General features: G+C 66.4%; 45 protein-coding genes and 3 tRNA genes (2 of these 48 running past the window's edge). 23 read left to right on the top strand and 25 right to left on the bottom strand.

Going from position 1 to position 57,671, the window contains the following annotated elements; all coding sequences use genetic code 11:
- Window positions 1-1,357, bottom strand: the 5' end (the start) of a protein-coding gene (mfd, locus tag IPF36_RS26985; RefSeq protein WP_195431421.1) for a transcription-repair coupling factor. Its footprint begins 2,093 nt before the window's first position; the window shows 1,357 of its 3,450 coding nt (coding positions 1-1,357); the start codon lies at window positions 1,355-1,357; its stop codon lies beyond the left edge, outside the window.
- Window positions 1,358-1,591: 234 nt separating this feature from the next.
- Here mfd and ispD point away from each other — a divergent pair, with 234 nt between their 5' ends.
- Window positions 1,592-2,341 (top strand): 2-C-methyl-D-erythritol 4-phosphate cytidylyltransferase, encoded by a 750-nt coding sequence (gene ispD, locus IPF36_RS26980; protein WP_133096852.1) that lies wholly within the window; start codon window positions 1,592-1,594, stop codon window positions 2,339-2,341.
- A gap of 14 nt (window positions 2,342-2,355) precedes the next feature.
- Window positions 2,356-2,865, top strand: coding sequence for a 2-C-methyl-D-erythritol 2,4-cyclodiphosphate synthase (ispF, locus tag IPF36_RS26975; RefSeq protein WP_133096853.1), 510 nt, complete (start codon window positions 2,356-2,358; stop codon window positions 2,863-2,865).
- 42 nt (window positions 2,866-2,907) lie between these two features.
- On the opposite strand, the gene IPF36_RS26970 is transcribed toward ispF, so the two are convergent.
- The 5 genes from IPF36_RS26970 to ompR all read right to left on the bottom strand — a co-directional run bounded on the left by IPF36_RS26970 (window position 2,908) and on the right by ompR (window position 7,300).
- Window positions 2,908-3,483, bottom strand: a complete 576-nt coding sequence (locus IPF36_RS26970) for a GNAT family N-acetyltransferase (protein ID WP_133096854.1) — start codon at window positions 3,481-3,483, stop codon at window positions 2,908-2,910.
- Between the two features lie 214 nt (window positions 3,484-3,697).
- Window positions 3,698-4,219, bottom strand: a complete 522-nt coding sequence (locus tag IPF36_RS26965) for a carboxymuconolactone decarboxylase family protein (protein ID WP_133096855.1) — start codon at window positions 4,217-4,219, stop codon at window positions 3,698-3,700.
- Window positions 4,220-4,337: 118 nt separating this feature from the next.
- Window positions 4,338-4,886 carry a peroxiredoxin gene (locus IPF36_RS26960; protein ID WP_133096856.1) on the bottom strand — a complete coding sequence of 183 codons (549 nt, stop codon included), beginning with the start codon at window positions 4,884-4,886 and terminating at the stop codon, window positions 4,338-4,340.
- 317 nt (window positions 4,887-5,203) lie between these two features.
- Entirely contained in the window at window positions 5,204-6,553 is a 1,350-nt protein-coding gene (locus tag IPF36_RS26955; protein ID WP_133096857.1) for an ATP-binding protein, read from the bottom strand.
- A 24-nt stretch (window positions 6,554-6,577) separates the two neighbouring features.
- Complete coding sequence (gene ompR, locus IPF36_RS26950) at window positions 6,578-7,300, bottom strand: two-component system response regulator OmpR (protein ID WP_010810107.1); 723 nt, start codon at window positions 7,298-7,300, stop codon at window positions 6,578-6,580.
- Window positions 7,301-7,738: 438 nt separating this feature from the next.
- Between ompR and IPF36_RS34855 the strand changes: the two genes are divergently transcribed.
- On the top strand, window positions 7,739-7,966 hold the full coding sequence (locus IPF36_RS34855; protein WP_255519910.1) for a hypothetical protein: 228 nt from the start codon (window positions 7,739-7,741) through the stop codon (window positions 7,964-7,966).
- Window positions 7,967-7,982: 16 nt separating this feature from the next.
- Here the strand turns inward: IPF36_RS34855 and IPF36_RS26940 are convergent, their stop codons facing one another.
- Window positions 7,983-9,245: a Zn-dependent hydrolase gene (locus IPF36_RS26940; protein ID WP_135705040.1), complete on the bottom strand. Its 1,263-nt coding sequence runs from the start codon at window positions 9,243-9,245 to the stop codon at window positions 7,983-7,985.
- 36 nt (window positions 9,246-9,281) lie between these two features.
- Window positions 9,282-10,118: a presqualene diphosphate synthase HpnD gene (gene hpnD, locus IPF36_RS26935; RefSeq protein WP_195431419.1), complete on the bottom strand. Its 837-nt coding sequence runs from the start codon at window positions 10,116-10,118 to the stop codon at window positions 9,282-9,284.
- Window positions 10,119-10,542: 424 nt separating this feature from the next.
- Here hpnD and IPF36_RS26930 point away from each other — a divergent pair, with 424 nt between their 5' ends.
- A complete protein-coding gene (locus tag IPF36_RS26930; RefSeq protein WP_240745988.1) occupies window positions 10,543-11,607 on the top strand; it encodes an efflux RND transporter periplasmic adaptor subunit in 1,065 nt (354 codons plus the stop codon).
- A 7-nt stretch (window positions 11,608-11,614) separates the two neighbouring features.
- Window positions 11,615-14,728: an efflux RND transporter permease subunit gene (locus IPF36_RS26925; protein WP_135705042.1), complete on the top strand. Its 3,114-nt coding sequence runs from the start codon at window positions 11,615-11,617 to the stop codon at window positions 14,726-14,728.
- Window positions 14,729-14,769: 41 nt separating this feature from the next.
- Here the strand turns inward: IPF36_RS26925 and IPF36_RS26920 are convergent, their stop codons facing one another.
- From IPF36_RS26920 to IPF36_RS26910, 3 genes are all read right to left on the bottom strand, one after another.
- Window positions 14,770-15,123, bottom strand: coding sequence for a hypothetical protein (locus tag IPF36_RS26920; protein ID WP_135705043.1), 354 nt, complete (start codon window positions 15,121-15,123; stop codon window positions 14,770-14,772).
- Complete coding sequence (locus tag IPF36_RS35170) at window positions 15,120-15,461, bottom strand: helix-turn-helix domain-containing protein (RefSeq protein ID WP_218959725.1); 342 nt, start codon at window positions 15,459-15,461, stop codon at window positions 15,120-15,122. Before IPF36_RS35170 ends, IPF36_RS26920 begins: the two co-directional genes overlap by 4 nt.
- 104 nt (window positions 15,462-15,565) lie before the next feature.
- A tRNA-Leu gene (locus tag IPF36_RS26910) sits at window positions 15,566-15,652 on the bottom strand.
- A gap of 259 nt (window positions 15,653-15,911) precedes the next feature.
- Between IPF36_RS26910 and IPF36_RS26905 the strand changes: the two genes are divergently transcribed.
- Entirely contained in the window at window positions 15,912-16,283 is a 372-nt protein-coding gene (locus IPF36_RS26905) for a VanZ family protein (protein ID WP_135705044.1), read from the top strand.
- Window positions 16,284-16,314: 31 nt separating this feature from the next.
- On the opposite strand, the gene IPF36_RS26900 is transcribed toward IPF36_RS26905, so the two are convergent.
- The gene (locus IPF36_RS26900; RefSeq protein ID WP_135705045.1) at window positions 16,315-17,172 is read right to left on the bottom strand and encodes a 23S rRNA (adenine(2030)-N(6))-methyltransferase RlmJ; all 858 of its coding nucleotides are present in this window, start codon (window positions 17,170-17,172) and stop codon (window positions 16,315-16,317) included.
- A 143-nt stretch (window positions 17,173-17,315) separates the two neighbouring features.
- On the opposite strand from IPF36_RS26900, the gene mnmC reads away from it, so the two are divergent.
- The 8 genes from mnmC to IPF36_RS26860 all read left to right on the top strand — a co-directional run bounded on the left by mnmC (window position 17,316) and on the right by IPF36_RS26860 (window position 28,449).
- Window positions 17,316-19,289: a bifunctional tRNA (5-methylaminomethyl-2-thiouridine)(34)-methyltransferase MnmD/FAD-dependent 5-carboxymethylaminomethyl-2-thiouridine(34) oxidoreductase MnmC gene (gene mnmC, locus IPF36_RS26895; RefSeq protein WP_135705046.1), complete on the top strand. Its 1,974-nt coding sequence runs from the start codon at window positions 17,316-17,318 to the stop codon at window positions 19,287-19,289.
- 210 nt (window positions 19,290-19,499) lie between these two features.
- The gene (gene tig / locus IPF36_RS26890; protein ID WP_135705047.1) at window positions 19,500-20,858 is read left to right on the top strand and encodes a trigger factor; all 1,359 of its coding nucleotides are present in this window, start codon (window positions 19,500-19,502) and stop codon (window positions 20,856-20,858) included.
- Between the two features lie 120 nt (window positions 20,859-20,978).
- Complete coding sequence (gene clpP / locus IPF36_RS26885; protein WP_029049269.1) at window positions 20,979-21,629, top strand: ATP-dependent Clp endopeptidase proteolytic subunit ClpP; 651 nt, start codon at window positions 20,979-20,981, stop codon at window positions 21,627-21,629.
- Between the two features lie 271 nt (window positions 21,630-21,900).
- A complete protein-coding gene (gene clpX, locus IPF36_RS26880) occupies window positions 21,901-23,178 on the top strand; it encodes an ATP-dependent Clp protease ATP-binding subunit ClpX (RefSeq protein ID WP_133096868.1) in 1,278 nt (425 codons plus the stop codon).
- Window positions 23,179-23,433: 255 nt separating this feature from the next.
- Complete coding sequence (gene lon, locus IPF36_RS26875; protein WP_133096923.1) at window positions 23,434-25,845, top strand: endopeptidase La; 2,412 nt, start codon at window positions 23,434-23,436, stop codon at window positions 25,843-25,845.
- Window positions 25,846-26,026: 181 nt separating this feature from the next.
- Window positions 26,027-26,102: transfer RNA gene (locus tag IPF36_RS26870), tRNA-Val, on the top strand.
- Window positions 26,103-26,152: 50 nt separating this feature from the next.
- Window positions 26,153-26,229: transfer RNA gene (locus IPF36_RS26865), tRNA-Asp, on the top strand.
- A 288-nt stretch (window positions 26,230-26,517) separates the two neighbouring features.
- Window positions 26,518-28,449 carry a SurA N-terminal domain-containing protein gene (locus tag IPF36_RS26860; protein WP_195431418.1) on the top strand — a complete coding sequence of 644 codons (1,932 nt, stop codon included), beginning with the start codon at window positions 26,518-26,520 and terminating at the stop codon, window positions 28,447-28,449.
- Between the two features lie 118 nt (window positions 28,450-28,567).
- Here the strand turns inward: IPF36_RS26860 and IPF36_RS26855 are convergent, their stop codons facing one another.
- Window positions 28,568-29,164 carry an arylesterase gene (locus IPF36_RS26855; protein WP_240745989.1) on the bottom strand — a complete coding sequence of 199 codons (597 nt, stop codon included), beginning with the start codon at window positions 29,162-29,164 and terminating at the stop codon, window positions 28,568-28,570.
- A gap of 79 nt (window positions 29,165-29,243) precedes the next feature.
- Here IPF36_RS26855 and IPF36_RS26850 point away from each other — a divergent pair, with 79 nt between their 5' ends.
- Window positions 29,244-29,942 carry an ABC transporter ATP-binding protein gene (locus IPF36_RS26850; protein WP_195431413.1) on the top strand — a complete coding sequence of 233 codons (699 nt, stop codon included), beginning with the start codon at window positions 29,244-29,246 and terminating at the stop codon, window positions 29,940-29,942.
- Window positions 29,943-29,946: 4 nt separating this feature from the next.
- Here the strand turns inward: IPF36_RS26850 and pgi are convergent, their stop codons facing one another.
- The 7 genes from pgi to IPF36_RS26815 all read right to left on the bottom strand — a co-directional run bounded on the left by pgi (window position 29,947) and on the right by IPF36_RS26815 (window position 39,125).
- Entirely contained in the window at window positions 29,947-31,590 is a 1,644-nt protein-coding gene (gene pgi, locus IPF36_RS26845; protein ID WP_133096872.1) for a glucose-6-phosphate isomerase, read from the bottom strand.
- Between the two features lie 181 nt (window positions 31,591-31,771).
- Window positions 31,772-33,379, bottom strand: a complete 1,608-nt coding sequence (locus IPF36_RS26840; protein ID WP_195431411.1) for an NAD(P)H-hydrate dehydratase — start codon at window positions 33,377-33,379, stop codon at window positions 31,772-31,774.
- Window positions 33,380-33,384: 5 nt separating this feature from the next.
- The gene (locus IPF36_RS26835; protein ID WP_135705051.1) at window positions 33,385-34,680 is read right to left on the bottom strand and encodes a D-amino acid dehydrogenase; all 1,296 of its coding nucleotides are present in this window, start codon (window positions 34,678-34,680) and stop codon (window positions 33,385-33,387) included.
- Window positions 34,681-34,734: 54 nt separating this feature from the next.
- Window positions 34,735-36,045 (bottom strand): TRAP transporter large permease, encoded by a 1,311-nt coding sequence (locus IPF36_RS26830; protein WP_133096875.1) that lies wholly within the window; start codon window positions 36,043-36,045, stop codon window positions 34,735-34,737.
- Window positions 36,045-36,596 (bottom strand): TRAP transporter small permease subunit, encoded by a 552-nt coding sequence (locus IPF36_RS26825; RefSeq protein ID WP_135705052.1) that lies wholly within the window; start codon window positions 36,594-36,596, stop codon window positions 36,045-36,047. The genes IPF36_RS26830 and IPF36_RS26825 overlap by 1 nt, the downstream gene beginning before the upstream one ends.
- A gap of 83 nt (window positions 36,597-36,679) precedes the next feature.
- Window positions 36,680-37,645, bottom strand: a complete 966-nt coding sequence (locus IPF36_RS26820) for a TRAP transporter substrate-binding protein (RefSeq protein WP_133096877.1) — start codon at window positions 37,643-37,645, stop codon at window positions 36,680-36,682.
- Window positions 37,646-37,760: 115 nt separating this feature from the next.
- The gene (locus tag IPF36_RS26815; protein ID WP_195431409.1) at window positions 37,761-39,125 is read right to left on the bottom strand and encodes an amidase; all 1,365 of its coding nucleotides are present in this window, start codon (window positions 39,123-39,125) and stop codon (window positions 37,761-37,763) included.
- A 378-nt stretch (window positions 39,126-39,503) separates the two neighbouring features.
- Between IPF36_RS26815 and purL the strand changes: the two genes are divergently transcribed.
- A complete protein-coding gene (gene purL / locus IPF36_RS26810) occupies window positions 39,504-43,550 on the top strand; it encodes a phosphoribosylformylglycinamidine synthase (protein WP_135705055.1) in 4,047 nt (1,348 codons plus the stop codon).
- Between the two features lie 1,248 nt (window positions 43,551-44,798).
- Here purL and IPF36_RS26805 read toward each other — a convergent pair.
- The 5 genes from IPF36_RS26805 to IPF36_RS26785 all read right to left on the bottom strand — a co-directional run bounded on the left by IPF36_RS26805 (window position 44,799) and on the right by IPF36_RS26785 (window position 48,723).
- Window positions 44,799-45,593 carry a peptidylprolyl isomerase gene (locus tag IPF36_RS26805; RefSeq protein ID WP_133098354.1) on the bottom strand — a complete coding sequence of 265 codons (795 nt, stop codon included), beginning with the start codon at window positions 45,591-45,593 and terminating at the stop codon, window positions 44,799-44,801.
- A 35-nt stretch (window positions 45,594-45,628) separates the two neighbouring features.
- A complete protein-coding gene (locus IPF36_RS26800) occupies window positions 45,629-45,910 on the bottom strand; it encodes a BolA family transcriptional regulator (RefSeq protein ID WP_135705056.1) in 282 nt (93 codons plus the stop codon).
- A gap of 37 nt (window positions 45,911-45,947) precedes the next feature.
- Complete coding sequence (locus IPF36_RS26795) at window positions 45,948-46,487, bottom strand: septation protein A (protein ID WP_133098356.1); 540 nt, start codon at window positions 46,485-46,487, stop codon at window positions 45,948-45,950.
- A gap of 39 nt (window positions 46,488-46,526) precedes the next feature.
- A complete protein-coding gene (msrB, locus tag IPF36_RS26790; RefSeq protein WP_063242135.1) occupies window positions 46,527-46,991 on the bottom strand; it encodes a peptide-methionine (R)-S-oxide reductase MsrB in 465 nt (154 codons plus the stop codon).
- A 151-nt stretch (window positions 46,992-47,142) separates the two neighbouring features.
- A complete protein-coding gene (locus IPF36_RS26785) occupies window positions 47,143-48,723 on the bottom strand; it encodes a YdiU family protein (protein WP_135706247.1) in 1,581 nt (526 codons plus the stop codon).
- 420 nt (window positions 48,724-49,143) lie between these two features.
- Here IPF36_RS26785 and IPF36_RS26780 point away from each other — a divergent pair, with 420 nt between their 5' ends.
- The 7 genes from IPF36_RS26780 to IPF36_RS26750 all read left to right on the top strand — a co-directional run.
- Window positions 49,144-50,769 carry a 3-(methylthio)propionyl-CoA ligase gene (locus tag IPF36_RS26780; protein ID WP_195431407.1) on the top strand — a complete coding sequence of 542 codons (1,626 nt, stop codon included), beginning with the start codon at window positions 49,144-49,146 and terminating at the stop codon, window positions 50,767-50,769.
- A gap of 170 nt (window positions 50,770-50,939) precedes the next feature.
- Window positions 50,940-52,190 carry a branched-chain amino acid ABC transporter substrate-binding protein gene (locus IPF36_RS26775; RefSeq protein WP_133098358.1) on the top strand — a complete coding sequence of 417 codons (1,251 nt, stop codon included), beginning with the start codon at window positions 50,940-50,942 and terminating at the stop codon, window positions 52,188-52,190.
- Between the two features lie 212 nt (window positions 52,191-52,402).
- A complete protein-coding gene (locus tag IPF36_RS26770) occupies window positions 52,403-53,350 on the top strand; it encodes a branched-chain amino acid ABC transporter permease (protein ID WP_029048186.1) in 948 nt (315 codons plus the stop codon).
- Window positions 53,351-53,354: 4 nt separating this feature from the next.
- A complete protein-coding gene (locus IPF36_RS26765; RefSeq protein WP_133098359.1) occupies window positions 53,355-54,668 on the top strand; it encodes a branched-chain amino acid ABC transporter permease in 1,314 nt (437 codons plus the stop codon).
- Window positions 54,665-55,438, top strand: coding sequence for an ABC transporter ATP-binding protein (locus IPF36_RS26760; protein ID WP_135705058.1), 774 nt, complete (start codon window positions 54,665-54,667; stop codon window positions 55,436-55,438). The genes IPF36_RS26765 and IPF36_RS26760 overlap by 4 nt, the downstream gene beginning before the upstream one ends.
- Window positions 55,438-56,151, top strand: a complete 714-nt coding sequence (locus IPF36_RS26755; protein WP_133098361.1) for an ABC transporter ATP-binding protein — start codon at window positions 55,438-55,440, stop codon at window positions 56,149-56,151. Before IPF36_RS26760 ends, IPF36_RS26755 begins: the two co-directional genes overlap by 1 nt.
- A gap of 431 nt (window positions 56,152-56,582) precedes the next feature.
- Window positions 56,583-57,671, top strand: partial view of a TonB-dependent siderophore receptor gene (locus IPF36_RS26750; protein ID WP_218959723.1) — the 5' portion only. Its footprint extends 1,131 nt past the window's final position; 1,089 of the gene's 2,220 nt are visible here — the first part of the coding sequence; the start codon lies at window positions 56,583-56,585; its stop codon lies off the right edge, out of view.

The following is a 57,671-nucleotide window of genomic DNA, read 5'->3' as shown; positions in this document are numbered from 1 at the left end:
CTTCGGTGACGAAGGCGAGCTGACCTTGCGGCAACGCGAAGCCGCTCTGCAAGGGTGCCACCGCGATCGAGAAATGCGCCTCGCCGGCGAGGAATGCGGCAAAGTCGTCCACCGGATGCGGGCGCAGGCCGCTTTCGGCGAACAGCTGCAGCAGCGTCTCGCGCCGGCCGGCGGAATCGGCGCACATCAGCACGCGGGTCGGCGTGTCGAGCAGCAGCGATTCCAGGTTGACCAGCGGATCTTCCGCGCGCCGGTTGACGGAGACATCCGGCAGGATCGCCGAGAACGGCACCTGGTCCGCGCCTGGCTCCGTCTGCAGCACCAGCCGCGCCATCGGCTTGGCGCCGACGAAAAACTGCTCCTCGGACAGGAACAGGTCGGCCGGCGGCAGCAGCGGACGCTCGCGGTCGTGCCGCATGAAGTTGTAGCGCTGCGTGGTGTCGGCCCAGAAGCGGCGGATCGCTTCGTCGATGTTGCCCGCGAAGGCCAGTTGGGTATCCGCGGGCAGGTAGTCGAACAGCGTCGCGCTCTCTTCGAAAAACAGCGGCAGGTAGTACTCGATGCCCGCCGACGGCACGCCGTTGCCGATGTCCTTGTAGATCGGCGACTTGGTCGGGTCACCCTCGAAGACTTCGCGCCAGCGGCCGCGGAACGCGGTGCGCGCGGCTTCGTCGAGGGGGAATTCGCGGCCCGGCAGCAGGCGCACTTCCTTGACCGGGTAAAGGCTGCGCTGCGTGTCCGGGTCAAACGCGCGGATAGTCTCGATCTCGTCGCCGAACAGGTCGATCCGGTACGGCAGCGCAGATCCCATCGGGTACAGGTCGATCAGGCCGCCGCGCACGCTGTATTCGCCCGGGCGCATCACGGCGCTGACGTGCTCGTAGCCGGCCAGCGTGAACTGCGCCTTCAGCGCGGCCTCGTCCAGGCGCTCGCCCTGCTTGAAGAAGAAGGTGTAGGCGGCCAGGAAGGACGGTGGCGCGAGCCGGTACAGCGCGGTGCTGGCCGGCACCAGCATCACGTCGCATTGCCCGCCCTGGATGTCGTGCAGCGTGGCCAGGCGTTCGGAGACCAGGTCCTGGTGCGGCGAGAAGCTGTCGTAGGGCAGCGTTTCCCAGTCGGGCAGCAGGCGCACGCGCAGCTCGGGCGCGAACCAGGGGATTTCCTCGGCCAGGCGCTGGGCGTCGACGGCATTGGCGCACACCACTGCCAGCATCGGCGCGCGCGCGCGGTGCTGCCGCGCGTAGGCGGCAAGGGCCAGGGCATCGGCCGAGCCACGCAGGCCGGCCACGGTGTGGCGCAGGCCGGGCTTGACCAGCGGCAGGTTGACGAAGGGCAGGGAGGGCGGAGCGTCAGGCATGTCGGCAACGGGGCGTTCAAAACGACGACACCCCGCCGGCAGCGCGGGCGGGGGTCGGACAGAATGCTGCGGGCACGTGGCGGCACCCGCCCACGCCGCCAGGCACGCATGCGCCATGGCGACGGGCAAGGGCCGTATTATAGAATGCGACCCGGTTGTCCCGCTGGCGCCACGGCGCCTGCGCTAGCCCAGTCCCTTGCAGCTTCACTTCGCCATCCACTTCCTGCCCCAGCCGTGTCCGCTCGCCGCTTTGCCCTGATTCCCTGTGCCGGTACCGGCAGCCGCGCCGGCGGCGCCGTTCCCAAGCAATACCAGACCGTGGCCGGCCGGCCGATGATCTGGTACGCGCTGGCGGCGTTCTCGGCGTGCGACGCGATCAACGCCACCGCGCTGGTGCTGGCGCCCGATGACATGCCGCTGGAATCGCGCTTCGGCGCCGCTGCGTTCGCCGGGCTGCGCTTCGACACCGCCTTCGTTGGCGGCGACACGCGGCATGCGTCGGTGCTGGCGGGGCTGCATCACCTGGCCCAGCTCGGCGCCACCGATACCGACTGGGTGCTGGTGCACGACGCGGCGCGCCCGGGCCTGACCCCGGCGATGATCCACGCGCTGGTGCGCGCGGTCGAAAGCGACGGCGACGACGATCCGGATGCGGCCATCGGTGGCATCCTGGCGGTGCCGGTGCCCGACACCCTCAAGCGCGCGCAGGACGATGCCCGCATTGGCGGCACCGTGCCGCGCGAAGGGCTGTGGCAGGCGCAGACGCCGCAGATGTTCCGGCTGGGCGTGCTGCGCCAGGCGCTGCAGGATGCCTTGGCGGCCGGCGCGGTGGTGACCGACGAAGCCAGCGCGATCGAACGGCTGGGGCTGCATCCGCGGCTGGTCAACGGCTCGCTGCGCAATTTCAAGGTGACATACCCGGAAGACTTCGCGCTCGCCGAAGTGCTGCTGGGTACAGGCGCACCAGGAGCAACAGGAGCATAAGGAGCGTAACCGCAATGATGCCTTTCGATATCCGCGTGGGTCAGGGCTATGACGTCCACGCGCTGGTGCCGGGCCGCAAGCTGATACTGGGCGGCGTGGAGATCCCGCACGACCGCGGCCTGCTGGGCCATTCCGATGCCGACGCGCTGCTGCACGCGGTGACTGACGCGCTGTTCGGCGCAGCCGCGCTGGGCGATATCGGCCGCCATTTCCCCGATACCGACGCGCGATTTGCCGGCGCCGACAGCCGCGTGCTGCTGCGCGAGGCAGCGCGCCGCGTGCGCGAGGCGGGCTATGAAATCGGCAATGTCGATGCCACCGTGATTGCGCAGGCGCCCAGGCTGGCACCGCATATCGGCGCGATGGTGGCTAACCTGGCGGAAGACCTCGGGCTGGCGCCGGGGCGCTGCAACGTCAAGGCAAAGACCAACGAAAAGCTGGGCTTCGAAGGACGGCAGGAAGGCATCGTGGCGCAGGCCGCGGTGCTGGTCTGGCGCGCCTCGGTGACGGGCGCGCAGGACTGAGCGACCTGTGGCGGGCGCAGTGGGTGGCGCGGACGAGCTTTGCTAGCTGCGCGGCGCGTCCGCCGCCGGGGCGTTGTCCGGCGGGATGGCGTAGGTGTAGTCGATCAGCCGCGCCATCGCGCCCGAGCGCGCACCGGCCTCGGTGCGCTTGGTGAAGCCCATCTGCTGCACCAGCCGGTTGGCCGAGTCCATCTCCGGCATGGTTCGCACCAGCAGCGTAGGGGAGCCGATATCGCGCGCGCGCTGGATGCAGATCTGCATCAGGGTGCGCCCCAGCCCCAGGCCGCGCGCCTGCGGGCTGACCGACAGCAGCCGCGCCTCCGGCTGCGTCAGCGTGATGGTGCTGCCGTCGAGCGCGGGCAGCGTAGCCCCGGGATGGCAGAACAGCACGGCACCCATGATGCCGTGATCGGTTTCCGCCACCCACCATTCCATGTCGGGATTGCTGGTCGCCAGTACCGCCTGCATGCCGCGCTGGAACGAGGCCCGGCAGTCTTCCATGATTTCCAGCTCATACTGGCCATAGGCTTGCTGCGTGACGGCAGCGATGTCGCCCCAGTCATGCACCGCGGCAAGGCGGTAGTGGAAACGGGGGGAAGTCGGCGAAGGCAGGGTCATGGCAGGCTGAAGGTGCATATGCTGCCTGGATTGTAGGCCGATCGCCGCGCCAGTGCAGTCCCGATGCGGGGGCGGTTGCAAGATGGGAACAGCCGGCAGTTCCCGCTGGGAAGCTGCCGGCTGCTGTGCTACAGGGGCCGTGGGACGGCCCCGTCGGAGGGCGCGGGGGCGCGCTGTGTGCTTGTTGCGTGCTCGTTACGTGCTCGCTGCCTGCTTACTCGGCGGCGATCACGTTGGCCGCGGCCACGATCACCGCGGCGATGCGGCCCACGTCGCGCAGCTGCTGCGCGGTCATGCCCTGTTCGTTCTTCAGCAGCTGGTAGTGCGACTTCACGCAGAAGTGGCACTTGCCCACGATCGACGCGGCCAGAGCGTACATCTCGAAACGGCGCTTGTCCACGCCGCCATGGGTGGCGTAGGCGTTCATCCGCAGGCCGGCCGGCTGGGTCGACAGGTCGGTATCGTCCGCCATTTCGACGTATGGGTACCAGGTGTTGTTCATGCCCATCAGCGCCGCGGCGGTCAGTGCGCCGTTGGTTTCCTCGGGCGATAGCACGCCGGCATTGCGGATGGCATCCACCAGCACCTTGCTCTGCGCCGCGAATGCCGCCGCCAGCGCCACGCCGACCGCATCGTTGCCTTCCAGCGAGGAACGGGCGATGGTGCCGTCCACATTCAGGCGGATATCCTTGGCGTAATCGGGGATGAGATTTTTAATTGTGCTGAGGAATTCCATTTATTTCTCCTATCGATCGGGGCCCAAAAAACCCGCGCAAGCGGGTTTCGGAGCGGAGGGCAGGGCCCTCCGCGGCTCGCCACGGTGTCTGGCGAAGAATTGCAGGTGACAGCGCAAATTACAGCGTTGCGCCACCAACGGCACGGTTGCACGGGCACAGCTCGTCCGTTTGCAGGCCGTCCAGGATACGCAGGACTTCGTCCGGGTTGCGGCCGACGTTCAGGTTGTTCACCGAAACGTGCTGGATCACGTTGTCCGGGTCGACGATGAAGGTCGCGCGCAGGGCCACGCCGGCGGCCTGGTCACGCACGCCCAGCTGGTCGATCAGCGAGCCGGTCACGTCGGCGAACTGCCACTGGTTCAGCTTGTTCAGGTCCTTGTGCTCGCGGCGCCATGCCAGCTTGACGAACTCGTTGTCGGTCGAACCGCCCAGCACGATCGCGTCGCGGTCAGCGAAGTCGCCGTTCAGCTTGGCGAAGGCAACGATTTCGGTCGGGCACACGAAGGTGAAGTCCTTCGGGTAGAAGTAGATGACCTTCCACTTGCCTTCGAACGACTTTTCGGTGATGTCTTCGAAAGCCGACTGGCCGTTCTCTTCGTGATTGTTGAAACCCGGCTTGACACCGACGACGTGGAAGGCTTCGAGCTTTTCACCAACGGTCTTCATAAGACTATCTCCAGATACGGTTGCGATAAGTACAGTGTCCGCCGCTGGCCCGGCGTGAAGCTTGCCAGGCACTTTGCTGCGGCGCACCGCGACAAAACGTGATTATGCGTGAACATCCCGCGGGGGGCTAATTGATATTCTCAAAGAGTCCGATAGGCACGGCATGCAGTGGTTCAGCGCCGGGCAGGGCCGACGCAGCGAAGCGGCAAGTATGCCATGCAAGGCAGGCACACAAAGGGCTAGTTGGTGACGATCCGCCGGGATTCAAGCCGGCTGCAGCACGGCACCGCTGCGACGCGCGCGGAAGGCAGCCGCGCTCAGGCGCGGCGGAAGCAGGCGCTGACCACCAGGCCCGAATCCGGCGCGGGGCGGTTGGCCAGCAGCAGCCGTCCGCCGTTGCGCTGCATGATGCGGTTGACGATGGACATGCCCAGTCCCGCGCCCTTGGCCTCGCTGCGCGCGCTGTCGAGCCGGTAGAACGGCCGCGTCAACAGCGACAGCTGGCCTTCGGGCACGCCATTGCCGCGGTCGGCTACGGTCAGCACGGCTTCCTTGTCATCGACGCGGGTGGAGATCTCGACCACCGCCATGCCGCTCTGCTCGTCCTTGGCATAGCGGCGCGCGTTCTCTACCAGGTTGTCGAGGATGCGCTGGACTTCCATGCGGTTGGCCACGGCCATCACCGGCGCGTTGGCGCGCACATGCACGCGCACGTCGTCGTGCGCGGCATAGACGCCCACGGCATCGTGCACCAGTGCCGACAGGTCGACCGGTTCGACGGTCTCCAGCGGCGGCCGCGCGTAGTTGAGAAACTGGCCGATGATCGCGTCCATCTGCTCGATGTCGGCGATCATGGCGTCGCGCGTGGGCGTGTCCATCGGCGACATCTCGGTCTCCAGCCGCAGCCGCGTCAGCGGCGTGCGCAGGTCGTGCGAGATGCCGGCCAGCATCACCACGCGGTCGTCGTCAAGCTGGCGCAGGTCTTGCACCATCTGGTTGAAGCTGTGGTTGGCCAGCGCCACCTCGCTGGCGCCGCGCTCGGGCAGCGGCGGCGGGTCGCCGCCGGCGCCGATCGCGCGCGCGGCATTGGCCAGGCGCTTGAGCGGATAGTTGACGCGCGCGGTGATAAAGGCCGCGCCGATGATCGACAGCAGCAGCGCGGCAATGCTCCACCACAGCCACTGGATGCCGGGCACGCGTTCGAAGCGCTCGGGGCTGATCGCGACCCAATAGTCGTCGCCCTCGATCTCGAAGCTGACCCAGACACCAGGGATATCGTTGACGGTGGTGGCCAGCACGGTGTCCTCGCCCAGGCGGCTGCGGATTTCCTGCTGGACCAGCGAGGTCAGGAAGGGATTGGCGGTAGGCGCGGCGAAGTCGTCGTCCTTCTCGCGCGGATAGACCTTGATGCCTTCGTTCTGCACCAGGTCGAGCAGCAGGAAGCGGCGCCGCGCGGGGTCGGAGTAGAGCAGCGCGGCGCGCGTGAGCTTGACCACGCTGACCACCTGCATGGCGATCTGCTGCGCGCGCGGGGCGCGTTCGAACAGCCGGTAGCTCTGGAACCAGATGCCCAGCGAGATCGCCAGCAGCAGGGCGATAAGCATGAAGGTTCGCCAGAACAGCGAACCAAAGAACCGCGTCGCGGTTCTGCCGATAACGGTCGCCACGATAGGAACAGCGGCCGTTATCGGTTATTTCACGCCATCGGGAATGAAGACGTAGCCCAGGCCCCAGACCGTCTGGATAAAACGCGGGTTGCTGGGGTCCGGCTCGATCAGCTTGCGCAGGCGCGAGATCTGCACGTCCAGGCTGCGATCGAACACTTCATATTCGCGGCCGCGCGCCATTTCCATCAGCTTTTCGCGCGACAGCGGCTGGCGCGGATGGCGGGCGAATACCTTGAGCACCGAGAATTCGCCGGTGGTGAGCGTGATTTCCTCGTCGTTCTTGGTCAGCGTGCGCGTGGCCAGGTTCAGCACGAAGTCGCCGAAGGCAAAGGTCTCGGGAGTTTCCGACGGGGCGCCGGGCACTTCGGCCGGGCCCTTGCGGCGCAGCACCGCGTGGATGCGCGCGATCAGCTCGCGCGGATTGAACGGCTTGGGCAGGTAATCGTCGGCGCCCATTTCCAGGCCGACGATGCGGTCCACGTCCTCGCCCTTGGCGGTGAGCATGATGATCGGAGTCTGGTCGTTGGCACCGCGCAGCCGGCGGCAGATCGACAGGCCATCTTCGCCCGGCATCATCAGGTCCAGCACCAGCAGGTCGAAACGCTCGCGCAGCCAGAGCTTGTTCATCGCGGTGGCGTTTTCCGCCACCAGTACGGTGAAACCCTGTTCGCCCAGATAGCGGCGCAGCAGATCGCGCAGACGCGGGTCATCGTCGACGACAAGAATCTTGTGGCTGGTATTTTCCATGGCGGTATCTTAGCGACTATCGCTTTCGCTCAAAATGGCTTAACAAAACGTTACATACTTTACCCCGTGGTATGGCAGCGTGCATCAATCGTGCGATTACACTGCGCCATCCCGTCTATTTGCGCTCCTTGCGGACTGATTTTCCGCGCATTTGCACCGCATGATCCGCGGCATCGGCTGCCCTGGCTCGCGGGCCCTGGCCCGATGCTTGCAGAGGCCAGCAGCGCCAGGCGGGGATCGGACGGGGTAACGAAATTTCCCGGCTTCAGATGGTTTCAACGACCGCGTTTCCCGAAGCCAAGACCGCCATTATCAATGAAAGTGAACCGAACCCGGCACGGGCCTCCGCAGCATGGTATAGCCGGCGCATGTATTGCGCTTGCGGCTGCCGCATGGCTGCTGGGGCCGGCCGGGCCGGCGCGGGCCCAGTCGGCCGGCATGGCCAACCTGCTCAAGCGCCATCCGTCGACGCAGGCAAGCGATCCGGGCAACGGCCAGCGCGAGGCGCGTGCCCGTGCCGAGCGCCATCGCGCCGAGCAACGCGAGACCGACCGCCGCCGCGCGGACGAACGCGAGCGCGGCGGTTCGCGGCTGTCGCCGGACGAGCGGCGCCGCCTGCGCAAGAGCCTCTACGATTTCGGGCGGGAGATGTACGACGGCAGTTGAGCGCTGCCGTGTGCTGTCAGCCGCGCGGCTGGAAGTGGCGCAGGAAGTCGACGAAGACTTCGGCCGCCAGCTGCGCATCTTCGGCGGTGATGGTCTCCAGCGGGTTGTGGCTGATCCCGCCATTGCCGCAGCGCACGAACAGCATCGCCACGTCGGTGATGCGGTGCATCATCATGGCGTCGTGGCCGGCGCCGGAAGGCAGCTCGAACGCCTCCATCCCCCGCTTCTTCAATACCGCGCCGAACTGGTCCATCAGCCAGCGGGCGCAGGGCGCGTTGTTGACCGGCGGCACGCGCTCGACCTGCGCCAACAGCCCGCGCCGTGCGGCGATCCGTTCGATGCCGGCGACGATGTCGGCAATGGCCGCCTCGCGGATGTCGTCGGCGCCGGCGCGGATGTCCATCGAGAAGGTGCAGGCGGCCGGGATCACATTGCTCGAGCCATTCGGCACCTGCAGCTGGCCGACGGTGCCGACCAGCGTGGGCGCGGCGGCGCAGCGCTCTTCCACCAGCAGGATCATCTCGGCCGCACCCGCGGCGGCGTCCTTGCGCATGCCCATCGGGGTGGTGCCGGCATGGCTGGCCTGGCCTTCCACCCGGACCTGGAAGCGGCTGCTTCCGGCAATCTGCGTGACCACGCCCAGCGGCAGGCCGTGGTGCAGCAGCACCGGCCCCTGTTCGATATGCACTTCGACAAAGCCCAGCAGTGTCGCCGGATCGATCGCCGCGGCACGCAGCGCATCCAGGCCGCCGGCGCCGGGCAGGCCGGAGGCGGCCAGCGCCTCGGCCAGCGTGACGCCGTCAGCGTCGGCGCGGGCGAGCAGCGCGGGGTCGAAGCGGCCCGCCAGCACGCTGCTGGCCAGGAAGCTGGTCTTGAAGCGCAGCCCTTCCTCCTCGGCGAACCCCACCACCTCGAAGTGGTACGGCAGCCGTATCCCGGCCCGGTTCAGCGCATCCACCACGGCGATCGGCAGCAGGATGCCGAGGCGCCCGTCATAGCGGCCGCCATTGCGCACCGTATCGAAGTGCGAGCCGGTCATCAGCACGCGTGCATCGGTGACGGCGGGGTCGGCGGCGTAGCGGCCGATGACATTGCCGATGGCGTCGATGCGCACCTGCATGCCCGCGGCTTCCATCCATTGCGCCAGCCGGTCCTGCGCGGCGCGGTGCGCCGGCGTCAGGTAGGCGCAGGTGAGGCCGCCTTCCATGTCGGAGAAGCGGGCGAGCTGGTCGGCGTGGTCGAGGATGGCCTGGCCGAGGGAAGCGGTGGTCTGGGTCATGGCGGGTATCGTGGCTTGCGGCCTGTTTGCTATGTGTCAGCTATTGCGGATCCAGGTCTTCCATGCGATCCACAGCTTGCGCAGCGGCGTCAGTGCGATGCGCTGGCTGAGGACCTGGAACTGGCTGGCTTCCAGCTCATCGAGCAGCGCATGGTAGATCGCCCCCATCAGCAGGCCGGCGCGCTGGGCGCGGCGGTCCTGGCGGGGCAGGGCTGCCAGCGCCTCGCGGTACAGCTTGCGGGCGCGTTCGGCGTGGTATTGCATCAGCGCGACGAAGCGCTCGGAATGCTGGCCCTTGAGGATTTCCGAAGCCGGCACCTGGAACTGCTGCAGCGTATTGACGGGCAGGTAGATGCGGCCGCGCCGGGCATCCTCGCCCACGTCGCGCAGGATATTGACCAGCTGCAGCGACAGGCCGAGCTTCTCGGCAAACTCCAGCGTCTTGGGGTCGGTATAGCCGAACAGCCGCGCGCTGAGCGTGCCGACCACACCGGCCACGCAATGGCAGTAGCGGTTCAGGCCGGCCTCATCAAGGTAGCGTGTCTGCGTCAGGTCCATCTCCATGCCGTCGAGCACTTCGGCCATTTCGCCCTGCGGCAGGCCGGCGCCGGCAACATGCGGCTGCAGCGCCTGGGTCGTCGGGTGCGTGGGCGCGCCGTCGAACAGCCGCCGCAGTTCCGCGCGCCACCAGTCCAGTTGCTGGTGAGCCAGGCCAGTATCATGCGTATCGTCGACCACGTCGTCGACTTCGCGGCACCAGGCGTACAGCGCGGTGATGGCGCGCCGGCGCTCGGCCGGCAGGAACAGGAAGCTGTAATAGAAGCTGGAGCCGCTCTGGGCGACTTTCTCTTGGCAATACTGATCGGGCGTCACGCCGGTCTCGGTCTGAAGATGGGGTGGGGGAAGGATGGCAGAAGCGCGGGGCGCCGATTGTAGCATCGCCGATCCGGACAGCCGGACGCCGGCTGACGACCCGGCGGCGGCCATTTAACCACAGCTCGTCCGCCGGGAACGGCACCCGAGGAGGCATTCCAGACATTTCGTCGCCTGTCGTTTGACGCACCCCCGCGGGGATCGCTATATTACTGACCGGCCAGTTATTTATTGCCCCGCACTGGCCTCCACGGCCGACGGCCTGCCTTGCCAGCTGTTCCATCCGACTCCTAGCTTACCGATGCCAGTGCTTTGCCCAGTGCCGGAAGTTGCGGCCGCAGCGACTCTTTTTGACACAAAATCGTTACGCCGCGCGCGCTTCGGGCGCTTCGCGGCTGCCGCGCTGGTGACCGTCGCCGCTGTCATGGTCGCGGGCTGCGGCAAGAAGGCCGAACCGGTGCAGGAAGTCCGTCCGGTGCGCCTGATGCAACTGAGCCAGCACAGCGGCAAGACCGCCTTCGAATTTTCCGGCGACGTGCGACCGCGCGTCGAATCGCGGCTGGGGTTCCGTGTGGGCGGCAAGATCGCGGCCCGCCTGGTGGATGTGGGTGCCGTCGTCACCAAGGGCCAGCCGCTGGCCCGGCTCGACCCGACCGATCTTTCGCTGGCCGAAGCAGGCTCGCGCGCCCAGTTCGAGGCGGCGAAGACCGACCGCGACCTTGCCGCGTCCGACCTGAAGCGCTACAACGACCTGTTTGCCAAGGGCTTTATCAGCGCCGCCGAGCAGCACCGCCGCCAGGCCAGTTTCGAGGCGGCCGACTCGCGCCTGCGCCAGGCCCAGGCCGGCCTGCGCAGCCAGGCCAACCAGACCGGCTATGCCGTGCTGCACGCCGACGCCGACGGCGTGGTCACGGCCATCGACGCCGAGGTGGGCCAGGTCGTCACCGCGGGCCAGCCGGTGGTGCGCGTGGCCCAGACCGCGGAGAAGGAAGTGGCGATCGGCCTGCCGGAAGACCAGGTAGACCTGCTGCGCGGCATTACCGATGTCAGTATCCATACCTGGGCCGAGCCGAAGCGCGCGCTGCCCGCCCGCGTGCGCGAGATTGCCGCGGCAGCCGACCCGGTCACGCGCACCTATGCGACCCGCGTCACCATTCCCGATCCGCCCGCCGACCTCAAGCTCGGCATGACCGCTGTGGTGACCTTCGTGCGGACCGGGGCCACTCCCGCGATCCGCGTGCCGCTGACCGCGCTGCTGCAGGAGCAGGGCCGCAACCAGGTGTGGATCTACGACGCCGCCGCCGGCACGGTCAAGCCGGTCACGGTGACGCTGGGCGAGGCCGTCGGCAACGAGGTGGAAGTGCGCCAGGGGCTGGCGCCGGGCCAGGCCATCGTCACCGCAGGCGTACACCTGCTGCGCCCGGGGCAGAAGGTGCGGCCGCTGCAGACCGTCGCGCCCGCTTCCGCGCCGACCCCCAGGGAGGGCTGAAGCCGGCATGGATCATTCCCGCTTCAACCTGTCGCGCTGGGCGCTCGAGCACCAGCCGCTGACCCGTTACCTGCTGGTGGTGCTGTTGCTGGGCGGCCTGCTGGCGTTCTTCCAGCTGGGCCAGGACGAGGACCCGCCCTTTACCTTCCGCGTGATGGTGGTGCAGGCGTTCTGGCCGGGCGCCACCGCCGAGCAAATCGCGGTGCAGGTGACCGACAAGATCGAACGCCAGCTGCAGGAAGTGCCTTACGCCGACAAGATCCGCAGCTTCTCCAAGCCCGGCGAGACCACGGTGATCTTCCAGCTCAAGGACACCTCGCCGGCGAAGGAAACCGCGCAGATCTGGTACACCGTGCGCAAGAAGATAGGCGACATCCAGCAGACGCTGCCCGCGGGCGTGCGCGGGCCGTTCTTCAACGACGAGTTCGGCGACGTCTACGGCACAATCTATGCGTTGTCCGCCGACGGCTTCAACTACAAGGAGCTGCGCGAGTACGCCGACCTGGTGCGGCAGGAATTGCTGCGCGTGCCGTCGGTGGCCAAGGTGTCGCTGATCGGGCTGCAGGACGAGAAGGTCTATATCGAGTTCAACCAGGCGCGCTTTGCCCAGCTCGGGCTGGACATCAATGCCATCGCCGACCAGATCTCGCAGCAGAACAACCTGACCGGCAGCGGCGTGCTGGTCACGCCGAGCGACAACCTGCAGGTGCGCCTGTCCGGCCAGTTCGCCAGCGTCGGCGACCTGGAGAACCTGGTGCTGCGCGGGCCCAATGGCATCGCCAATATCCGTCTCGGCGACATCGCGCATGTGTACCGCGGCTATGTCGACCCCACGCAGACACGCATGCGCTTCAACGGCAAGGATGTGATCGGGCTGGGCATCTCGATGCAGAAGGGCGGCGACATCATCCAACTCGGCAAGGACCTGCGCGCGGCCTTCGAGAAGCTGCGCGGCCAGCTGCCGGTCGGCATCGAGATGGACCAGGTGCAGGACCAGCCCAAGGCGGTCAGGCAATCGGTGGGCGAGTTCGTGCGCGTGCTGATCGAGGCCGTGGTGATCGTGCTGGCGGTCAGCTTTGTCGCGCTGGGCTTGCATACGCGGCCGCTGCGGCTGGACGTGCGGCCCGGGCTGGTGGTGGCGCTGACGATTCCGCTGGTGCTGGCGGTGACCTTCCTGTTCATGCACATCTTCGGCATCGGCCTGCACAAGATCTCGCTGGGCGCGCTGATCGTGGCGCTGGGGCTGCTGGTCGACGACGCCATCATTGCGGTCGAGATGATGGTGCGCAAGCTGGAAGAGGGCTTCTCCAAGATGGAGGCAGCCACCTTTGCCTATACCTCGACGGCGATGCCGATGCTGACCGGCACGCTGATCACGGCGGCGGGCTTCCTGCCGGTGGGGCTGGCGCGCTCGACGGTGGGCGAGTACACCTTCGCCATCTTTGCCGTGACCGCGCTGGCGCTGGTGCTGTCGTGGCTGGCGGCGGTGTACTTCACGCCTTACCTCGGCTACCTGCTGCTCAGGACGCGCGGGCCGGGCGCCGGCGAGCACCATGAGGTGTTCGACACGCCGTTCTACGCGCGCTTCCGCCGGCTGGTGGACTGGTGCGTGACGTGGCGCAAGACCGTGATCGCCATCACGCTGGTGACGTTCGTGCTGGGCATCTATGCGTTCAAGTTCGTCGAGAAGCAATTCTTCCCCGACTCCAGCCGGCCCGAGCTGATGGTGGAACTGTGGATGCCGGAAGGCACCAGCTTTGCCCAGATGGAAGCCGAAGCCAAGCGCTTCGAGCGGCTGGTGGGCAAGGACAAGCAGGTGGAAAGCCTGACCACCTTCGTCGGCACCGGCGCGCCGCGCTTCTACCTGCCGCTCGACCAGATCTTCCCGCAGAGCAACGTGGCGCAGGTGATCGTGATGCCGGTCAGCACCGAGGTGCGCGATGCATTGCGCCGTCGCATCATCGCGCTGCTCGACACCGAATTGCCGTACCTGCGCGGCCGCGTCAAGCTGCTGCCGAACGGGCCGCCGGTAGCGTATCCGGTGCAGTTCCGCGTGATCGGCCCGGAGGCGGGCGCGGTGCGCCAGCTGGCCGACCAGGTCAAGGCCGAGATGCGCGCGAACCCGAACACGGTCGGCGTCAATGACAACTGGAACGAGAACGTCAAGATGCTGCGCCTGGAGATCGACCAGGACAAGGCGCGCGCGCTGGGCGTCACCACCAGCGCGATCGCGCGCGTGACGCAGACCGTGCTGACCGGCGTGCCGGTCGGGCAGTACCGCGACGGCGACAAGCTGATCGAGATTTTGATGCGCACGCCGCGCAACGAGCGCGATGCCATGTCCGACCTGAACAACGTGCTGGTGCCGACCAACACCGGCCGCACCGTACCGCTGACGCAAGTGGCCCGCGTGGCGCTGAAGTCCGAGCCCGGCGTGGTCTGGCGCGAGAACCGCGACTTCGGCGTGACCGTGCAGGCGGACGTGGTCGACGGCATCCAGGGCCCGACCGTGACCGCGCAGATCAACCCGCAGCTGGACAAGCTGCGCGCGCAGTTGCCGGCGGGCTACCGCATCACGGTGGCCGGCGCGGAAGAGGAAAGCGGCAAGGCCGGCGCTTCGATCGCGGCGCAGCTGCCGCTGTGCATCTTCCTGATCTTCACGCTGCTGATGCTGCAGCTGCACAGCTTCTCGCGCGCGCTGATGGTGTTCCTGACCGGCCCGCTGGGCCTGATCGGCGCCGCCGCGACGCTGTTGCTGCTGCGCGCGCCGATGGGGTTCGTGGCGCAGCTGGGGATCACCGCGCTGCTGGGCATGATCATCCGAAACTCGGTGATTCTGGTCGACCAGATCGAGCAGGACATCAGCGCGGGCGTGCCGCCCTGGACCGCCATCGTCGAGGCCGCGGTGCGTCGCTTCCGCCCGATCATCCTGACCGCCGCGGCGGCGGTGCTGGCGATGATCCCGCTGTCGCGCTCGATGTTCTGGGGGCCGATGGCGGTGGCGATCATGGGCGGGCTGATCATCGCCACCGTGCTGACGCTGCTGTTCCTGCCGGCGCTGTATGCGGCGTGGTTCCGCATCAGGCGGCCCGAGGCAGGGGTGGGGGCGCTGGCGGCCTGACGGGCCGCGGCGCGCCGGCATCATGCCTCAGGCCTGCGCGCCTAGTTGCAGATCGTGCCGGGAACCGGCTTGCCGGAGTTGGTCAGGCCCTGGCAAGCGTCGCCGGTGGACAGGCTGGTGTCGGAGGCCGAAGCCGGCGACAGCTTGAGCTTGCCTGCTACCGTGCAGCAGCCGCGCGGCGGTGGCGGCATCGGTGTGCGCTTGAGGGTCGGCGCCGGAACCGGGCTCGGCCCGCCGGCTTCGGCCGTTTCTTCGGCATCAGGGAATACGCACTGCCCTTGCTGGCAGATCCGCTCCCCTTTGCACTGCATGTCGTACTGGCATCCGGCAGCCTGGGCGAGCGATGACCAGCCAGCGGCCATCGACGCTGCCAACAGCAAGGCAGAAACTTTCATATGCCCTCCGATAGGGCTGAGGTGAAGACTGGAGCGGCAGGCGAAGTGCGCAACAGCGCTCCAACACCTTCAGCATAGATGGCGGGGAAGGGCTGCGAAAGCCGTTGGCACTCAGGTGTTCTACCACCTCGCCAGTCTTTTCCTGGCATCGGCAATACCGACACGATCGGCGCGACGAGACCACCCATGTCGACGAGGAAAAATTCCGCCTCACTGCAGGCGTACCCCTGCGCTCGCTGATACCTGTCGACGTAGCCGCGCGCCTCGAGCGTATGGACTGTCCGCTGAGCCGAACTGCTGGTCATGCCGGTCAGCGCTGCCAGTTGCGGCGGTGTCAGCGGCCGTCGAATGGCACGAGTGAATGCCGGCGCGGCGATCCGCGTTGCCTGAGAGGGTTCCGTGACGATTGGGGATGTGCTGGCGCCGCCACAGGAAGGGCGGATGGTGCGAGGGAGGGGACTCGAACCCCTACACCATTGCTGGCGTCAGGACCTAAACCTGGTGCGTCTACCAATTTCGCCACCCTCGCGGTCCTTGCGGCCCAGCCCGGACGGGCGGCCGCGATGCTCGTTGCCTGCGCAGACTCGAAAGCAAAAAAGGCGGCTGGAACTGCCCGCCTTTCATCGGTCCGCTGCTGCCGGCGCCTGCCGCGGCAGTTATGCGCCCGCAGCGCAACGAGGCTGCGGATTGTAGCGCAAGGCGCGGGGGGAATCCAGCCCTGCCGGCCAGCGATATATATTGTCGGCATTGCCAACGCGTGCCGCATGGGGCGGCGCGCTCCTCGTCCCATGCTCCCTGGTCAGACTTCCTCCCTCAAGGCGCCGCCATGGCGCCTGCTGTTCTGGGCTTGCGCCGCCGCCGTGCTGGCGCTGTCGCTGATGCCGCCGTCCCAGCCGCTGCCGACAACGGGCTGGGACAAGAGCAATCACCTGCTGGCCTTCGGTGTGCTGGCGCTGCTGGGGCGCCGCGCGTTTGCCGGCCACGGGCTGTCCTTGCTGCTGGTGCTGGTCGTCTATGGCGGCGTCATCGAGCTGCTGCAGGGCATGACCGCCTACCGCGAGGCCGACTGGCTCGACCTGGTGGCGGACGCCTGTGGGGTGCTGGCGGGCCTGGCGCTTGACTGGCTGTGGCGCGGCCGTGGCCGGCGCTGGCCGCGCTAGTTCGCGCGGCGGCGCCTGTCGGTCTGCCGCTCTACCGCTCTTCGGCTTCCAGCGTGAACTTCGCCCCGCCGTCCTGGCCGAGCAGGTCGACCAGCAGCGGCATCGCCTCCTGCAGCATCTCCTTCAGCCGCCACGGCGGGTTGACGATGAACATGCCGCTGCCGTGCAAGCCGAGGCCGCCTTCGACCGGGTTCCTGACGGTCAGCGTCACGTGCAGCCAGCTCTTCAGCGGCAGCGCCTTCAGTTGCACCGGCAGCTGCAGCGATTCGCGCCGCTGCACCTGCGGGTACCAGACCGCGTAGACGCCCGTGGCGAAGCGCTCCAGGCCGTCGCGCACGGTCTGCACGGTGCGGGCATAGTCCTGCTTGTCTTCGTAGGACGGGTCCACCAGCACCAGCGCGCGCCGCGGCGGCGGGGGCAGGATCGCCTTGATGCCGCCGAAGCCGTCGCCGTCGTACAGCATCACGCGGCGGCCGGCGCCGCGGAAGTTATCGCGCAGCACCTGGATCTCGGTGCTGTGCAGTTCGAACAGGCGCAGCCGGTCCTGCTCGCGCAGCATCTGCCAGGCGAGCCATGGCGAACCGGGATAGTGGCGCAGTGTGCCGTCCTGGTTCAGCGCCCGTACCTGGTCCAGGTACTCGTCCAGCAGCGGCGGCAGCGCGGTGCCGCTGGCGGCGGCCTGCCACAGGGGCGCAATGCCGGTCTCGAACTCGGCCTTCTTCTGCGCCCACTCGTGCTCGAGCGCATAAAGACCGGCGCCGGCGTGGGTGTCGATGTACCAGAACGCCTTGTCCTTCTGCGTCAGATGCTCGAGCAACTGCACGACGATGGCATGTTTGAGGACATCGGCATGGTTGCCGGCATGGAAGGCGTGACGATAGCTGAGCATGGCGAAGCGGGCGCCGCTGAGGCGCAAGATCGGGAGCAGGGCGGCGTGGCCACTGCGGGGAAGGCCGCTATGCTACCATCCGCGGCGAGTCGCCCCCTTCCCATGTCCGGCACCTCCGCCCGGGCCCCAAGTATCCGTATCCCATGCCGCGCGCACTCGAGCCCGCCGAGCCCATCCTGTCTGCCGAGGGCACCCCGTATTCACCCCGCTACGACGACGTCTACCACAGCACCGAAGGCGGGCTGGCGCAGGCCGCCCATGTCTTCCTGGGCGGCAACGGCCTGCCGCAGGCGTGGGCCGGGCAGCGCCAGTTCGTCATCGTCGAGACCGGCTTCGGCCAGGGGCTGAATTTCCTGGCGACCTGGCAGGCGTGGCGCGACGATCCCCGGCGCTGCGGCACGCTGCATTTCGTCTCGATCGAGAAGCATCCCTTCACGCGCGAGGGCCTGTCCCGGCTGCATGCCGGCCTGCAAAGGCTGGAACCGCTGGCGCAGGCGCTGCAGGCGCAATGGCCCGACGCCTTGCCGGGCCTGCACCGGCTTGCCTTCGACGGCGGGCAGGTGGTGCTGACGATTGCGCTTGGCGACGCCGGGCAGTTGCTGCCCAGGCTGTCGGTGGGCGCCGACGCCTTCTACCTCGACGGCTTTTCCCCGGCGCGCAATGCGGACATGTGGTCGCCGCCGGTGTTCCGCGGGCTGGCGCGGCTGGCCCGGCCGGGCGCGACGCTGGCCACCTACACCGCCGCCGGGTTTGTCCGGCGCGGGCTGAAGGAGGTCGGGTTCGAGGCCAGCAAGGCGCCAGGCTTCGGTGGCAAGCGCGACATGACGGTCGCGCGCTTCCGCCCGCTGTGGAAGTCGCGCCGCCATGCGCCTCCGCTGGCGGCGCAATGGCCCGACCGGCATGCCATCGTGATCGGTGCCGGCCTGGCCGGCTGCGCCGTGACCGAGCGCCTGGCCGCGCGCGGCTGGCGCATTACGCTGTTCGATGCCCATGACGGCCCGGCGCGGCAGACCTCGGCGCATCGCGCGGCGGCCATGCATGCCCACGTGTCTGCCGACGACAGCCTGCTGTCGCGCCTTTCGCGCGCCGGCAACCAGTACGCGCTGCGAGCCTGGGCGGCGCTGGGCGAAGCCGGTTACGCGGTCGACTGGCACGGCTGCGGCGTGCTGCAGATCGGCGAGGACGAAGCCGAGGGCGAGGCCCAGCGCGCCGCGCTCGCGGCCATGGGACTGCCGGAATCGTTCGTGCGCTGGATGAGTGCCGAAGAGGCGGCGTCCGCCCACCGGGCCGGCGTGCCGCGAGGGGGGCTGTGGTTCCCGGCCGGCGGCTGGGTTGCGCCGCCCGATGTCTGCAAGGCGCAGCTGGCGCGTGCGGGCGATGCCGTCGCCGCGCGCTTCGGTTGCCGCGTGGCGCGCATCGCGCGCGACGACGACCGGTGGCACGCGCTGGCTGCCGACGGCGCCGTGCTGGCGTCGGCGCCGGTGCTGGTGCTGGCCAATGCGCACGAGGCGCAGCACCTGCTGCCGCAGCAGCACTGGACCATGCGGCGCGTGCGCGGCCAGCTCTCCACGCTGCCGGCCGCGCAAGTCGATGCGATCGGCGGCTGGCCGGACTGCGTGGTCACGGGCGCGGGCTACCTGCTGCCGCGTGCCGCCGACGGCACGGGCCGCGTCGGCTCCAGCTACGACCCCGACGAAGGGCCACTGGTCGATCATCCGGACGTGCATGCCGCCAACCTCGTGCGCCTGGCGGGCCTGTTGCCGCGGCAGGCCGGCGCGGTGGCCGGCATCGACCCCGCCGCGCTCACCGGCTATGTCGGCGTGCGCACGGTCACGCACAACCGGCTGCCGCTGATCGGGCAGGTCGCCGACGAAGCGGCGGCACGTGCGCACGCGGGTGCCTTGCGCGGCGCGCACCTGCGCGACCTGCCGCGAATCCCCGGCCTGTACGCGGCCCTTGCCTATGCGTCGCGCGGCCTCACATGGTCCGCACTGGGGGCCGAGCTGCTGGCCAGCCAGATCGAAGGCGAGCCGCTGCCGCTCGAGGCCGACCTGGCCGATGCCATCGATCCGGCACGCCTGCTGCTGCGCGCGCTGCGCCACGGCCAGGTGAGCTAGGGGCGAGGGTGCCGGAAAGCGGTTCCCGGCCCGCTTCAGGGCAAAAACGCCGGAAGCGAATCAAAACCGTGCGATAATCCCCGTTTTCCGTTTGCGCGGAGCCCTCCGTGCGCCGTCGCGCCGCGGCGGCCCCAGGCAGTGCTGCATATGGCGCAGCGCAAACGGTAGCGCCAACGAACACAACTACATTTCTGGATTGGATCTACGACCATGTCGAACGTGATTGAGAACCTCGGCAAGCTGGACCGCAAGGTGACCCTGGCCATCCCCAAGGCCGAAGTGGAGAAGGAAAAGCAGGAGCGCCTGGTTCGCCTGTCGAAGACCGTGAAGATGTCGGGCTTCCGTCCGGGCAAGGTGCCGATGAAGATGGTCGAGAAGCAGTACGGCCAGCAAGTCGAGTTCGAAGTGCGCTTCGACAAGGCCGCGCGCAAGTTCTTCGACATCACCAAGGAACAGGACGTCAAGGTTGCCGGCCAGCCCAAGTTCGAGGTCAAGACCGAAGGCGTGGGCGCTGACGAAGTCGCGTTCGATGCCACCTTCGAGGTGTACCCGGAAGTGAAGATCGGCGACCTGTCGGCCGCCGAAGTCACCCGCACCGGCACCGAGATCACCGACGCCGAAGTCGACAAGACCGTCGACATCCTGCGCAAGCAGCGCGTGCACTACCACACCCGCGGCGAAGCCGGCGAGCATGGCGACGGCGGTGCCGACGTCACCGCCCAGAACGGCGACCGCGTGACGCTGGACTTCGTCGGCAAGATCGACGGTGAAGAGTTCGCCGGCGGCAAGGCCGAGGACTTCCCGTTCGTGCTGGGCGAAGGCCGCATGCTGCCCGAGTTCGAGCAGGCCACGCTGGGCCTGAAGGTCGGCGAGAGCAAGACCTTCCCGCTGGCGTTCCCGGAGGACTACCACGGCAAGGAAGTGGCCGGCAAGACCGCCGAGTTCACCGTGACGCTGAAGAAGATCGAGTGGGCCCACTTGCCGGAAGTCAACGAAGCCTTCGCCAAGTCGCTGGGCATCGCCGACGGCAGCGTCGAGAAGATGCGCGCCGACATCCGCGAGAACCTGGAGCGTGAAGTCAAGCGCCGTACGCATTCGATGCTGAAGGACCAGGTCATGGAAGCGCTGCTGAAGGCGAGCGAGCTGGACGTGCCCAAGGCCCTGATCGAGCAGGACCAGGAGCGCCTGGTCGAGATGGCCCGCCGCGACCTGGAACAGCGTGGCATGCCCAATGCCAAGGACATGCCGATCCCGGCCGAGATGTTCGCGCAGCAGGCAGAGCGCCGCGTCAAGCTGGGCCTGATCCTGGCCGAGATCGTCAAGGCCAACGGCCTGGAAGCCAAGGCCGACCAGATCAAGGCCGAGATCGAGGACTTCGCCAAGAGCTACGAAGACCCGAAGGAAGTGATGCGCTGGTACTACGGCGACCAGCAACGCCTGGCTGAAATGGAAGCCTACGTGCTCGAAAACAACGTGGTAAATTTCGTGTGCGACAAGGCCAAGGTCACCGACAAGAAGGTGTCCTTCGAGGAACTCACCGCCGAAGGCAACCAGCAGCAAGCTGCCTGAGGTCGGGGATAACCCGCAAGCCCGCTTTCTTCCGCGCCCCGGCGCGGAGGCAAGCGAAAGCGGGCCAGTGTCCCGAGTGACTGATCGCCTTGCGATCCGATGAATCCATGGAGAACCTGCATGACCCGCAATGATTTGCTTGACCGTCTCGCCACCACGCAGGCTTCGGCACTGGAAACCCAGGGCCTGGGGCTGGTGCCGATGGTCGTCGAGCAGTCCGGCCGGGGCGAGCGCGCCTATGACATCTATTCGCGCCTGCTGAAGGAGCGTGTGGTGTTCATGGTGGGCGAGGTCAACGACCAGACCGCCAACCTGGTGGTGGCACAGCTGCTGTTCCTGGAGAGCGAGAACCCCGACAAGGACGTGTCGCTCTACATCAACTCGCCGGGCGGTTCCGTCTCGGCGGGGCTGGCGATCTACGACACCATGCAGTTCATCAAGCCGGACGTGTCCACGCTGTGCATGGGCATGGCGGCGAGCATGGGCGCCTTCCTGCTGGCGGCCGGCGCCAAGGGCAAGCGTTTCGCGCTGCCCAACTCGCGCATCATGATCCACCAGCCGCTGGGCGGCGCGCGCGGCCAGGCCTCGGATATCGAGATCCAGGCGCGCGAGATCCTGTACCTGCGCGAGCGGCTGAACAGCATCCTGTCGGAAGTGACCGGCCAGCCGGTCGAGAAGATTGCACGCGATACCGATCGCGACAACTTCATGAGCGGCGACCAGGCGGTGGACTACGGCCTGGTGGACAAGGTCATCGCCCGCCGCGGCTGATGCCACGGGCCGCCGGCGGCGCAATCCGCAACGGCGGCTATGCCAGCCTGCCGGGAAACCCGCATTGCGCGGAACGTCCTGGCGCGGCAGCATTGCCCAAATGGCGAAGGCTACACCGGAACGAGGCCTTGTGCCTCGTTTTTTGCTTTTGCCCCACAGCTGGGGGAGAGCGCCGGTGAGGCCAATTGTTTTGGCGTATGATGCGTTTAAAGCGTATTGCCGGGGAGCCTTTCGCCCCGCGATGTGCGCAATGCAAAAGTGACTGATTCCTATGGCGGACAAAAAAGGTTCATCCAGCGAAAAGCTTCTCTACTGCTCCTTCTGCGGCAAGAGCCAGCATGAGGTCAAGAAGCTGATCGCGGGCCCCTCGGTGTTCATTTGCGACGAATGCATCGACCTGTGCAACGAGATCATTCGTGACGAAGCCACCGCAACCGAGAAAGACGCCGCCGCGGCCGCGCGCTCGGACCTGCCCACGCCCCACGAAATCCGCGAAAGCCTGGACCAGTATGTGATCGGCCAGGAACAGGCCAAGAAGATCCTGGCGGTCGCGGTCTACAACCACTACAAGCGCCTGAAGCACCTCGGCAAGAAGGACGACGTCGAGCTGTCCAAGAGCAACATCCTGCTGATCGGGCCGACCGGCTCCGGCAAGACGCTGCTCGCGCAGACGCTGGCGCGCCTGCTCAACGTGCCGTTCGTGATCGCTGACGCGACCACGCTGACCGAAGCCGGCTACGTGGGCGAGGACGTCGAGAACATCATCCAGAAGCTGCTGCAGAACTGCAACTACGAAGTCGAGAAGGCGCAGCGCGGCATCGTCTACATCGATGAGATCGACAAGATCTCGCGCAAGTCCGACAACCCGTCGATCACGCGCGACGTGTCGGGCGAGGGCGTGCAGCAGGCGCTGCTGAAGCTGATCGAGGGCACGATGGCCTCGGTGCCGCCGCAGGGTGGCCGCAAGCATCCGAACCAGGACTTCCTGCAGGTCGACACGACCAACATCCTGTTTATCTGCGGCGGCGCGTTCGACGGCCTGGAAAAGGTCATCATGCAGCGCTCGGACAAGACCGGGATCGGCTTTGCCGCGCAGGTCAAGAGCAAGGAAGAGCGCGACGTCAGCGAAGTCCTGCCGCAGACCGAGCCGGAAGACCTGATCAAGTTCGGCCTGATCCCCGAGCTGATCGGCCGCCTGCCGGTGGTCGCCACGCTGTCCAAGCTGGACGAGGCCGCGCTGGTGCAGATCCTGGTCGAGCCCAAGAACGCGCTGGTCAAGCAATACCAGAAGCTGCTGGCGATGGAAGGCGTCGAGCTGGAAATCCGCCCGGGCGCGCTGACCGCGATCGCGCGCAAGGCGATCCGCCGCAAGACCGGCGCCCGCGGCCTGCGTTCGATCCTGGAGCAATCGCTGATGGACGTCATGTATGACCTGCCGAATTACAAGGGCGTGCAAAAGGTGGTGATCGATGAAAATACGATTACCGGGGATGCGCCGCCGCTGCTGATGTACGAAGAGCAGCAGCCGAAAGTGGCAGGCTCCAACTGACGCGAGGGCTGCCAACGGTGGTAAGTGTTTGGAACCACACCGGCAGCCAGGCGAGAAAGCCGTTCGCGTAGAAGCGAGCGGCTTTTTTTGTTTATTTCCACCGACGAGAAGGAGGAAACGCGGGTATGCTGTTTCAGAGGGGCCTGCAAGTGCAGGGAGCGGCATCTCCCTGCCTTGGTGAATCGATTGGCATGTATCTTGTAATCGAATCAGGCGGCCCAATTTACGCCTTAAATGACTGACTTGGGGAAAATGATGTCCGGAACACAACTCCTCCCGGCCGAGCCGATTCGCCTCCCGTTGTTGCCGCTGCGCGACGTGGTGGTGTTTCCGCACATGGTGATCCCGCTGTTCGTGGGACGCCCGAAGTCCATCAAGGCGCTTGAGACTGCGATGGAGGCGGGCAAGAGCATCATGCTCGTAGCCCAGAAGACGGCGGCCAAGGACGAGCCGACCGCCGACGACCTGTATGAGGTCGGCTGCATCGCGAATATCCTGCAAATGCTGAAGCTGCCCGACGGTACCGTGAAGGTGCTGGTCGAAGGCACGCAGCGTGCCAATATCCGCGAGGTGAGCGAGGACGAATCGCACTTCATGTGCGAAGCCGTGCCCGTGCCGCCCGCACCTGGCGAAAGCGCCGAGACCGAGGCCCTGCGCCGCGCGATCGTGTCGCAGTTCGACCAGTACGTGAAGCTCAACAAGAAGATTCCGCCGGAGATCCTGACCTCGCTGTCGGGCATCGACGAGGCAGGGCGCCTGGCTGACACCATCGCCGCGCACCTGCCGATCAAGCTCGAGCAGAAGCAGAAGATCCTGGAGATGGTCAATGTGACCGAGCGCCTGGAAAGCCTGCTGTCGCAACTCGAGGGCGAGATCGACATCCTGCAGGTTGAAAAGCGCATCCGTGGCCGCGTCAAGCGCCAGATGGAGAAGAGCCAGCGCGAGTACTACCTGAACGAGCAGGTCAAGGCCATCCAGAAGGAACTGGGCGAGGGCGAAGAAGGCGCCGACCTGGAAGAGCTCGACAAGCGCATCAAGGCTGCGCGCATGCCGAAGGAAGCCAAGAAGAAGGCCGACGCCGAATTCAAGAAGCTCAAGCTGATGTCGCCGATGTCGGCCGAAGCCACCGTCGTGCGCAACTACATCGACACGCTGGTGAACCTGCCGTGGCGCAAGAAGAGCAAGGTCAACAACGACCTGGCCAACGCCGAGCGCGTGCTGGATGAAGACCACTACGGCCTGGAGAAGGTCAAGGAACGCATTCTCGAGTACCTCGCGGTGCAACAGCGCGTGGACAAGGTGAAGGCGCCGATCCTGTGCCTGGTCGGGCCTCCCGGCGTGGGCAAGACCTCGCTCGGCCAGTCGGTGGCGCGCGCGACGAACCGCAAGTTCGTGCGCATGGCACTGGGTGGCGTGCGTGACGAGGCCGAGATCCGCGGCCACCGCCGTACCTACATCGGTTCGATGCCGGGCAAGATCCTGCAGAGCCTGTCCAAGGTCGGCGTGCGCAATCCGCTCTTCCTGCTCGATGAAATCGACAAGATGGGCATGGACTTCCGCGGCGATCCGTCGTCGGCGCTGCTCGAGGTGCTGGACCCGGAACAGAACCACACGTTCCAGGACCACTACATCGAGGTGGACTTCGACCTGTCCGACGTGATGTTCGTGGCGACGTCGAACTCGCTGAACATCCCGCCGCCGCTGCTCGACCGGATGGAAGTGATCCGCCTGTCGGGTTACACGGAGGAAGAAAAGCTCAACATCGCCACGCGTTACCTGCTGCCGAAGCAGATCAAGAACAATGGTCTGAAGGTTGGCGAGATCGAGGTGACCGATGCTGCGATCCGCGACATCATCCGCTACTACACGCGCGAAGCTGGTGTCCGTTCGCTTGAGCGCGAGGTGTCCAAGATCGCCCGCAAGGCGGTCAAGCTCCTGCTGCTGAAGAAGGAGTCCGGCACGATCAAGGTCGATTCGGAGAACCTCGACAAGTTCCTCGGCGTGCGCAAGTACGACTTCGGCCTGGCCGGCAAGGAAAACCAGGTCGGCCAGGTGACCGGTCTGGCGTGGACGGAAGTGGGTGGCGACCTGCTGACCATCGAAGCCGCGATCATGCCGGGCAAGGGCAACATCACCCGCACCGGTTCGCTGGGCGACGTCATGAAGGAATCGGTCGAGGCCGCGCGTTCGGTGGTGCGTTCGCGGGCACGCCGCCTGGGTATCACGGATGAGATGTTCGAGAAGCGCGACATCCACATCCACGTACCCGAAGGCGCCACGCCCAAGGACGGCCCGTCGGCAGGCGGTGCCATGACCACGGCGCTGGTGTCGGTGCTGACCGGCATCCCGGTGCGCGCGGATGTCGCCATGACCGGCGAGATCACGCTGCGCGGCGAGGTGCTGCCGATCGGTGGCCTCAAGGAGAAGCTGCTGGCGGCCCACCGTGGCGGCATCAAGCTGGTTCTGATCCCGGAGGAAAACGTCAAGGATCTGGCCGAGATCCCCGACAACGTGAAGAACGCCATCGAGATCGTGCCTGTGCGCTGGATCGACAAGGTGCTGGAACTGGCGCTCGAGCGCAAGCCCGAGCCGTTGCCGGAAGAAGATGCCAAGCCCGCTGACGTGGCGGACAAGGCCACGGCCAAGGTGGAGCGTCTGCACCACTGATTGGCTGCGTGAAATGAACGCCGCGGGGCAGCGATGCCCGGCGGCGTTTTTTTATGCGCACGGCCTTGGCAAACTGAAATCTCCTGTATTACACTTGCGCCCTCGCAACGCAAACCACGGCAGCTGCCGCGAGGTGCGAAGCGAAAGCAACCTGCAGGCAGCTTGCCTGCGATGGTCGAACGGGTGCTTAGCTCAGCTGGTAGAGCGGCGCCCTTACAAGGCGTAGGTCGGGGGTTCGAGCCCCTCAGCACCCACCACGTTCCCCATCGCAAGTGCGGTACATATGCGGCAGGAAGCAACCGACAAAGGAGTGGTAGTTCAGTCGGTTAGAATACCGGCCTGTCACGCCGGGGGTCGCGGGTTCGAGTCCCGTCCACTCCGCCAGTTTTATGAAACGCCCGCTTTAGCGGGCGTTTTTCATTTTTGCGGAGTAGAGGAAGCCGCCTGCGCGGCTTCCGGCGGGAGTCGAAGGGCTGCGCTTGCAAGCGCAGCCGCGGCCCGCGGGACGTGGGCGAGTCCCGTCCACTCCGCCAGTTTTATGAAGCGCCCGCTTTCGCGGGCGTTTTTCCTTTCTGCGCCATGTTTCGCGCCCTCCACAAAAGGTCCGCCCCCACCGGCTCCTGCTAGAATCGCGAAGTTTGTCTTTCGTGCCAATCCACTACCCGAATCCGCATGCTTGATTTCGTACGCAACAACCGGCGCCTGATGCTCTTGCTGCTGCTGGTGCTTGTTTTCCCGTCGTTCGTGTTCTTCGGCGTGGAGAGCTACTCGCGCTTCATGGACAGCTCGCACGATGCGGCCAAGGTCGAGGGCCGGGCCATCAGCGTGCAGGAAGTCGACAACGTCGTGCGTGACCAGAGCGAGCGTGCGCGCCAGATCCTCGGCAACAACTACGATCCGCGCCAGTTCGAAGGCCCGGAGGCGCGCAAGGCGGTACTGGACCAGCTGATCCTGCAGCGCGTCATGGCCAATACCGTGGCGCGCGAGCACCTGACCGTGTCGGATGCCAAGCTGCTCGAGGAAATCAGCAACCTGCCGGCGATCGCGCAGCTGCCGCGCAAGGCGGACGGCAAGATCGACGACAAGGCCTATCTGCAGCTGCTGCAGTCGCAGGGCATGACGCCCGAGCAGTTCGATGCCCGCATGCGCTTCGAGTTGGCGACGCAGCAACTGGGCGCCTCGGTGGCCGCCACGGCATTCATGCCCAAGTCGCTGCTCGAGCGCCTGATCGCCGTGCGCGACCAGCAGCGCGATGTGCAGGCACTGGTGTTCAAGCCGGCCAGCTACACCGCCAAGGTGCAGCCCGATGCCGCCGCGCTGAAGGCTTACTATGACAGCCACCAGTCGGCGTTCTCGGTGCCGGAGCAGGCCAAGGTCGAATATCTGGTGCTGTCGGGCGAAGCCCTTGCTGCCGCGCAGGCGGTCACGCCGGAAGAGCTGAAGTCCTACTACGAAAGCAATATCGCGCGCTTCCGTACCGATGAGCAGCGCCGTGCCAGCCATATCCTGATCGTCGCGCCGAAGGATGCACCGGCTGGCGAACGCCAGGCCGCCAAGGACAAGGCGACCAAGCTGCTGGAAGAGCTGCGCAAGCATCCCGAGACCTTTGCCGATGTGGCGAAGAAGCGGTCGCAGGATCCGGGCTCGGCCGAGAAGGGCGGCGACCTCGGCTTCATGGGCCGGGGCGCGCTGGTCAAGCCGTTCGAGGAGGCGATGTACGCGCTCAAGGATGGCCAGATCAGCGACGTGGTCGAGACCGACTACGGTTTCCACATCATCAAGCTGACCGGCATCAAGGCGTCGGAAACCAGGCCGCTTGAAGCCGTGCGCACCGAACTGGAAGCCGAGCTGCGCAAACAGCTGGCCGACAAGAAGTTCGCCGAGCAGGCCGACGCCTTCGGCAACATGGTGTACGAACAGGCTGACAGCCTGAAGCCGGCCGCCGACAAATTCAAGCTGACGATCCAGACCGCCGACAACGTGACGCGCAAGCCGAACCCGGCCCAGGGCGCGCAGAACCCGCTCAACAACGAAAAGGTGCTGAAGGCACTGTTCAGCGAAGAGTCGGTCCAGAAGAAGCGCAATACCGAAGCCGTCCAGGTCGCGCCGAATACGCTGGTCGCGGCCCGCATCGTCGACTATCGCCCGGCCACCGTGCGCAAGTTCGAGGAAGTGGAAGCCAAGGTGCGCGAAGGCTATATCGCCCAGCAGGCTGCGGAACTGGCCCGCAAGGATGGCGAGGCGCGCCTCGAGGCGCTGAAGAAGGCCGACAGCGCCGACGGCTTCGGCGCGGTGCAGACCGTGTCGCGCGCCAAGGCCGATGGCGTGCCGCCGAAGGCGGTCGAGGCAGTGATGCGGGCCGATGCCACCAAGCTGCCCGCGGTAGTTGGCGTTGACCTGGGCGCCGATGGCTATGCCGTCTATCGCATCTCCAAGGTCAGCCAGCCGGCGCAAGCCAACCCGGCGCAACGCCAGGCCGAAGCGCAGCAACTGTCGCAACTCGCCGGCCAGGCTGACCTGCAGGCCTTCTATGAAAGCCTGAAGGCGCGCTCCAAGGTCAAGCTGTTGACGCCGGCGGACAAGCAGGCGCAGAACGCCGAGTAAGGCTGGTAAGGCTGGCACGCGCCACGCCGCGCGCCGCAAGCAAAAAACCCCTGCCATGGAGGCAGGGGTTTTTTGTTGCTGGAAGCTTCGCCGTGATCGTCTCTTATCTCTTAATCGTCTACCTGTCAGCGTTACGCTTGAGCATCGGCTTGAGCTGCGGCCACACCGTCTCCAGCAGTGCCGGCTGCGCCTCGGCGGTGGGGTGGATGCGGTCCGGCTGGAACCAATCCTGCCTGGCCATCACCTTGTCGAGGAAGAACGGCACCAGCCGCACCTTGTATTCGCCGGCCAGCTTCGGATACAGCGAGAAGAACTTTTCGGTGTAGTCCTGGCCATAGTTGGGCGGGATGCGCATGCCGACCAGCAGCACCCCGGCGCCGGCCTTCTGCGCGCTGCTGACGATCTGGCGCAGGTTGGACTCCGTGGTCTGCAGCGGCAGGCCGCGCAGGGCGTCGTTGGCACCCAGCTCCACCACCACGATGGCCGGCTTGTGCCGCGACAACAGGTCCGGCAAGCGAGTCTTGCCGCCGATGGTGGTCTCGCCGCTGATGCTGGCATTGACGACGTTATAATCGAAGCGCTCTTGCCTGAGCCGGTCTTGCAGCAGGGTGACCCAGCCGGTGCCGCGCGTGATGCCGTATTCGGCGGACAGGCTGTCGCCCAGCACCAGCAACGCAGGCGCTGCGGCCTGTGCGGGCTGCATCCCGCCCAACATCGTCAGCGTCGCCGCGGCTGCCAGCAGCAGCCTGCGCCTTTTGTGCCGGATTTCTCCGATCACTCGGATCACTTTATCCATGTCCCCTTCCATTCTTGCCGTCGAGTCCCTTGGAAAGACCGTAGCCGACACGACAGGTTCGCTGACGATTTTGCACGAGGTGTCGTTTTCCGTCACGCCGGGTGAAACGCTGGCCATCGTGGGCGCGTCCGGCTCGGGCAAGTCGACGCTGCTGGGACTGCTGGCCGGGCTGGACCTGCCCAGCGCGGGCACGGTGCGCCTGCATGGGCAGGACCTGTATGCACTGGACGAGGACCAGCGCGCAGCGCTGCGCGGCCGGCATGTCGGCTTTGTGTTCCAGTCGTTCCAGCTGGTGGGGCACCTGACCGCGCTGGAAAACGTGATGCTGCCGCTGGAATTGCGCGGTGAAACGTCGCAGGTGCGCGAGCGCGCGGTGGACATGCTGCAACGCGTCGGCCTGGGAGCGCGCCTGAGCCACTATCCGCGCACGTTGTCGGGCGGCGAGCAGCAGCGCGTGGCGCTGGCACGCGCGTTCGTCGCGCGTCCCGACATCCTGTTTGCCGACGAACCCACCGGCAGCCTCGACACGGCCACCGGCGAGGCGGTGATCGCGCTGATGTTCGCGCTCAACCGCGACGCCGGCTCGACGCTGGTGCTGGTCACGCATGACCGCTCGGTGGCGGCACGCTGTGGGCGCATCCTGACCATCGACGCCGGCCGTGTGGCCAGCGACGAATGGATGGGCGCTGAGGTCTGACGCGCTAGCTGGCGGCGCCTGCCTTCAGGACCGCGCGGGCGCGCTCGATCAGCGCCGCGGTCGAGGCGTCGTGCTGGCCGGTGCCGGCGCCGGTGAGCTCGGCTTCGATCGGCCGCGCGAGGATCTTGCCCAGTTCCACGCCCCACTGGTCGAACGAATTGATCTTCCACACCACGCCCTGCACGAAGGTGCGATGCTCATAGAGCGCGATCAGCGCGCCCAGCACGTGCGGCGTCAGGTCCTCCATCAGCAAGGTATTGCTGGGCCGGTTGCCATCGAACACCATATGGGCGATGCGAACTTCGTCGTTCAGCCCCGCGGCGCGCAGCTCGTCGGCGCTGCGGCCGCGCATCAGCGCCTCGGCCTGCGCAAAGCAGTTGGCGAGCAGCTTGGCGTGATGGCCCGGCAGCCGGCGCGGCGGCACCAGCGGCGCGACGAAATCCACCGGCACCACTTGCGAGCCCTGGTGAATCTGCTGGAAGTAGGCATGCTGGCCGTTGGTGCCGGCCGTGCCCCACACCACCGGCGAGGTATGCGTGCGCACGCGCTGCCCGTCGAGCTGCACCGACTTGCCGTTGCTCTCCATCTCCAGCTGCTGCAGGAATGCGGGGAACAGTTCGAGCGAAGTCGAGTAGGGCGCCATGCAGCTGGTCGGCAGGTGCCAGAAATTGCGGTACCAGATGCCCAGCATGCCGAGGATCACCGGCATGTTGCGCTCCAGCGGCGCGGTGCGGAAGTGCTCGTCCATGGCGTGGCCGCCGGCGAGCAGGTCGGCAAAGGCGTTGAAGCCCACCGCCAGCGTGATCGACAGGCCGACCGACGACCACAGCGAGAAGCGCCCGCCGATCCAGTCCCAGAACTCGAACATGTTGGCGGGATCGATGCCGAACTCGCGCACCGCGTCGGTATTGGTCGAGACCGCGACGAAATGCTTGGCCAGGTCGTTCTCGGCCACCCCGCTGGCGATGAACCAGGCACGCGCGCTGCGCGCATTGGCCATGGTTTCCAGCGTGGTGAAGGTCTTGGAACAGACGATCACCAGCGTACGTTGCGGGTCGAGGCGCACCAGCGTTTCGGCGAGGTCGGTGCCGTCGACATTGGAGACGAAGTGCATGCGCGGGCCGTCGTGGCCATCAGCGTCGGACAGGTGCGACAGCGCGCGGCATACCATGCGCGGCCCGAGGTCGGAGCCGCCGATGCCGATGTTGATCACGTCGGTGATGCGTTCGCCCGTGGCGCCTTTCCATGCGCCGCTGCGCACGCGCTCGGAGAAGTCGCGCATGCGCACCAACACCTGCTGGATGGCCGGCATGACGCGCTCGCCGTCGACCTTGTAGCCATCACCGGCCGTGGCGCGCAGCGCCACATGCAGCGCCGCGCGGTCCTCGGTGGTGTTGATATGCTCGCCGGCAAACATCGCGTCGCGCCGCTGCGGCACACCGGATTCGGCTGCCAGTTGCACCAGCAGCCGCATGGTCTCGGGCGTGATGCGGTTCTTCGAATAGTCGAGATAGAGGCCGGCGGCTTCCAGCGAAAACTGCGCGACGCGCTGCTTGCCATCGGCATCGAACCACTCGCGCATCTGTGCATCGCGAATCGTGTCATGGTGCCGAAGCAGGGCGTTCCAGGCGTGAAGGTCAGTGGGCATGCAGGACAATTCAGGTTGCAGGGGCGCGAGCCGAGTCGCAGACAGGAAGTATAGCGTCAGCAATGTGACCATCCGTGCAGGTCGCCACGCCATATCGTTACCACTTGCAACATAGCATCCGGCGTGCCAGCCAGCTATCGGACGTTGTCTGACGGCCGCGTCGTGACCGGCGCACCGGACGTCACGCGCCGCTCTCCGTGAGCAACCGGTTGAATACGGCGCGCGCGGGCAGGTACAGTTCGCTGGCGGTCACGCCGGCCGGTCCGGTGCCTTGCGTGACGAGGTCGTCCGCCGCCTGGCCGTGGATCCATACCGCCGCCTGCGCGGCCGGCAGCGGCGGCATGCCCTGCGCCAGCAATGCGCCGATCATGCCGGCCAGCACGTCGCCGGTGCCGGCGCTGGCCAGCGCCGCGTTGCCGGTCGGGTTCAGTGTGGCGGGACTGCCGTCCGGCGCTGCGATCACCGATCCCGAGCCCTTCAGCACGACCACCGCCTGCCATTGCCTGGCCAGCGCGGTGGCCGCCGCGATGCGGTCGCGCTGCACGTCCGTCACCGAGGTGCCCATCAGGCGCGCCGCTTCAAGCGGGTGCGGCGTCATCACGCAGGGTGCGCGGGCGGCGGCCAGCGCGCCGGCATGGGCGGGATCGGCAGCGAGCAGGTTGAGCGCATCCGCGTCGAGCACCGTCGGCACCGGCGTCGTGGCTAGTGCCTGCAGCAGCCGCGCGAAGTGTCGCTGCGCCGTGGCGTCGGTGCCAAGCCCGGGGCCGATCACTAGTGCCGACATTGCGCCCGGCGCCAGGCCGTCCAGCGCATGCAGCATCAGTTCCGGATGCACCGGGTCGAGCAGCGGCGCCGGCTGCGCCAGAAAGCCGATATGGACCTTGCCCGCGCCCAGGAACTGCGCGGCACGGGCACCGAGCAAGGGCGCGCCCGTCATGCCGTGGTTGCCGCCGATCACCGCCAGCGAGCCATGCGTGCCCTTGTTGCCGGCATGGTGCCGTCGCGGCAGCGCTGCGCCGAACAGCGCCGTGCCGTTGGCCATTGCATGCGGCGGTTCCGCGGGAGGATAGTCGAGGCCGATCGGCGCGATGTCGACGGCGCCGGCACAATCGCGGCCATCCAGCGTCAGCAGGCCGGGCTTGGCGGCAATGAAGGTCAGCGTGCGGCGGGCGCGGATCGCCGGTGCGCCCGCACCGGTATCGGCGAACAGCCCGCTGGGAATGTCGAGCGCGAATACCGGCAGCCCGCTGCGGTTAACCTGCTCGATCCACCACGCCATGGCGCCGCTGGCCGCGCGGTTCAGCCCGATGCCGAGCAGGCCGTCGACGATGGCGGCGGCCTGTGGCGGCCACTCCGGTGCGGGATCCGATGCGGATGCCGGCATCTCCCCGGCTTCTCGGATCGGCACGCCGGCCGCCTGCGCCTGCTGCCACGCGATCGCCGCATCGGCCGGCAGCCGGGCCGGGTTCGCCGCGATCCATACCTGCACCGTGCGGCCCGCGCCGTGCAGCAGCGTCGCGGCCACCAGTGCGTCGCCACCGTTGTTGCCCGGCCCGGCAAGAAATAACAATGGACCCGCCGGCGCATGCCGCGCCAGCCAGTCCGCGGCGGCAGCGCCGGCGCGCGACATCAGCGTGAACGAAGGCAGTCGTGCGAATGCGGCATTCTCGATGCGGCGGATGGCGGCGACGTCGTACAGCGGCACAGCCAAGGGCGAGGCGGCGTCGAGCTCGAACCAGCCGTCGCCCTGGTCTTGCGGCGCGGCGGTGGAAGTGGCAGGGTGGCTCATGGTGGCTATCCGGCGGGGCCAAGGCCATAGCGGTCCGGCAGCAGTCCCTCCATGTCGATGTCGGGCCCGCGTGCCGCGCCGGCGCTGGCGGCGATCTGGTCAGCCGCAATCTTGCCTGATCCGCAGCTCATCGCCCAGCCCGTCGAGCCGTGGCCGAGGTTAAGGAACAGGCCGGGCACGGCGGTGGGGCCGATCAGCGGCGGTCCGTCCGGCAGCATCGGGCGCGCACCGGCCCATTGCGTGGCTTCCTGGTAGTTGCCCGCCACCGGGAACCAGTCGCGCGCTACCTTGACCAGTGTGCGCAGCGCGGCGGGGCGCAGGTCGAGCCGGCGCGAACCCAGCTCGGCCGTGCCGGCGACGCGCATGCGGTTGCCCAGCCGCGTGATCGCGATCTTGTACGACTCGTCCATCAGCGCGCCCAGCGGCGCCTGCAGTTCGTCGCGCACCAGCAGCGTGATCGAGTATCCCTTGACCGGATACAGCGGCACGCGCAGGCCCAGCGGCCGCAGCAGCGGGACACTGTCGACCCCGGCGGCGACCAGCACGCGGTCGGCGGCCAGCACCAGCGCGCTCTCGCTCTTGCCGTGCGCGAGTTCGACCTGCAGCTTGCCACGCTGGTCTGGCCGGATGCGCGCTACCTGAGCTTCGAAGCGAAATGCGACCCCCGCCGCCTCGGCATGCCGGTGCAGCGCGCGCACGAACATCGGGCAGTTGCCGGACTCATCCTCGGGCAGGTGCAGGCCGCCGGCCAGCGGCGTATCGGCCGCCAGGCCGGGTTCGATGCGCCGGCATTCCTGCGCGCTGACCAGCCGGTGCGGCACATTGTTCTCGCGCAGCAGCGCCACCGCGGGGCCTGCCACGTCCAGGTCGCGCGCGGTGCGGAACAGCTGCAGGTAGCCTTGCGACTGCTCGTAGTCGATCTCCAGTTCACTGCGCAGCCGGTGCAGGCAGGCGCGGCTGTAGAACGCCAGCCGCTGCATGCGCAGCTTGTTGGCACGGTAGCGTTCCAGATCGCATTCGCGCAGCCAGCGCGCGATCCAGCGCCACATCGCCGGGTCCGCCGACGGGCGGAACACCACCGGCGCCTCGCGCGCGAACAGCGTGCGCAGCACCTTGCCCGGCATGCCCGGCGCCGCCCACGGCGTGACATAGCCCGGCGCGATCATGCCGGCATTGCCGAAGCTGGTTTCCTGCGCGGGCGCGGCGCGCCGCTCCAGCACGGTCACGTCGAAACCGGCCTGGCGCAGGTACCACGCGGAACAGACGCCGATTACGCCGGCGCCGATGACAATCACATGCATGCGGTCAGCGGCCTCCGCCCAGCGCAGCGGCGCACGAGCGGCGCCGGGCCCATGCTATTTGACCTCCTGCTGCATGACCAGGTCAGGCAGCCACGTCACCACCTGCGGCCAGATCGTGATGATGCCGATGGCGACCACCATCATCATGAAGAACGGCAGCGAGACCCGGGCGATATAGTTGCTGTCCTTGCCGGTCATGCTCTGCAGCACGAACAGGTTGAACCCCACCGGCGGCGTCACCTCGGCGATCTCCACCAGCAGCACGATGAAGATGCCGAACCAGACCAGGTCGAACCCGGCCGCCTGCACCATCGGCAGCACCGTGGCAGTCGTCAGCGCGATCATCGAGATGCCGTCCAGCGCGGTGCCGAGCACGATGTAGATCACCGTCAGCACCGCGATCAGCGCCCACGGCGACAGTTGCAGCGCCGCCACCCACTCGGCCAGTGCGCGCGGGATGCCGGTAAAGCTCATCGTCACCGACAGGAACGAGGTGGCGCCGAGCACGAACATGATCATCGCGGTCAGCCGCGTCGCCGACATCAGGCTGTCCCAGAACGCCGCGCGCGTCAGCGAGCCGCCCGCCCACGCCAGCCCCAGCGACGCCACCACGCCGTAAGCCGCCGCTTCGGTCGCGGTGGCATAACCGGTGACCATCACCCACGCGATAAAGGCGATCAGCACGATGCACGGCAGCAGCTGACGGATCGACGCCAGCCGCGCGTGCCAGTCGAAGCGGTCTGGCGCCGGGGTCTTGTCCGGGTTGGCCAGCGCCCAGACAACGATATAGCCGGAGAACAGCAGCATCAGCATCAGCCCGGGGATAAAGCCGGCCAGGAACACGCGGATGATCGACACGTCCGCCGACACCGCATACACCACCATCGTGATCGACGGCGGGATCAGGATGCCCAGCGTGCCCGCGCAAGACAGCGAGCCGAGCGTGGTGCGCTCGTCATAGCCGCGCCGCGTCAGCTCCGGCAACGCGGACTTGGCGATGGTGGCGCACGTCGCCGCAGACGATCCCGACACCGAGCCGAAGATGCCGCAACCCAGGATGTTAACGTGCATCAGCCGCCCTGGCAGCCAGTTCAACCACGGCGAAAGCCCGGTGAACATCTGCTCCGACAGCTTGGTGCGGAACAGGATCTCGCCCATCCAGACAAAGAGCGGCAGCGAGGCCAGCGTGTACGACGCACTCGACGACCACCACGCGTTGGCCAGGCTCACCAGCGCCTCGCGGTCGGAGAAGACCACCAGCCCGATCCACGACGTGACCGCGATGGCCACCGGGATCCACGCGCCGATCGCCAGGAAGACGATCAGCACCAGCAGCAGGACCAATGCAACCAGGACTGTGCTCATCAGACCGTCTCCCCGAAATCGCCGGCGGCGAGCCTGGCTTCCTGCGCGAGCCGGTAGCGCGGCTTCTGCCGGCGCAGCACGCGCAGCCATTCGTCGGCCACCGCCAGCAGGAAGCCGATGATGCCCACCACCGCGAAGCTCTGCGGAATCCACAGCGGGATCACGATCTGTCCCTGCGAGACATCGCCGATGTCCCAGCTTTGCCAGGCGAAGGTGCCGAGTGCCCATGCCGCGTAGGCGGCAAACGCCAGGCAGACGGTCAGCGAGACCACCTCCAGCACCCAGCGCAGGCGTGGGCCGACGGCTTCGAGCAGCATTTCCACGCGCACGATGCCGCCGTGCTGGAAAGTCTGGCCCAGGACGAGAAAGGCCGAGGCCGCGCACAGCCACGCGACGATATCGTCGCCGCCCTTGAAGATCACCGCGGTCTCGCGCGACAGCGACATCAGGATCATGATCACGCAGACGGCGAAAATGCAGAGCGCGCCGAGCGCGGCGAACAGGTCGAGCAGACGGTCGAGCCAGCGCTTGGGGAGTGGGGTAGTCGGCATGATGGCAGCGTCAGGAAGGAAGGAATTCCCGCCATGCCAGCCTGCGCGGCCTGGCGGGAAGGCTGCGGTACGGGCTTGCTTGCTTACTTGCGATAAGCGTTGAGGATGGCCTTCCCGTCATCGCCCGCGGTCTTGGCCCAGTCGTCCACCATGGTCTGGCCGACCTTCTGCATGTCGGCCTTGAGCTGCGGCGAGGGCGCCTGCACCGTCATGCCGTTCTTCGACAAGGTGGCCAGGTACTCCCTGGTCTTCTGCTCCGAGACCTGCCAGCCGCGCTTCTCGGCGTCGGCGACGGCCTTGAGCAGCGCGTCCTGCGTGGGCTTGTCCAGCGCCGCGAAGGCCTTCTTGCTGACCACCAGCATGTTCTTGGGCAGCCACGCATCCACGGTGTAGAAGTACTTCACGCTTTCCCACACCTTGGTGTCGACCCCTGTCGCCCCCGACGACATGAACGAATTGACCGTGCCGGTGGCCAGCGCCTGCGCCAGGTCGGCCGCCTGGATCGTCACCGGCTGCGCGCTGACCAGTTCGGCGATGCGCGAGGTGGCCGGGTTGTAGGCCCGCCACTTCAGTCCCTTCATGTCGGCGGCCGAGTTGATCGGCTTGTTGGCGTAGATGCCCTGGGGCGGCCATGCCACCGCATAGAGCAGCTTGATGCCCTGCTTGTCGAGCACCTTCTCTGTGACCGGGCGCGAGGCCTGCCACAGCCTGTAGGCATCGCCATAACTGGTGGCCAGGAATGGCACCGAATCCACGCCGAACACCGGATTCTCGTTGGCCAGCAGCGACATCAGGATCTCGCCCATCTGCACCTGGCCGGTCTGCACGCCGCGCTTGATCTCGTTGGCCTTGAGCAGCGAGCCATTGGGATGCAGCACGATCTTGAGCTTGCCGCCGGTCGCCTTGTCGACGTCGTTGGCCATCTGCTGCAGGTTTTCCGTATGCAGGTTGCTCGCCGGGTAGCCGGTGGGCAGGTCCCACTTGATATCCGCCTGTACCGTCATGGCGGCCAGCGCCAGGCCAGCCGCAACGATTGCCTTGACTCGCATCTCGATCTCTCCTGGTGTGCGCTCGGGGGCGCGGTTGTACAGCTTGTCTGCGTACTACCTGGTGCCTTGCGCGGCGGGCCGCGGTCGGCGCAAGATCAACAGCGCGGCGGCGGTCTCAGTCGTCGCGCGAAGACGGTTGCACGATCCGTTCCAATGCAAGCGCCGTGCCCAGCAGTCCGGCATCGCGCATCGGGCCGTGCGACAGCATCAGCCCGACCGGCAGTTCGTCCGGCGCATGGCAGGGCATCGAGATCGAGCAGCCGTCGAAGAAGTTGAAGGCCGAGGTATTGCGCAACAGCAGGGCATTGACGCGGAAGAACTGCGCGTCATCGGTGCGCAGCGGGGCGATCTCGGGCGCAACCATCGGCACGGTCGGGCACACCACGGCGTCGAAGCGGGCCAGGCGCGCTTCCATGCGGGCGATCCAGTCGAGGCGGGCGCGGCCCAGGTCGATATAGTCGGCGGCGCTGACCGTTGCGCCGCGGTCGATGCGCGACGCCACGCGCGGGTCGTACAGCTCGCGCTTGCCGGCCAGTACATGGCGGTGGATGGCATAGGCCTCGGGCGCGCTGAAGCCGCCCTGTGCGTTCAGGGCGGCGAGCTCGCCAAGCTCGGGCAGGTCGACGTGTTCCAGCTGCACGCCGGCGGCCGACAGCCGGCCGAGTGCGCGGTCGAAGGCGCGGGCCACGACGGGGTCGAGGTCGTCCAGCAGGTACTGGCGCGGAATTGCCAGCCGCGTCGCCGTCGGGCTGGTGACACGCGGCAGCACCGCCTGGTCGGCGATCACGGCATCGACCGCGACGCAGTCGCCGACCGTGCGCGCCATGGCGCACGCGGTGTCGAGCGTATACGACAACGGGAAGGCGCCGGTCAGCGGCACGCGCCGGGCAGTCGGCTTGAAACCGGTGATGCCGCACAGCGCGGCCGGGATGCGGATCGAGCCGCCGGTATCGCTGCCGAGCGCGGCGACCGCCAGCCCGAGCGCCACCGACACTGCCGCGCCCGACGACGACCCGCCGGGAATGCGCGGCGTGCCGGGCTCGCTGGCCGGGTTGGCCGGCGTGCCGTAGTGGGGATTGATGCCGACGCCGGAGAAGGCGAACTCCGTCATATTGGTGCGGCCGACGAGGGCGGCGCCCGCCTGGCGCAGGCGCGCCACCACGGTCGCGTCCGCCGTCGCCGGGGCGGCATCGCGGCGCACGACCGAGGCTGCGCGCGTGACTTCTCCGGCGATGTCATAGAGGTCTTTCACCGAGACCGGCAGGCCGGCCAGCGGGTGCAGCGTCTTGCCGGCACCGCTGGCGGCATCGGCGGCGCGGGCAACCTGGGCGGCAGCCTCGAACGTGCTGTGCAGGAACACCGCCTCGGCGGCGGGCCCGGCTGCCGCGGCGGCGGCCTGCTCGAGGATCGCCGCGCGGCTGGTGGCGCCCTCGCGCAGGCGGGTGTTCAGGGTATCGAGATCGGGAAGCATGGATGGCATGGGCGCGGGGTTGCGGTACCGGGGGTGGTGACCATGCTCATAATTCGGGAATCAAGTGTCAAGCTAAAAATGCCGAATGGCGCGCATAAGCGCCGCCTGCCGTGCATGGCAGGCGAGATTCGGCCCGGTGTCGGCCCGGCGGTCGCACATGCCGCATGGGCGATAAATTGCGTAAAGTGATGCATAAGCATTATCACGAATCCGTGTAGCACGGAGCCGTCGTGATGGCGCAGTGCAAAATCCCGCCCTCGGCAAGGTACAATAGCGGTTTCCCGCCAGCCGGACACCCCATGCAGCGGTGCCGGCCAAGCAGCAGCCATACCCAGCCATTACCCAGGCCTTCCCGGCCTTACTACACGCCTCCCGACCGCTACGATCATGGCGCATTTCTCGTGCTTCCCCGGCGCTTTGGCGCTTTCCGCCTTCCGTCAGCAACGCCTGCTTACCGCCCTGCGGCAAATCGATGCCGATATCGAATCGGTGCACGGCCAGTTCCTGCATTTTGTTGACGCGCAGACGCCGCTGTCGGCCGACGACCAGTCGCGCGTGGCGGCGCTGCTGACCTATGGCGCACCGTTCGCCGAGCAGCCCGAGGGCGACCGCTTCGTCGTGATCCCGCGCTTCGGCACGATCTCGCCGTGGGCCAGCAAGGCCACCGACATCGCCCATAACTGCGGCCTGACGCATATCCACCGCATCGAGCGCGGCATCGAGATCACCGTGATCTGCAAGAAGGGCCTGCTGCGCGGCCGCAAGTCGCTGGACGCGGACACCCGCGCCGCCGTCGCCGCGCACCTGTTCGACCGCATGACCGAGACCGTGGTGGCCTCGCGCGACGATGCCGCCGGCCTGTTCCAGGAACTGCCGGCCAAGCCGCTGCGCTTCATCGACATCTCCGCCGGCCGCAGCGCGCTGGCCGCGGCCAACGTCGAGATGGGCCTGGCGCTGTCCGAGGACGAGATCGACTACCTGGTCGACGCCTACGGCAAGCTGGAGCGCAACCCGACCGACGTCGAGCTGATGATGTTCGCGCAGGCCAACAGCGAACACTGCCGCCACAAGATTTTCAACGCCACCTGGACCATCGACGGCGTGCAGCAGGACAAGTCGCTGTTCGCGATGATCCGCAATACGCACGAGCTCAATCCGCAGGGCTCGATCGTGGCCTATTCGGACAACTCGGCGGTGATGGAAGGCGACGTGGCCGAGCGCTGGTTCCCGCGCGGCGACAGCCACAAGTACGGCCGCCACGAGGCGCTGACGCACACGCTGATGAAGGTGGAGACGCACAACCACCCGACCGCGATCTCGCCGTTCCCGGGTGCCTCGACCGGCGCCGGCGGTGAAATCCGCGACGAAGGCGCGACTGGCCGCGGCGCCAAGCCCAAGGCCGGCCTGACCGGCTTCACGGTGTCCAACCTGATGCTGCCCGAGGCGGTGGAGTCCTGGGAAAACGACCGCGACGCCGCCCAGCCGGTGGCGCACCGCAACCCCGACGACAAGCCTGGCGTGACCGGCAAGCCGGACCGCATCGCCTCGCCGCTGCAGATCATGATCGACGGCCCGCTCGGCGGCGCCGCGTTCAACAATGAATTCGGCCGCGCCAACCTGGGTGGCTACTTCCGCGTCTACGAGCAGAACGTCGGCGGCACCGTGCGCGGCTACCACAAGCCGATCATGATCGCCGGCGGCATTGGCAATATCGATGCCTCGCACACGCACAAGAACCCGCTGCCGGCCGGCACGCTGCTGATCCAGCTGGGCGGCCCGGGCATGCGCATCGGCATGGGCGGCGGCGCCGCCAGCTCGATGGCAACCGGCACCAACACCGCCGACCTGGACTTCGACTCGGTCCAGCGCGGCAACCCAGAGATGGAGCGCCGCGCGCAGGAAGTGATCAACGCGTGCTGGCAGCTTGGCGACGCCAACCCGATCCTCTCGATCCACGACGTCGGTGCTGGCGGCATCTCCAACGCCTTCCCTGAACTGGTGGACGGCGCCGACCGTGGCGCGCGCTTCGACCTGCGCCAGGTGCACCTGGAAGAGTCCGGCCTGTCGCCGGCGGAAATCTGGTGCAACGAGTCGCAGGAGCGCTATGTGCTGGCGATCGCGCCGGACAGCTTCCCGCAGTTCCAGGCCATGTGCGAGCGCGAACGTTCGCCATTCGCCGTGGTCGGCATCGCCACCGAGGAAAAGCAGCTGCAACTGGTCGATGCCAGCGTCGACGCTGCGCTCAAGGAGCACTACGCCGTCAACATGCCGATGGACGTGCTGCTGGGCAAGCCGCCGCGCATGCACCGCGACGTCAAGCGCGTCGAGCAGCCGTTGCCGGCGGTGGACGTGACCAGCATTAGCCTGGAGCAGGCCGTGCGCGACGTGCTGCGTCATCCGACCGTGGCCAGCAAGTCGTTCCTGATCTCGATCGGCGACCGCACCGTGGGCGGCATGAACGCACGCGACCAGATGGTCGGTCCGTGGCAGGTGCCGGTGGCCGACGTGGCCGTGACCACGCTGGACTACAAGGGCAATGCCGGCGAGGCGATGACCATGGGCGAGCGCACGCCGCTGGCCGTGATCGATGCACCGGCCTCGGGCCGCATGGCGATCGGCGAGGCGCTGACCAACCTGGCGGCCGCACCGGTCAAGGAGCTGGGCAAGGTCAAGCTGTCGGCCAACTGGATGGCTGCCTGCGGCGTCGAAGGTGAAGATGCAAAGCTGTACGACACCGTGCATGCCGTCGGCATGGAGCTGTGCCCGGCGCTGGGCATCAGCATCCCGGTGGGCAAGGATTCGCTGTCGATGCGCACCAAGTGGCAGGACGAGGGCGTCGACAAGGAAGTGGTGGCCCCGGTATCGCTGATCATCTCGGCCTTTGCCGCGGTGGACGACGTCAACCGCACGCTGACGCCGCAACTGCGCACCGACGCCGGCGACACCGTGCTGATCGCCGTCGACCTGAGCCGCGGCAAGAACCGCATGGGCGGCAGCATCCTGGCGCAGGTCACGCAGCAGGTGGGCGACAGCGCGCCGGACGTCGACAGCGCTGAAGACCTGAAGAACTTCTTCAACGTCATCCAGCGCCTGAACCGCGAGGGCAAGCTGCTGGCCTACCATGACCGTTCCGATGGCGGCTTCATCGCCACGCTGGCCGAGATGGCCTTTGCCGGCCACTGCGGCGTGTCGCTGAACGTCGACATGCTGGCGCTCGATCCGCAGCAGGAACAGGACTACGGCGACGCCAAGAACTGGGCCCAGCAGATCGCCGAGCGCCGCAACGACCAGACCCTGCGCGCACTGTTCTCGGAAGAACTGGGCGCGGTGGTGCAGGTGCGCCTGCAGGACCGCGACGCGGTCTTCGCGGTGCTGCGCGAGGCTGGCCTGTCCGCATGCAGTCACGTGGTCGGCAAGCCCAACACCACCGACCAGGTCGAGATCTACCGCGATGCCAAGAAGGTGTTCGGCGCGTCGCGCACGGACCTGCAGCGCAACTGGAGCGAGGTCAGCTGGCGCATCGCGCGCCTGCGCGACAACCCGGCCTGCGCCGACAGCGAGTATGACCGCCTGCTGGACGCCGCCGATCCGGGCATCAGCCCGGTGCTGACGTTCGATCCGGCGGAGGACATCGCCGCGCCGTTCATCGCTACCGGCGCGCGTCCGCGCGTGGCGATCCTGCGGGAGCAGGGCGTCAACTCGCAGATCGAGATGGCCTACAGCATGGATCGTGCGGGCTTCGATACGCATGATGTGCATATGAGCGACCTGATCGCCGGGCGTGCCAACCTGGCGGATTTCACGGGCTTTGTTGCCTGCGGCGGCTTCAGCTACGGCGACGTGCTGGGCGCGGGCGAGGGCTGGGCCAAGACCATCCTGTTCAATGCGCAGATGGCCGAGCAGTTCGCGGCGTTCTTCAATCGCGAGGACACGTTTGCGCTGGGCGTCTGCAATGGTTGCCAGATGATGAGCAACCTGGCGCCGATCATTCCGGGGGCGGGGGCGTGGCCGCAGTTCACGCGTAACCAGTCGGAGCAGTACGAGGCGCGTTATGTCACGGTGGAGGTGCAGTCGTCGCCGTCGATCTTCTTTGCTGGCATGGAAGGTAGCCGCATTCCTATCGTGGTTGCGCACGGTGAAGGGTATGCGGACTTTTCGCAGCAGGGGAATATCGGCGAGGCCAACGTTGCGCTGCGTTTCGTCGACAACTACGGCGCGGTGACGCAGAGCTATCCGTTGAATCCGAATGGTTCGCCTGAGGGCATCACCTCGGTGACTACTGTCGATGGGCGCTTTACCGTGCTGATGCCGCATCCTGAGCGTGTGTTCCGTGCTGCCACGATGAGCTGGGCGCCGGATGCTTGGAAGCAGGTTGGCGATGGTGGTAGCCCGTGGATGCGGATGTTCAGGAATGCCAGGAAGTGGGTGGGGTAAGGCTTGGGATCTGTCTTGCGCCTAGGGACCTCGCGGTTGGTGACATGCTGTCGGGCTTTTGAAGCGCTTTGTCGCAGTTGGTGGCATGCTGTTGGCCGTTGAAGCGCCTAGTTCCGCCCTCCTGGGCGGGTCACTTTTTGGCCGAGCGCCAAAAAGTAACCAAAAAACGCGTCGCCTGAGCGGCTGGCTATCAAGTTGGCGGCGTGGGTGGTTCGGGCGGCGGTGATTTCCGTTTTGGCTTGGGTGGCCGTTCGAGCCTGCTAACGCCAGGTGAGTTAGGGATAGTGCCTGGCGTTAATCGACTATTGAACGATCCCCATGCCGGGCGTAGGCCGCCTGCTGCATGCCGTATCGGTGGGACGCCTTCGGCTGCGCTACGCGCGGGCCCTAAGGTGGCTGGGCGGCTGATTTCGACTTGGTCACCAACAGCGCCCTGCGAGCGTAGCGACGCAGGTCCGTGCCCGAGAATTTCACCGGCGAGACTGAGCCGCGCGCAGCGCAGCCGTAGGCGATGACGCGATCCCCCTGGTAGCAGGCGGCCTACGCCCGTCCTGGGGATGGTTCAAAAGTGGGGATTCGCCAGGCACCCACACTCACTCACCTGGCGTAGCAGGCTGGCATCGCGACCACGCTTCACTGAGACCAACGCCGCCCATATAGCCAGAAGCGCCAAATTGGCTCAGCCAGCCGCAGGCGACGCGCTTTTTGGTTACTTTTTGTCGCTCGGACAAAAAGTGACCCGCCCAGCAGGGCGGAACCAGGCGCTTCAACGGCCGACAGCATGTCACCAACAGCGACAGCGACGCAGCAACGGCCGATAACATGTCACCATCAGCGACAGCGACGCATCAACGGCCGACAGCATGTCACCAGCTGCGAGGACCGTCGATAATCTACTAAAGCCGATTCACCCCAAAACCTACGCCATCAACCTAGAACTCCAAGACGCATACGCATAAGTCAACATCCGCCCCGATTCAAATCCAGGTGCAGGCTTGATTTCACCCCGAGCCTCCTTGTACGCCACCACGGCATGCAGGATCTTCTCGGGCGCATAACGGTCACGCAGGGGAAGGTAGGGGTGGAGCTGGCGCCAGCCAGGGGCGGCGCCGTCCAGAGTCGTCCAGGCCAGCGCGCAATAGCACATGCCCCGGGACGTGAGATGCCACAGTTGCCAGTAGGGGGCGGTCGTCTCCACACGCTGCATCGTTCAACCTTGCAGGACCGGTGGGGGCGACCGGTCCGTGATTACTGGATTTTCGCCTTGTCCTTCAGCGACTTCATCATGGCCTGGAACTGCTCGCGCTGCCAGTTCTGGTCACCCATCAGCATCTGCATCAGCTGCGGCTTGACCTCTTCGAATGACGGGATCTTCGCTTCACGCACGTCGACCAGCTCGATGATGTGCCAGCCGAACTGCGTCTTGACCGGCGTATCGGTCATCTGGCCCTTCTTCAGGCCGGTCATGGCCGCCGAGAACTCCGGCACGTAGCTGCCGCTGTTGGCCCAGTCCAGGTCGCCACCGTTGGCAGCCGAGCCCGGGTCCTTCGAGGCGGCCTTGGCTTGGTCTTCGAACTTGGCGCCGCCCTTGATCTTGGCGATGATCGCCTTGGCGTCGGCTTCCTTCTCCACCAGGATATGGCGGGCATGGTATTCCTTGCCATTTCCGAATTGCGACTTGATCTTGTCGTACTGCTTGCGCAGCTCGGCGTCGCTGGCGCCGTGGGTCTTGACGTAGTCCTCAAATACCGCGCCGGCCAGCACGTTCAGGCGTGCCTGTTCCAGTTGCTCCTGCACGTCGTCGCGCTGGGTCAGGCCGCGCTTGTTGGCTTCCTGCACGAGTAGTTCGCGGTCGATCAGCATGTCGCGGCCACGCTTGCGCAGCTCCGGATTGTCGGGCTGGCCGGTGCCGGCGATCAACTTGTCCAGCTTTGTCGACGGAATGGCCTTGCCATTCACGACGGCGGCATTCTGGGCGATGGCCGGCAAGCTGCCAGCTGCAAGCACAGCCGCCAGGCTGAACGAGAGGACGGTGGTCTTCATGGAATCTGGTCTGAGAGTTGCTGAAAGAAGCGCGCTCATGCGCGCGATTGGTACTCTTGGTCGGTGTACGCAGTCACGGCCAAGGCGTGGATCTGCGCGGGGAACAGACTGCGCAGCGCATCATACACCATGCGGTGTCGCGCAACCCGGCTGTGACCTGCAAAGCGCTCGCTGACGATTGTCACGTCGTAATGTCCGCCTCCGGATGCGGCGCCGGCATGTCCGGCGTGCAGTGCGCTGTCGTCGCGCACGGCCAGGTAGCTGGGGGCGAGCGCTTCGCGCAGCAGTGCCTCGATCGTGGCGGGATTGGCTGCCATCGGTAGTTTCCTTATCGGGGATAAAACGGCAGAAGCGTCAGTCCTGGCTGTTCTCGGGCATGTGCCGCGACAGCCAGACGCTCTGCGCGACGATGAACACCAGCATCAGCCCCATGCTGCCGAACAGCTTGAAGTTGACCCAGACGTCGGTGGAAAACTGATAGGCCACGTAGAGGTTCAGCACACCCATGGCCGCGAAGAACCCGGCCCAGGCGGCATTCAGGCGCGCCCACACCGGATCGGGCAGGGTGACCTGCTTTTCCATCATGGCGCGGATCAGGTTCTTGCGCCAGACCATCGCCGAGCCCAGTAGTGCCACGGCGAACATCCAGTAGAGCACCGTCGGCTTCCACTTGATGAAGGTTTCGTTGTGCAGCACCAGCGTGGCGCCGCCGAATACGGCGATGATCAGCAGGCTGACCCACTGCATCGGCTCGACCTTGCGGTGGCGAAACCAGACCCAGCCGATCTGCACCACCGTGGCGGCAATGGCCACGGCAGTGGCGGTGTAAATGTCGGCCAGCTTGAAGGCGGCGAAAAACAGGATGACCGGGAACAGGTCGAACAGGAATTTCATGCGGTACCAGGTTGTTGCCGGCCCGATGGCCGGCGCTTGTCAGCGCTGCGGGTCGCGCCGGGGTTCGTTGCCGCTGCCGGCATCGTGGGCATGATCCGCCTCACGCTGCGCCGGGTCGCGATCGTCGAATTTTAACGCAGCCGAGTTGATGCAATAGCGCAGGCCGGTCGGGGCCGGCCCGTCCTCGAACACATGGCCCAGGTGGCTGCCGCATTCCTTGCAGCGGACTTCCACCCGCACCATGCCGTGGGTGTGGTCGGCATGTTCGGCAATGACCTCGCCGTTGATGGGGCGGAAATAGCTGGGCCAGCCGCAGCCGGCATCGAACTTGGTGGCGGACTCGAACAGCGGCGTGCCGCAGCCGACGCAGTTGTAGATGCCGCGTTCCCAGTGATCCCAGTAGCGGCCGGTGAAGGGGCGCTCGGTCGCGGCTTCGCGCGTCACACGGTATTCGATGTCGGAGAGCTGGTCGCGCCACTCGGCGTCGGTCTTGGTGGTGGTCATTGTCGTTTCCTCACGGTCTTGCCCGGGATATTGGCCTCGGAACTTCTGGCCTCGGAACTCCTGGCCCCGGAACCTTCGTTGGTCGGCGCACTGGCGCGAACCTTACACCGGATGGCGCCGGCGTGCAGGCTCGGGCACATGAGCAATCCGGTCACGACGAGCAGCTGACTTCCAGCCCGGCGGCCCAGTCGGGCGGCAGCGCGGCATAGTGGTCGGCCTCGGGCTGCTCGTCGAAGGGGCGCGACAGCACCGCCAGCAGGCGCCCAGTTTCGCTGAAATCCTTTTCTCGTGCGTGCCGGATCGCGGTCTCGGCCAGGTGATTGCGCAGCACGTATTTGGGGTTCACCGCCAGCATTTCCAGCTCGCGCGCGGCGTCGTCCGATTGCTCCGCACGCAGCCGCGCGCGGTAGTCGACGGCCCAGGCGTCGAAGGCCGCGCGGTCCAGGAACAGGTCGCGCACCGGCGCATCGCGCGAGGCATCGTGCGACGAGATGCCGCACAGCTTGCGCCAGAACAGCGTGTAGTCGACGCGCTGACCGTGCAGCAGCTGGAACAGGCTGGTCAGCAGGGGCTCGTCAACCTTGTCATCGCCGCCGGCCGGCGGGCGCAGGCCAAGCTTGGCACGGTAGTGGCGGAAGAAGGCGGCAGCATAGCGGTCGCGGAACGGATCGAGCGCCGTGCGCGCCGATTCGATGGCGGCATCGCGGGCGCCTTCCTTGTCGGCGTCCACCGCCGGCAGCCACAGCGGCAGCAGCGCCTGTGCCAGGCAGTGCAAATTCCAGAATGCCACCTGCGGCTGCTGGCTGTAGGCGTAGCGGCCCTGCGTATCGGAGTGGTTGCAGATATGGTTGGCGTCGAATGCATCGAGGAAGCCGAACGGGCCGTAGTCGATGGTCAGTCCCAGGATCGACATATTGTCGGTGTTCATCACCCCGTGACAGAAGCCGATGGCCTGCCAGTGCGCGACCAGGTCGGCAGTGCGCAGCGAGACTTCGCGCAGCAGCGCCTGGTATGGCTGTGCCTCGTCGCGCAACGCCGGCATGAAGTTGTCGATGACGAAGTCTGCCAGCTGGCGCAGCGAGGCCACGTCGTCATGCGCGGCGAAATGCTCGAAATGCCCGAAGCGGATAAAGGTCGGCGCCAGGCGCGTGACCACCGCCGAGGTCTCGATGGTTTCGCGCCGCACCGGTGCATCCGAGCCGACGATGCTGAGCGCGCGCGTGGTCGGCACGCCGAGCGCGGCCATTGCTTCCGAGCACAAGTACTCGCGGATCGACGAGCGCAGCACCGCGCGGCCATCGGCCATGCGCGAGTAGGGCGTCAGTCCGGCGCCCTTGAGCTGGATTTCCCAGGGGCCCGTGGCCGTGTCGGCCTGTGCCAGCCGGATCGCGCGGCCGTCGCCGAGTTGCCCGGCCCAGATGCCGAACTGGTGTCCGGAATAGACCGTAGCAATGGGATCGGCCCAGCGGGGCACCTGGTTGCCGACAAAGGTCTCGACAAAGCCGGGCTCGGCGCCCACGCCGCCATCCCAGCCAAGCAGCGCCGCGGCGGCCGGCGCCACGCCTACCAGGTACGGCGAGGGCAGCGGCGTTGGCTGCAGGCGCGTGAAGAATTTCTCGCCGAGCACGGAGAAGCCGGGCGTGGTGTCGAACGGTACGGCGAGCGCCGAGGCACCGTTGGCACCGTAGGTATCGAAGTCGTGCAAGGCGTTGGACTGGGGCGTGTCTGGCATCGCGATAGGGGCGCGCGGCAAGCGCAATCCGCGGGTTCGGGTGCGGCGCGCAAAGCCGCTTCCGGGGCGGTGCGGGCGCCGCATGACGAGGGCACGGGAATGCGTAGATGGCTAGGGAAAACGACATGTTGAGGTGCAACATGCCACGCAGTATTGTACGTCCTCAACGGCTCACATCCGGTGAGACCGCCACGCACCGCGCAGTTATTTCCCTCCTTCAATGCGCACATGAATCCGGTGCATGGATTTCGCAGAATTGCGGCCCCGATTACCACGCTTCACCACACGGCTTAACCACAGCAGTACGGCAGTGCACAACAGAATCGCAGTGACGCTGTTTCGAGGCACGCGGACAACCGCCCAAAAATAGTACGGTTGTTCGTTTTTTGACGAATCCACCAGACTTCAGGAGGCAGTTTCATGGCATTGATGGGTCAAATGATGAGCGCGCCGCTGCTCATTTCCTCCATCATCAAGCACGCCGCCCGTTACTACGGGTCGACGGAAATCGTTTCGCGCCGCACCGAGGGCGACCTGCACCGCTATACCTACCGCGATTGCGAACTGCGCGCCCGCAAGGTGGCGCAGGCGCTCGGCGCGCTGGGCGTGCAGCAGGGCGAGCGCGTCGGCACGCTGGCGTGGAACGGTTATCGCCACCTGGAGGTTTACTATGGCGTGTCGGGCATGGGCGCCGTCTGCCATACCATCAACCCGCGCCTGTTCCCCGAGCAGATTGCCTATATCGTCAACCATGCCGAAGACAGCTACGTCTTCTTCGACCTGACCTTCCTGCCGCTGGTAGAGGGCGTCGCGCCGCATTGCCCAAACGTGAAAGGCTGGGTTGCGATGACCGATCGCGCCCACATGCCGGCCGAGTCCAAGGTGCCGCTGCTCTGCTACGAGGAACTGGTCGACGCGCAGGATGGCAACTACGAATGGCCGCAGTTCGACGAGCACCTCGCGTCGAGCCTGTGCTACACCTCAGGCACCACCGGCAATCCCAAGGGCGCGCTGTATTCGCACCGCTCCACCGTGCTGCACTCGTACGCCTCGGCGCTGCCCGACGCGCTCGGCTGCTCGGCGCGCGACGTGATCCTGCCCGTGGTGCCGATGTTCCACGTCAACGCCTGGGGCCTGCCGTACTCGGTGCCGCTGGGCGGCGCCAAGCTGGTGTTCCCGGGCGCCAAGCTGGACGGTGCCTCGCTCTATGAGTTGTTCGAGCAGGAGAAGGTGACTTTCTCCGCCGGCGTGCCGACGGTCTGGCTTGGCCTGCTGCAATACGTGCAGTCGAACAACCTGAAGTTCTCCACCTTCCGCCGCACCGTGATCGGCGGCTCCGCTGCGCCGCCAGCGATGATCCGCGCGCTCGAGGCGCTGGACGTGGACGTCATCCACGCCTGGGGCATGACCGAGATGTCGCCGCTGGGCACCTCGTGCAAGCTGCTGGCCAAGCATGAGGAACTGTCCGATGCCGACCGCCACAAGATCCAGGAGAAGCAGGGCCGCGTGATCTTCGGCGTCGACATGAAGATCGTCGACGGCGAAGGCAAGGAACTGCCGTGGGACGGCAAGGCCTTCGGCGACCTGATGGTGCGCGGGCCATGGATCATCGACCAGTACTACCGCAACGGCAGCAACCCGCTGGTCGACGGCTGGTTCCCGACCGGCGACGTCGCCACCATCGATGAAGACGGCTTCATGCAGATCACGGACCGCAGCAAAGACGTGATCAAGTCCGGCGGCGAATGGATTTCGTCGATCGACATCGAGAACGTCGCCGCCGCGCACCCCGCGGTGCATATGGCGGCCTGCATCTCGGCCTACCACCCCAAGTGGGACGAGCGCCCGCTGCTGGTGGTGGTGAAGAAGCCCGGCGCCGAAGTCACGCGCGAGGAACTGCTGCAGTTCTTCGAGGGCAAGGTCGCCAAGTGGTGGATCCCGGACGATGTCGCCTTTGTCACCGAGATTCCGCTGACCGCCACCGGCAAGATGCAGAAGCTCAAGCTGCGCGAACAGTTCAAGGACTACAAGCTGCCGGCGGCCTGAAGCCGGCACAGGGCAGCATCCGGTGCGCCGCGCCTGCTTGCGGCATGGCGCCGCCCGGGGCCCGGCTGCATGGCGCGGACAGGAGGGCGCCACGCCGCCGGCCGCAATCAACGACTGCAATCAACGACTGCAATCAACGACAAGCCAACGACAAGAGTGAAGGAGACAGTATGACCAAGATGCGTCCGCTGGTGGCTGGTGTGGCCATGTTCGCCGCAATGGGTTCTGCGCTGGTTTCGGGTTCGGCACTCGCGGATACGGTGAAGATCGCCTTCATCGATCCGCTTTCGGGGCTAATGGCCCCCGTTGGACAGAACCAGCTCAAGAGCTGGCAGTTCGTGGCCGACGTGGCCAACCAGAAGGGCTGGGCCGGCGCGCACAAGTTCGAGGTGGTGGGCTTTGACAACAAGCTCTCGCCGCAGGAGAGCCTGACCATCCTGAAGCAGGCGATCGACCAGAACATCCGCTATATCGTGCAGGGCAACGGCTCGTCGGTCGGGCTGGCGCTGCAGGATGCGGTGGCCAAGCACAACGAGCGCAACCCGGGCAAGGAAATCATCTACCTGAACTACGCCGCGGTGGACCCGGACATGACCAATGCCAAGTGCAACTACTGGCATTTCCGGCTCGACGCCAACTCGGACATGAAGATGGAGGCGCTGACCACCTTCCTGGCCAAGGATCCCGGCGTCAAGAAGGTTTACCTGATCAACCAGAACTACTCGTTCGGGCACCAGGTGGCCAAGGCGGCCAAGGACTACCTGAAGCGCAAGCGCCCGGATATCCAGATCGTGGGTGAAGACCTGCACCCGCTGGCGCAGGTGAAGGACTTTGCGCCGTATGCGGCCAAGATCAAGGCCTCGGGCGCCGATACCGTGATCACCGGCAACTGGGGCAGCGACCTGGCACTGCTGATCAAGGCGGGCAAGGACGCCGGCCTGACCACCAACTACTACACTTACTACGCCGGCACCACCGGCGTGCCGACCGCCATGGGCGCGGCCGGTGCCGAGCACGTCAAGTACGTGGGCTACTACAACCCCAACAACAAGGGGTTCAAGGGCTCCGACGTCATCGAGGGCTTCAAGAAGAAGTACAACGATGACTTCTACGTGATGGCGTCCTACACCGGCATCGCCATGCTGTCCAAGGCGTTCAAGGACACCAACTCGACCGACCCGGTCAAGGTGGCCAAGGCGCTGGAAGGCATCAAGGTCGAGAGCATGAACGGCCTGGTCGAGATGCGCAATACCGACCACCAGGCCCAGCAGCCGCTGGTGGTGGCCACCTGGACCAAGATCGACGGCAAGGAAATCAAGTACGACCAGGAGAACACCGGGTACGGCTGGAAGACCAACGCGCAGATGGACCAGTACGTGTCCGCGCAGCCGACGTCCTGCCAGATGAAGCGGCCGGGCTGATCCTGTCCATGTCGGGCCGGCCACGATGACACGCGCAGGTGATGCAGCGTGACAGCGTGGCGGCCCGATCCTGCATACTCTCGGTCTTTCTGGATCGATAGCGGTAGCGTCCGGGGCGCCATGCGCCCTGCGGAGGGAGACGCTCACCCCAAATCCAACCGGACGGATGCCAACGCACCCCACTGCGGCGGCACCAGCTTGAAGGACACGCTGTGGAATTCTTTGTCATCTCCCTGCTCAACGGCATCAGCTACGGGCTGCTGCTGTTCATGCTGTCATCAGGCCTGACCCTGATCTTCAGCATGATGGGCGTGCTCAATTTCGCGCACGCAAGCTTCTATATGCTGGGCGCGTATTTCGCCTACACCATCGCCAGCAAGGTCGGCTTCTGGCCGGCGCTGATCTTCGCGCCGCTGCTGGTCGCTGGCGCGGGCGCGCTGGTGGAGCGCTTCGGCCTGCGCACGGTGCACAAGTACGGCCACGTGGCCGAGCTGCTGTTCACCTTCGGCCTGGCCTACCTGATCGAAGAGGGCGTCAAGCTGGTGTGGGGACTGGCCGCGGTGCCTTACCGCATCCCGGCCGAACTGGAAGGCCCGCTGTTCCAGGTGTTCACCTCGACGTTCCCCAAATACCGCGCCTTCATGATGCTGGTGTCGCTGGGCATGCTGGTGGCGATCTACCTGGTGCTGACGCGCACCCGCATCGGCCTGGTGATCCAGGCCGCGCTGACCCATCCGGAGATGGTCGAGGCGCTGGGCCACAACGTGCCGCGCGTGTTCATGATGGTGTTCGGCGGCGGCGCCGCGCTGGCGGGGCTGGCTGGCGTGATCGGCGGCAATGCCTTCGTCACCGAGCCGTCGATGGCGGCGGCGGTCGGGTCGATCGTATTCGTGGTGGCGGTGGTCGGCGGCATGGGGTCGCTGGTGGGGGCCTTCATTGCGTCAATATTGATTGGCGTGCTGCAGACCTTTGCGGTCACGATCGACGCTTCGCTTGCGGGGCTGTTGCGCAGCCTTGGCATGGCAGTCAGCGAAGCCACGCCGTTCTACGCCTTGTGGAAGCTCACGGTGGCCCAGGTGGCGCCGGTGCTGCCGTACCTGTTGCTGGTGGTGATGCTGATCTTCCGCCCGCGTGGACTGATGGGAACCCGGGAGAGCTGAGGCCATGGAGCAAGCGATGCAACAACCGCGCGAGCCGGTGTCGACCGGCCGCACCCTGCGCTACCGCCCGCTGAACCTGGCGCGCTGGGTAATCTGGAGCCTGACCATCGTCATCATGCTGGTGCTGCCGCTGGTGTTTACCGGGGGCTTCGCCATCACGCTGATGTCGCAGATGGGCATCATGATCATTTTTGCGCTCTCGTACAACATGCTGCTCGGGCAGACCGGCATGCTGTCGTTCGGCCATGCGGTGTATTCCGGGCTGGGCGCCTTCATTGCCGTGCACGTGCTGAACATGGTCGGCGCCGGCACGGTCTGGCTGCCGGTGTCGATGCTGCCGCTGGTGGGCGGGCTGGCCGGCGCGTTCTTCGGCGTGATCTTCGGCTATGTCACCACCAAGAAGGCCGGCACCACCTTTGCCATGATCACCATGGGCATCGGCGAGATGGTGTTCGCCAGCTCGCTGATGTTCCCCGAGTTCTTCGGCGGCGAGGGCGGCATCTCCACCAACCGCGTGGTCGGCGACCCGTTTTTGGGGCTCACCTTCGGGCCCGGGCGCCAGGTCTACTACCTGATCGCGGTGTGGTGCCTGGTGTCGATGGTGGCCATGTACGCGTGGACGCAGACGCCGCTGGGCCGTATCGCCAACGCCGTGCGCGACAACCCCGAGCGGGTCGAGTTCATCGGCTACAACACCCAGCGCGTGCGCTACCTGGTGCTGGTGCTGTCGGCGTTCTTCGCCGGGATCTCCGGGGCGCTCGCGGCGATCAACTTCGAGATCGTCTCGGCCGAGAACGTCAGCGCGGTGCGATCAGGCGGCGTGCTGCTGGCGGTGTTCATCGGCGGCGCGGGCGTGTTCTTCGGGCCGATCATCGGGGCGGTGGTGTTCGTGCTGTTCGCGGTGGCGCTGTCGGACCTGACCAAGGCGTGGCTGCTGTACCTGGGCCTGTTCTTCGTGCTGATGGTGATGTTCGTGCCGGGCGGCCTGGCCAGCCTGCTGCTGATGCAGCTGCCGCTGGCGGCGAAGGGCAGGTTGCGCCGCATGCTGCCCTCTTATGCAAAGGCGGGCGCGGCCGGCGTGGTGCTGCTGGTGGCGATGATCGTGACGGTCGAACTCGTCTACAAGGTGCAGGTCGACAGCGCCAATGGCACGGCCATGAAGCTGTTCGGCGTCGGCTTCGATGCGGCGACGTGGACGCCATGGGCGGTGGCGGCGGTGCTGTGGGCCGGGGGGCTGGCCGCATGGCGGCTGACGGTGCGCGCGTCGCGCGCCGAATGGGACAAGGTGCAGGCGGAGATCGCGGGAGGCACGGCATGACGGCGGCACTGGAACTGACCGAGGTACGCAAGAAGTTCGGCCAGACGGAGATTATCCGCGGCGTGAACCTGAGCATCCCGAAGGGTGAGCGCCACGCGCTGATCGGGCCCAACGGGGCGGGCAAGTCCACCACCTTCAACCTGATCTCGGGCCGCTTTGCGCCCACCAGCGGCACGGTGCGCCTGAACGGGCATGAGATCGGCGGGCTGCAGCCGTTCGTGATCAACCGCATGGGGCTGTCGCGCAGCTTCCAGATCACCAATATCTTCCATCGGCTGTCGGTGTTCGAGAACCTGCGCTGCGCGGTGCTGTGGTCGCTTGGCTACAAGTACTCGTTCTGGCACCGGCTGACGGGTTTGCGCGATGCGCGCGAGCGGGCCGACGAGGTGCTGGAACTGATCGGCATGCAGCACCGGCGCAATACACAGGCAGGCCTTCTGACCTACGCTGAGCAGCGCGCGCTGGAAATCGGCATCACCATCGCCGGTGGTGCCGAGGTGATCCTGCTGGATGAGCCTACCGCGGGCATGAGCCGCTCCGAGTCCGACCATGCAGTCGAACTGATCCGCAAGGTCACCGTCGGCAAGACACTGGTGATGGTGGAGCACGACATGAGCGTGGTGTTCGGGCTGGCCGACCGCATTTCGGTGCTGGTCTACGGCGAAGTGATCGCCACCGATACCCCGCAGGCGATCCGCAACAACCGCAAGGTCAAGGAAGCCTACCTGGGGACCACGCTGGACGAAGACACCACCGAAGGAGCGCACTGATGGGCAAGCGGATGCTGGAAGTCACGGGCCTGCATGCCTACTACGGCAAGAGCCATATCCTGCATGGCGTCGATGCGCATATCGACGAAGGCGAGATCGTGGCGCTGCTGGGGCGCAACGGGGTGGGGCGCTCGACCATGGCCAAGGCCATCCTCGGCATGGTCAAGGCCGAGGGCTCGGTGAAGTTCCGCGGCGAGGAGATCCTGGGGCGGCGCACGTTCGAGATCGCGCACCTGGGCATCGGCTATGTGCCGGAGAACCGGGACATCTTCCCGACGCTGACGGTGCGGCAGAACCTGCTGCTTGGCGAGAAGCGCAACCCGCGGCAGCCCAAACCGCGCTGGTCGGTGGAAGACATGTTCAACATGTTCCCCCGGCTCAGGGAACGCGAGAACACCTCCGCGGGCGTGTTGTCAGGCGGCGAACAGCAGATGCTGACGCTGTGCCGGACGTTGATGGGCGATCCCGACCTGGTGCTGATCGACGAGCCCACCGAAGGGCTGGCGCCGATGATCGTGGCGCTGGTGGGTGACTACCTGAAGACGCTGAAGGAGCGGGGCGTCTCGGTGCTGCTGATCGAGCAGAAGCTGGCGATTGCGCTGGATATCTCGCAGCGGGTCTACGTCATGGGGCACGGGCATATCGTGTTCGAGGGCACGCCCGGCGAACTCAAGGCGAACTCGCAGATCCGGAAGGAGTGGCTGGAGGTTTAAGCGTCTCCGCCGGCGCTGCGGGTGCCACCCGTAGCGTCGGCGTCACTTCATGTTTCACGACAGCCGCGGGAAAGGCGCTCCTTCAACTCCGAGCGTCTCACTAGTGCTTCTCAGGTCGTTGATTACTCAAATTTCCAGTTGAGGACAAGCCACTTTGCAACACTGTTGTAAATTTGTCTTAACACAAAAATGGGAATGATTCGCATTTGTACTTCGATTCCTACATCCCTATAATCGCCCGCCGGGGATGGACGACTTGATTCACGGGCGACGGTGGTGCGCTTCCTTGAGCTTGTCTTCATTGACCACGCTTGTTCGCGTCAAGAACTACAAGACAACACAGGGAAGGCAAGACCGTGAAAGGAAACCAGAAGTCGTTTGAATTGACCCCGCTCGCCGCTGCACTGGCAGGCGCCGTCGCAGCGTTTGCCATGCAGGGTGCATCGGCGCAGGGGAGCCAGCCTGTCGTCGCCGCCACCGGCCAGGCTGCGCCGGTGACGCTGGAACGGGTCACCGTGACCGGCAAGCGCGACGATGGCTACAAGGTGGAAGAGGCGCAGTCGCCCAAGTTCACCGCGCCGCTGCTCGACACGCCCAAGTCCGTGACCGTCGTGCCGGCCGAGGTGATCCGGCAGTCGGGCTCGAACTCGCTGCAGGACGCGCTGCGCACCACGCCCGGCATTACCTTCGGCGCCGGCGAAGGCGGCAACCCGATCGGCGACCGTCCTTTCATCCGCGGTTTCGACTCGATGTCGAGCATCTATGTCGACGGCGTGCGCGATACCGCTTCGCAGACCCGCGACACCTTCAACATCGAAAGCATCGAAGTCATCAAGGGCCCCAGCTCGGCCTACGGCGGCAAGGGCTCGGCCGGCGGCATGATCAATATCGTGTCGAAGCTGCCCCAGGCCGAGAACTTCGCGCAGGGCTCGATCGGCGTGGGCACGGACTCGTACTTCCGCGCCACGGCCGACGGCAACTACGTGATCAACGACAACACCGCCGTGCGCCTGAACGCGCTGGGCTATACCGCCAACGTGCCGGGCCGCGACGAGGTCGACCAGAACTCATGGGGCTTTGCGCCGTCGGTGACGTTCGGCATGAAGTCCGATACAAAGGTCACGCTGTCGTACTACCATCTGCAGGGCAACGGCATGCCGGACTACAGCATTCCGTACTCGCGCCCGGCCAGCCAGTCGTCCAAGGCCAACCCGTCGCAGCCCGCAAACGTTGACCGCAACAACTTCTACGGCCTGACCGACCGCGATTTCCAGAAGACACAGAGCAATATCGCCACGGCCACGGTCCAGCATGATTTCCGCAACGGCCTGGTCTTCAGCAACACCACGCGCTGGGGCCGCGCCACCAACGACTACATCGTCACCAACCCTGACGACAGCCGCGGCAACGTGCCGCGCGGCTTTGTCTGGCGCAACACCAAGAACCGCGACTCCGCCACCGAGACGCTGACCAACCAGACCGACCTGACCGCCAAGTTCGAGACCGGCAGCCTGAAGCAC

Source organism: Cupriavidus sp. IK-TO18 (genome assembly GCF_015549295.1).
Classification (GTDB): domain Bacteria; phylum Pseudomonadota; class Gammaproteobacteria; order Burkholderiales; family Burkholderiaceae; genus Cupriavidus; species Cupriavidus oxalaticus_A.
This window is presented reverse-complemented; position numbering and strand designations above follow the sequence as displayed.

What these genes read in the sequence shown, in the direction of transcription:
- IPF36_RS26785 (WP_135706247.1), bottom strand. Translation starts at nt 48,723, where the DNA reads ATGCCAGACACGCCCCAGTCCAACGCCTTGCACGACTTCGATACCTAC.
- lon (WP_133096923.1), top strand. Translation starts at nt 23,434, where the DNA reads ATGTCCGGAACACAACTCCTCCCGGCCGAGCCGATTCGCCTCCCGTTG.
- IPF36_RS26920 (WP_135705043.1), bottom strand. Translation starts at nt 15,123, where the DNA reads ATGAAAGTTTCTGCCTTGCTGTTGGCAGCGTCGATGGCCGCTGGCTGG.
- msrB (WP_063242135.1), bottom strand. Translation starts at nt 46,991, where the DNA reads ATGACCACCACCAAGACCGACGCCGAGTGGCGCGACCAGCTCTCCGAC.
- IPF36_RS34855 (WP_255519910.1), top strand. Translation starts at nt 7,739, where the DNA reads ATGGCCAACCTGCTCAAGCGCCATCCGTCGACGCAGGCAAGCGATCCG.
- IPF36_RS26860 (WP_195431418.1), top strand. Translation starts at nt 26,518, where the DNA reads ATGCTTGATTTCGTACGCAACAACCGGCGCCTGATGCTCTTGCTGCTG.
- clpX (WP_133096868.1), top strand. Translation starts at nt 21,901, where the DNA reads ATGGCGGACAAAAAAGGTTCATCCAGCGAAAAGCTTCTCTACTGCTCC.
- IPF36_RS26840 (WP_195431411.1), bottom strand. Translation starts at nt 33,379, where the DNA reads ATGAGCCACCCTGCCACTTCCACCGCCGCGCCGCAAGACCAGGGCGAC.
- IPF36_RS26805 (WP_133098354.1), bottom strand. Translation starts at nt 45,593, where the DNA reads ATGAAGACCACCGTCCTCTCGTTCAGCCTGGCGGCTGTGCTTGCAGCT.
- IPF36_RS26830 (WP_133096875.1), bottom strand. Translation starts at nt 36,045, where the DNA reads ATGAGCACAGTCCTGGTTGCATTGGTCCTGCTGCTGGTGCTGATCGTC.
- ispF (WP_133096853.1), top strand. Translation starts at nt 2,356, where the DNA reads ATGATGCCTTTCGATATCCGCGTGGGTCAGGGCTATGACGTCCACGCG.
- IPF36_RS26940 (WP_135705040.1), bottom strand. Translation starts at nt 9,245, where the DNA reads ATGACCCAGACCACCGCTTCCCTCGGCCAGGCCATCCTCGACCACGCC.
- IPF36_RS26925 (WP_135705042.1), top strand. Translation starts at nt 11,615, where the DNA reads ATGGATCATTCCCGCTTCAACCTGTCGCGCTGGGCGCTCGAGCACCAG.
- IPF36_RS26815 (WP_195431409.1), bottom strand. Translation starts at nt 39,125, where the DNA reads ATGCCATCCATGCTTCCCGATCTCGATACCCTGAACACCCGCCTGCGC.
- IPF36_RS26820 (WP_133096877.1), bottom strand. Translation starts at nt 37,645, where the DNA reads ATGCGAGTCAAGGCAATCGTTGCGGCTGGCCTGGCGCTGGCCGCCATG.
- IPF36_RS26755 (WP_133098361.1), top strand. Translation starts at nt 55,438, where the DNA reads ATGGGCAAGCGGATGCTGGAAGTCACGGGCCTGCATGCCTACTACGGC.
- ompR (WP_010810107.1), bottom strand. Translation starts at nt 7,300, where the DNA reads ATGGAAAATACCAGCCACAAGATTCTTGTCGTCGACGATGACCCGCGT.
- IPF36_RS26760 (WP_135705058.1), top strand. Translation starts at nt 54,665, where the DNA reads ATGACGGCGGCACTGGAACTGACCGAGGTACGCAAGAAGTTCGGCCAG.
- IPF36_RS26850 (WP_195431413.1), top strand. Translation starts at nt 29,244, where the DNA reads ATGTCCCCTTCCATTCTTGCCGTCGAGTCCCTTGGAAAGACCGTAGCC.
- IPF36_RS26930 (WP_240745988.1), top strand. Translation starts at nt 10,543, where the DNA reads ATGGTCGCGGGCTGCGGCAAGAAGGCCGAACCGGTGCAGGAAGTCCGT.
- mnmC (WP_135705046.1), top strand. Translation starts at nt 17,316, where the DNA reads ATGCCGCGCGCACTCGAGCCCGCCGAGCCCATCCTGTCTGCCGAGGGC.
- IPF36_RS26765 (WP_133098359.1), top strand. Translation starts at nt 53,355, where the DNA reads ATGGAGCAAGCGATGCAACAACCGCGCGAGCCGGTGTCGACCGGCCGC.
- pgi (WP_133096872.1), bottom strand. Translation starts at nt 31,590, where the DNA reads ATGCCCACTGACCTTCACGCCTGGAACGCCCTGCTTCGGCACCATGAC.
- IPF36_RS26965 (WP_133096855.1), bottom strand. Translation starts at nt 4,219, where the DNA reads ATGGAATTCCTCAGCACAATTAAAAATCTCATCCCCGATTACGCCAAG.
- IPF36_RS26900 (WP_135705045.1), bottom strand. Translation starts at nt 17,172, where the DNA reads ATGCTCAGCTATCGTCACGCCTTCCATGCCGGCAACCATGCCGATGTC.
- IPF36_RS26835 (WP_135705051.1), bottom strand. Translation starts at nt 34,680, where the DNA reads ATGCATGTGATTGTCATCGGCGCCGGCGTAATCGGCGTCTGTTCCGCG.
- IPF36_RS26825 (WP_135705052.1), bottom strand. Translation starts at nt 36,596, where the DNA reads ATGCCGACTACCCCACTCCCCAAGCGCTGGCTCGACCGTCTGCTCGAC.
- IPF36_RS26855 (WP_240745989.1), bottom strand. Translation starts at nt 29,164, where the DNA reads ATGTTGGGCGGGATGCAGCCCGCACAGGCCGCAGCGCCTGCGTTGCTG.
- purL (WP_135705055.1), top strand. Translation starts at nt 39,504, where the DNA reads ATGGCGCATTTCTCGTGCTTCCCCGGCGCTTTGGCGCTTTCCGCCTTC.
- IPF36_RS26970 (WP_133096854.1), bottom strand. Translation starts at nt 3,483, where the DNA reads ATGACCCTGCCTTCGCCGACTTCCCCCCGTTTCCACTACCGCCTTGCC.
- IPF36_RS26800 (WP_135705056.1), bottom strand. Translation starts at nt 45,910, where the DNA reads ATGGCAGCCAATCCCGCCACGATCGAGGCACTGCTGCGCGAAGCGCTC.
- tig (WP_135705047.1), top strand. Translation starts at nt 19,500, where the DNA reads ATGTCGAACGTGATTGAGAACCTCGGCAAGCTGGACCGCAAGGTGACC.
- IPF36_RS26780 (WP_195431407.1), top strand. Translation starts at nt 49,144, where the DNA reads ATGGCATTGATGGGTCAAATGATGAGCGCGCCGCTGCTCATTTCCTCC.
- clpP (WP_029049269.1), top strand. Translation starts at nt 20,979, where the DNA reads ATGACCCGCAATGATTTGCTTGACCGTCTCGCCACCACGCAGGCTTCG.
- IPF36_RS26905 (WP_135705044.1), top strand. Translation starts at nt 15,912, where the DNA reads ATGCTCCCTGGTCAGACTTCCTCCCTCAAGGCGCCGCCATGGCGCCTG.
- IPF36_RS26795 (WP_133098356.1), bottom strand. Translation starts at nt 46,487, where the DNA reads ATGAAATTCCTGTTCGACCTGTTCCCGGTCATCCTGTTTTTCGCCGCC.
- IPF36_RS26775 (WP_133098358.1), top strand. Translation starts at nt 50,940, where the DNA reads ATGACCAAGATGCGTCCGCTGGTGGCTGGTGTGGCCATGTTCGCCGCA.
- IPF36_RS26960 (WP_133096856.1), bottom strand. Translation starts at nt 4,886, where the DNA reads ATGAAGACCGTTGGTGAAAAGCTCGAAGCCTTCCACGTCGTCGGTGTC.